The organism is Streptococcus sp. ELY_125 (genome assembly GCF_058314535.1).
In genome coordinates, this window is record NZ_JBZFUM010000022.1 from 1 (window position 1) to 42674 (window position 42674).

Consider the following 42674-nt stretch of genomic DNA (forward strand, 5'->3'; position numbering starts at 1 on the left):
AACCATTTTATCAGCTATAGCTGATAGGAGAAACAAGATTCCTAGAAAATCTCTAAATTATCAAACACCTTATCATGTTTTTCTGAGTCAGGTGAAACTGTCCAACTTAATTTGACAATTTAAGTCATAAAAATCCGAGATGCGGCAAGGAAAGACGATTTAGAATTAGGACGAGATTTACAAGGCCCCTAGCGGTCAATAAAGAGCATTGTCTGGGTCTGGCTGCCAAGATCGATCTTAAAAAGCATGCTATCTTGAGTGGTCTGCCGCAAGACCAATTAGGTGGTCTTCTCTTTCAGATTAACTTTGATTTAAATAGCAAATGACCTAGAATAGGTTGGTGGCAAAAAGTAGAAGAAAGAGCTGTCTTGGATATAATTATCTCATTCTTCACAAAAGGAAAGAAGATTTTTATATTAAAAAGCGCTATAATAATGGCAGATCTAACTAGAAAAAGGAAGAGAAAGTATGGCAACACGATTGTACTTAATGCGGCATGGTCAGACCCTGTTTAATGTACAGGAGAGAATTCAGGGATGGTCGGATTCCCCTCTGACGGATCTAGGTATTGAGCAGGCTAGACAGGCTGGACGATATTTCAAAGAGCATGGCATGACGTTTGATCGCTTATACTGCTCAACCTCTGAGCGTGCTTCAGATACCTTAGAATTAGTAACTGGTGCGACTGAGTACACTCGATTAAAGGGAATTAAGGAAATGAACTTTGGTCGCTTTGAAGGTCAGCAGGAATACCTCCATCCCCCACGTGAGGTTCGTCGTGCGGTTGGCAATTATTATGTTGTTCATGGTGGCGAAAGCGATAGTGATGTCCGGCAGCGTGTGAAAGTAGCTGTAACTCAGATTGCTCAGGATAATGACGGACGAAGTGTTTTAGCTGTTAGCCATGCAGGTGCTCTCATGCATTTTATGCGGGCTATTGGTATTGATTTTGAAAAATATGGCATTTTCCCTCATAATTGTGCTGTTTTTGACTATACTTTTGAGGCTGGACAATTTACGCTTAAGGCGATGATCGATCCGCTCAAAAGGCAAGTTTATCGCTTAGAAGAAAGCAGTAAATAGGGGGAAAGGCGCCTTTTTACAGAGTAGTATCTAAAATATAGAACGGGTACATGCTTTTATTATGGCTTCAAGCCAGTCTTCTCTTTGAGAAAAACAAGGAAACCACTAGCTAAGCTGGTGGCTTCCTTGTTTTTGAACATCCATTTATCATCTAGGAGATGTCTGACTTTCCCTAACCAAAGGAAAGTGTTAAGATGATAGTATGAGAAGTATTATTCCTAAAAAAGTTTCTAATTATGAGCTCTTTTTTGATCTTGTTTTTGTCTTTGCCGTTTCTGTGCTGACTGGAATGATGCATGGTAAAGGGGTCCATCTCACCCTTTCTAGCTATTTACAGTTTGGCCTAGCCTTTATCATGCTTGTCAAACTCTGGTATCATGAGACTATGTATCTCAATAAATATGGTGAGCGTGATCTCATGGATATTGTGACTATTATTCTCAATATGTTTGCGATTGGATATATGGCAAGCGAGCTGACCTTGGACTGGGAGAAGACTTATATTTCCTTTAATACTTTATTTTTATTGAGTAACATTTCTGTCTTACTGCAGTATTTCTTGAGGGCACGTAAGCAGGGGAGCATGAGTCAAACAATGCGCTCTCACATGAGAGATATCATAGTAGACATGATCATTCAGATGATTTGGTTTGCCTTGCTTCTATGTCATATTGTGGTAAATATTTTATGGGTTTATTTACTATATGGGTTGAGTCTGCTCTTTATTTATCTAACGAGGTCTAAGAAGGATGAAGACAGAGCTAATTTTCCCCACCTAGTAGAACGTTTGCAGCTGATTACTATTATCTATTTCGGGGAAACTATTATAGCCAGTATTAAAACCTTTGATCTAGATAGTCACTTGCTTGAAGCTGTGATCAGCTTTGCAGCTATTGGCCTCATGTTTATAGCTTATATCACACAGACAGCTGTAATCATGAACCACCATCAAGAGCGGACGGGACTGCGTCTCATGTATGTTCAGACTGTCTTGCTATTGAGTGTGCTCTTTATGACCTTGGCGATTGAAATGGTGGAGAGCACCTACCATTTTCACGATGCTAAAGTATTGGGCTTGCTTGGAATTGGGATTTACTACAGCAGCTTGCAGCTCTTGTCTCCCTATAATCGTAAAGATCTCGCCCTGACTCCAAAATGGCTAGAGATACATCTAGGAGTCTTGATCCTGACTCTCGCCCTTATGCTTTTCTATGGAAATAGTCCTGTCTTATTCTTGAGCCTTGGGTTGTTAGCGGGTTTGGGGCAGTTTGCTGTGGTCTGGTACCGTCTGCCCTTGAATAGAAATCTTTAAATAATGGGTAAGTGTTGAAATCAGAAACGAGCTGAGTTCTTCCCCAATTTTTCATTTTTCAGTTCGGAATGTGGCAGGACAAAAGTCCCGCCTCTTTTTATTGATATAGGATATCTAATACCTAAAGGATCTTCGGTTTAACCAAATATTGCTTTTGCCATAAAAAAAGTAGTGAAGATCTCTCCGATTGGAGATTCCTTCACTACTCAAGTAGGCCTTAATATCTAAGCTTGTTTATAATCACGTAATGGTTGCTTAGCCAATCTTAAGTCGATATGGCAGTAGCCATTCGGATTTTTCTTGAGGTAGTCCTGATGGTATTCTTCGGCATCTAGGAAATGGCGAAGTGGCTCTAGCTCAACTGCCAAAGGACGTCCACTGTTTTCCTGACTGACTTGCTGCATAATTGCCTCAGCGACTGATTTATCTTCTTCGTCAACATAGTAGATACCAGTACGGTACTGACGGCCGAAATCATTTCCTTGACGATTAATCGAAAATGGATTGATCACACGGAAGTAATGAAGAAGAATTTCATGCAAGCTGATGCGCGCTGGATCATAAGTGACAGCTACGGTCTCAGCGTGGTCTGTGGCATCAATTAACTCGTAAGAAGTTACCTCAGACTGACCGTTAGCATAACCGACACGGGTTTTGACGACACCATCGATCAAATCAAAGTATCCTTCAACACCCCAAAAGCAACCACCTGCTAGATAAATTGTTTTCATAGATTATTATCTCCTTTTCTAATCTTAAAATAACTGCTAAGCAATATCCTATTCTACGATGTCCATATAATCTGCGTAGCCTTCTTTTTCCATTTCCGCATAAGGAATGAATTTGAGGGCTGCAGAATTGATACAATAGCGTAGACCACCACGATCGATTGGGCCATCATTAAAGACATGCCCTAGGTGAGAGTTGGCCTTTTTACTGCGAACCTCGGTGCGGTGCATGCCATAAGATCGGTCTTCGTGGTTGGTTACCATCCTATTTTCGATCGGCTTAGTAAAGGCCGGCCAGCCACAACCAGAATCGTATTTATCGGTTGATGAAAAGAGGGGCTCGCCGCTGACAATGTCAACGTAGATTCCTTTTTCAAAGAATTCATCGTACTCTCCTGTGAAAGCACGCTCGGTTGCAGCATTTTGAGTGACTTCATAGGCTAAATCACCGATACGCTCGCGCAAAAATTCCTTATCATTCTGTGTCATATTTCTACCTCCTCTAGTGCACGTTCATTTAGCTTTTTAACCGTTATATCGCACACGATTTATTAGTAGTTTACTGCTTTCTAGTTTCCTTGTCAAAGATTTGAATTTGTGTTATGATGATGGCAATTATTAGCCTAGGAAGAGATAAGATGGCAGAAGAAACTTCAGTCCTTACTAATCGACTTTGCTTTTCTATATATGAAAGCAGCAAACTTTTCAATCAGTACTATAAAAAAGCTTTAAAACCTTTTAGCCTGACTTATACACAGTATATTGTTTTACTGGCGCTCTGGGAAGAAGACAAGCGCTCACTCTCAGATCTCGGTGAGGAAATTGGTCTAAGCAGCAATACCTTAACGCCTCTGTTAAAGCGCTTAGAAGAAAAAGACTATATTAGGCGCAATCGACGCCAAGACAACCAGCGTTTTCTTACAATCGCATTGACCGATAAGGGGAAAAAACTTCAGCCAGAGGTCGAAGCGGTCCTCCACGACTGTTTGGACGGAATACTTCCACTTAGCCAAGAGGAGATTCACCAACTAATTTTTGCGAATCAAAAAATCAATCAGGCTTTTCAAAAATTACTTTAATAGAGGAAAGCTCCCCCTGCAGTTGTGCTTAACATATCTAAGCTTGCTATTAGCAGGTGTCGCGTTGCATTTTTATAAATAGACAAAATAAATTAGAAGAATTTGGGTCTGTCTCAAATTCTTTTTTTATGAGGATCTTAAAAAAATTAGTGTGCCCTGTACATAGAAAAAAATACTATAAACCTATTGACTTATAGTTGACTATAAGTGATATAGTAAGATCGTAATAAGTTGAGAGACAAATGATAGGGTGATTTGATCACCGTTAGTCTTTTGTGTCTATTTGTTTTCTAACAGGAGGTTCATCATGAAAACACTTATTATTTATTTTTCTGAAACGGGGACGACTAGAGAGCGAGCACAAGCTATAGCGCGCGAGATAGGAGCAGACTTGTATGAGATTAAAACAAAAGTTCCATACACCAGTCAAGACAGGAATTGGCACAATGAGTCCAGCCGCTGCAATCTTGAGCAATACGATGAGCGCTGCCGACCTGATTTTGCAGGAAATCTGCCAGATATTTCACACTATGAGCGCATTTTAGTCGGTCATCCGACCTGGTGGGGAATTCCTCCGAGGGTTGTCCAAACGGTTATGGATCAAATGGACTTTTCCGACAAGATCCTAGGCAGTTTTTCGACATCAGGCGGTTCAACCTATGCAAAGGCTCAGCCGATCTTTAACCAATACGCAGCTAAACATCATATTGCAGGTGATGTCTTGAATAGCACAGCGGCCATGAAAGGTTGGCTAAAAGGATTAAACTAAAGGAGTGGTAGGATAATATGCAATATGTCACACTAAACACAGGGGAGAGGATGCCTCAGCTCGGTTTTGGGGTCTACCAAGTGCCGGCGGCTGATACTGAAAGAGTAGTTTCTCAGGCTATCAAAACAGGTTACCGCCATATTGATACGGCCCAGTATTACCGCAATGAAGCTGGGGTGGGTAAGGCCATCAAGGCTTCCGGTCTTCCTAGAGAAGAGTTTTTCATCACGACAAAATTAGGAACGTCGGGATATAGAGCAACCAAAAAACAGATTGAAAAAGCCTTAAAAAGTCTGCAAACGGATTATATTGATCTGATGCTGATTCACTGGGTGGTTTCTGACTATCTAGGCACTTGGGACGCCTTAACCGAAGCCTATCATACTGGTAAAATTCGCTCTATTGGTTTGTCGAATTTCCAGCCGGACCTGATCGAAGAAATCCGCCAGCATTCTGGCGTGATCCCAGCAGTTTTACAAAATGAAATGCATGTCCTCCAGCAGCAAGTTGATACACGTCACTATTGTCAGGAAGTAGGGATTCAATTTGAATCTTGGGCACCATTTGGCGAGGGAAAACAGGGCATTTTTACAGATCCTACGCTAACAAGGATCGGGCAAGCCTATGGAAAAACCGCAGCTCAGGTCATTTTGCGCTTCTTGATGCAAGAGGGTATCGTGGCTATTCCCAAATCAGCCAATGCAGATCGCATGGCTCAAAACTTTGCTATTTTTGATTTTGAATTGTCTCACGATGATATGGCAACCATTCGTCAGATGGATACTGGACAAGGATTATTTGGCTGGAATGGCTAAATCGTAATCGCGAAAGTAATCCATTTACAATGACTGAAGTAAGCAGAAAGGAAACAATATGATTTTAGAACAGATCAACTCGCCCAAAGATATCAAAAAATTATCACACGAAGATTTACAGACCCTTGTTGACGAAGCACGCCAGGCTTTATTAGAAAAAACGAGTCAGCACGGTGGCCATAACGGTCCTAATTTTGGCGTTGTTGAAATGACAGTGGCCCTCCACTATATCTTCGACTCACCAAAAGACAAGATAATCTTTGATGTCTCTCATCAGTCCTACGTTCACAAGATGCTCACCGGACGAGCTCAGGCATTTTTAGATCCTGAGCACTATGATGATGTCTCTGGTTACACCAATCCTAAGGAAAGTGAGCACGATCTTTTTACTGTAGGCCATACGTCAACATCTCTGGCCCTAGCATCCGGTGTTGCCAAAGCGCGTGATTTAAAAGGTGAAGACAGTAATGTTATCGCCGTGATTGGTGATGGTTCCATGTCAGGTGGCCTAGCTTATGAAGGACTTAATCAAATTGCAACGGAAGGTACAAACACTATTGTAATCCTCAACGATAATGACCAGTCTATAGCAGTCAATCCAACCGGCGGACTCTATACTGCTTTGAGAAATCTTCGTGAAAGTAAAGGCACTGCAAGTGATAACTTGTTTAAAGCGCTTGGATTTGATTATCGTTACTTGGATGATGGGAACAACTTAGAGGATCTGATTGCTCTTTTTAAGGAAGTCAAAGATAGTGATCACCCTGTTCTTCTCCATATCCATACTCAAAAAGGGCATGGTGTCCCATTTATGGAAGAAAACCGCGAGGCCTATCATGCTGGAGGACCGTACGATCCTGAAACGGGGGCCTATCTTGGCGGTAGCCAATCGGGTGAAACCTACAGCAGTGTGACGACTGACTTAGTCTTGGATAAGATTGCTAAAGATCCACGGGTTGTCGTTGTTAATGCTGGTACACCAATGTTTATTTTCGATCAGGAACAGCGCAAGCAGGCTGGTAAACAATTTGTAGATGTTGGGATCGCTGAAGAAGAAGCAGCGACAATGACAGCAGGTCTTGCAAAGAACGGTGCTAAACCGATCTGGGCTGTAGCCTCTACCTTTATGCAACGGGCTTATGACCAATTGTCCCATGATATCGCACTGAATAATCAAGCTACAACTATTTTGGTCTATATGGCATCCGCTAATGCCATGAATGATGAAAGTCACCTTGGCTTCTTTGATATTCCGTTTCTTTCCCATATCCCAAATATAGTCTATCTTGCTCCCACCAATAAGGAAGAACATCAGGCTATGTTAGATTGGGCCATTGATCAGAACCAGCATCCCGTAGCCATTCGCGTACCTGTCGGTCCACTGGTTGAGACAGGCATTAAAGACACCACTGATTACAGTCAATTAAACAAGAATAAAGTCACTCAAAAAGGCTCCCAAGTTGCTTTGTTTGGACTGGGCAATTTCTACCATCTAGCAGAAGAGGCAGCGAAAATCTTGAAAGAAGATCACGGCATTACCGCTACATTGGTAAACCCTCGCTATATCACAGGCTTAGATACAGAACTACTTGATAATCTTGTCAACGACCACCAAGTATTTGTGACGCTGGAAGATGGTATTCTTGAAGGTGGCTACGGTCAAACAGTGGCTAGTTACCTAGGTAAAGCAGCTGTGCAAGTACAAAATTACGGTATTGATAAAGCTTTTCATGACCGCTATGATAGGGCAGAATTGCTGGAAAGTAACGGTTTAACTGCTGAAAATATTGTAGCCAAAGTCATAGATGCTTTGTAATGAGATCACATTAAAAACTCATTACTGAAGGCTAAAGCCTATACCCCTTGCTTGATGTTGTTGAGCTTAGCTTAATAAAGCCCAATAAAAAAATTGACGAGATGGGTATGCGGTCATAAAAGGACAATAAAGGAGAAGAAAAAAATGAAGGTATTTTTAGCTGGAGCGACTGGGCGTGTCGCTACAGAAGCTCTTAAAGCTTTGGTAGCAAAGGGGCATAAGGTTATCGCAGGAGCTAGACAGTCTGGAAGGATTGCCCTTATGGATGGCGTAACGCCGGTCACTATGAATTTGCATGCCCCTGTCGAATCTCTGGTGGAACTGGTCAAGGGTTGTGATGCTGTAATTTTTGCAGCAGGATCACGGGGCAGGGATCTTTTGCAGACCGACGCTTACGGTGCGGTTAAACTCATGCAGGCGGCTGAAACTGCAGATCTGAAGCGCTTCATCATGCTCAGCGCGCTCTATAGTCTGACTCCAGAGAAATGGGGCGACCGTTTAAAAGATTACTATATCGCCAAGTATTTTGCGGATAATTACTTGGTTCACCAGACTGACTTAGACTATACTATTGTTCAACCAGGGCGACTGTTAGAGGAAAAGGGAACCGGTCGAATCTCGTTAGGAGATGAAGGATTTACCAGTATTCCAATCGCTGATGTCGGTGCCGTTTTAGCCACCCTTGTGGATTCTCCGGCAATGAGCTTAAAAGTGATTGAAATTCATCCGGGAACGCTTCCTATTTCTGAAGCTTTCACTAAGTCGTAAAGAAATATGTGAATCGATGGATAAGGAAGAAGTGCATCCTAAATGAACAACTAAGGCATAATAAACGCCACTTGTTTACAGAAATAGGTGGTGTTTATCTTTGATCTGGTTGATGAAGTCTCTATGTGTCCTTTATCAGTTTCAAAAAAATGAGAAAAAAGGCTTGACTTATAGTGAACTATAAGTGATAAAGTATCCTTATAAATGATAGAAGTTGGAGCAATCATGATTGAGGACTTGTATCATTTTATTTGAATAGACCTGCAATGCTTTGCAAAAAGATGAAGCCTTTCTAAATATGTTAGCTTAGCGTCTTCATCAGTTTATCTGTTTTGCTTTGCCTTGCTTAAGGGCTTTATATCACAAAAAGGAGGTCATTAAGATGACAGAAAATACAGCACCAATCGTACTTGGAACATGGTCTTGGGGAACGGGCGGATTTGCCGGTGGAAACGTGGTCTTTGGAAATAATCTTGACACCGCAGACCTCAAGGATGTTTTCAAAACAGCTATGGATGGAGGGCTCAACACCTTTGATACGGCTTTCGCCTATGCTAATGGTGAGTCAGAACGTATCTTGGGTGAGCTTGCTGGTCAGTACGATCGCTCAAAAGTAATCCTATCAGACAAGTTTACTCCCGGTATGCAGGATGATACCAAGGAAAATCCTGTAGAGGACATGCTGGAAGGCAGCCTCAAACGTCTCGGCACTGATTACATTGATCTTTATTGGATTCACAATTCAGCAGATGTTGAACGCTGGACACCATTCTTGGCTGACTTGGTCAAATCAGGCCGTGTTAAGCGTATCGGGGTATCTAACCACAGTCTTGCACAAGTCAAACGTGTCCAAGACATTTTGAAACCTGCTGGTGTTCAAATCTCAGCTGTCCAAAATCACTTTAGCCTGCTTTACCGCAACTCTATTGATGATGGTCTTCTTGACTACTGTAAAGAAAATCATATCCAATTCTTCTCCTATATGGTCTTGGAACAAGGGGCTTTGTCTGGTAAGTATGATAGCCAATATCCAATGCCTGCTGACTCTAACCGTGGTAAAACCTATAATCCACTGTTCCCGGCTTTGAGTGATCTACTGGCTGAGCTGAAACGTTTGGCAGACCATTACAAGGTCAGTCCAGCTCAAATTGCGACCGCCTGGGCTATCGGACGCGGCACGACACCGATCCTTGGTGTGACAAAGGTCGAGCAAGTCGACGATGCTGCTAAGGCTAGTCACGTGCATCTTACAGATGGGGAAATGGCTAATCTTGAAAATCTAGCGACTCAATCAGGTGTTGATACACGTGGTGGCTGGGAAGGTCAAGCCTAAGGAGGTTCTTATGTTTTTAATCACTATTACCATCAAATCAGATCAAGTGCCTAAAGATCAAGCAGAAGAGCTTTTGGCTAAGCACCGAGCTTGGTTCAAGTCAGAATTTGATGCCGGCAACTTCAAGATTGTCGGCCCTCTCAAAGATCGCGGTATGGCAGGAATTGTCATTGCTAAAGCGGGTTCTCGTCAGGAACTTGATGCTATGATTGCAAAAGACGCCTACTATCCAAATCTTGCGACTTATGATGTAGCAGAATTTAAAGCCAATCTGGTTGCAGAAGATATTACAGGAGATTAAGGTGACAACAAACATTTTTCTATTCCATCCCAATTTAGCATCTTCTAGGGCCAATAAAGCCTTGGCTAAGGCTGCCCAAGGTGCGGGGATTAATATCCGTAATCTCTACGTCCTCTATCCTGAGGGTAAGGTTGATGTCAAAAAAGAACAGGCTGCGCTTACAGCTACAGATCGCATTGTCTTGCAGTTTCCAATGTACTGGTATTCCATGCCATCCTTGATGAAGGAGTGGCTGGATCAGGTACTAGAATATGGCTGGGCTTACGGTTCATCTGGTAATGCCCTTCAAGGCAAGAAAGTCCTTCTCGCTGTCACTCAAGGTGCGGGTGCGGATGACTACACAGCTGATGGCCGATTCCATGTGACCACACAGGAATTGCTCAAACCCATAGAGACCATCCAGTACCATACAGGTCTCGTCTTTGAAGAACCCTTTGTCCTATCTGGCGTACTCAATCTGTCAGATGAGGAGCTGGCTCAAGAGGCAGCTGATTATGCTAGCCGTTTACAAGAATCATAGTCAAGGTCTTTAAAATTGTGTATACTGAAGAGAGAATCAAACTTACATATCTGTATTGAAAGGTGATCGAATATGCCAAAAGAAGGAACTTACACCATTACTCAGGTGTCTCAAATGTATGATATTAAACCCAATACCCTGCGTTATTACGAGCGCATTGGGCTCCTGCCTGAGATCCCCCGTCAGGCGAATGGCAATCGCTATTTTACAGATGATCTCAACAAGTGGTTAGAGATGGTCATTTGTCTGCGTCATTCAGGTGTTTCTATCGAGGTGTTAATTGATTACTGCCAGTTGCTCATGCAGGGGGATAAGACCGTCGAGGCGCGTGAGGAGCTCCTTCGTGAGCAGTTAGCTCTCCTTGAGACCAAGAAAAAGAATCTCCAGCGCTCGATCGATCGCCTGACCCATAAGATAGGGCTCTACGAGTCTGGAGAAATTCTCAATAAAGACACCTATTATGAGGAATACGGAATCATCTTCGATGAAGATGGCAGCTGGAAGGAGCGCTTGGATGACTTTGAAAATTGATGCCTTTGCCCATGTACTTTTGCCTGATTTTTATAAAGAAATGCTCACGCTGGATGAGGTGTTAGTGCAGAAGATGCCCTTTATCCAAAATCCAGTCTTGAGCGATATGGACAAGCGCCGTGCGACCATGTCAGTGAACACCAAACAGATTATCAGCTATGTCAATGCCAACCCAGAGGATTACTTGGAAGCTAATGAGGCCGCTAAACTTGTGGAACAGGCTAATAAAGAGCTCTTGAAAACGGCACAAGACAATCAGGATATTTTTGCTGGCGGTGTTGCTATGGTCGCTATGAATAATATCCCAGAGGCTGTGCGCGTGGTGGAAGAATTTGTCCCTGCTCATCCTGAGATACTAGGCATTCAGCTCTTTACCCGTCATCTAGGAAAGTCTGTGGCTGATGAGGAATTTAAACCGGTCTTTGAAGCTGCGGCTAAGTACCATGTGCCCATCTGGCTTCATCCTGTTTTTGATACCCGCAAGCCAGATAATAATATCATTTTCAGCTGGGAGTATGAATTGACTCAGGCTATGCTTGAGATTGTTCAAGCTGGTTATTTTCAGGCCCTCCCAAATTTGAAAATTTTGGTCCACCATGGGGGCGCTATGGTGCCTTATTTTGCCGGTCGTATTGAGCGGATTCTGCCAGAAGAGCAGGCGGCTGATTTTAAGAAGTTTTATGTGGATACCGCTCTTCTTGGCAATCCAAAGGCCCTTGATCTCTGTGTGGACTATTATGGTGTTGACCATGTCCTCTTTGGTACAGATGCGCCACTAGGGATTTTACCGGCCGGTGCGACAGAGGTCATTGCCCAAGCGATTGAAACTCTTGCGCTCAATGATGAGGAGAAGTGGCAGATTTTTACAGGCAATGCGCAAAGATTATACGGATTAGGTGATTAAGATGACAGAGATTTTTAGATTGTTTAGATTGGGACTTGATTTGGCCTATGAGACTGACTTTAATCAAATCGGCTACAATAACTTTACCCAGTCAATGGAGTTGGAGCCAGGAACTTTGGCCATGTATGGCAGTTATGTCCCTGGTGACAAGAGTCAGCAGGTCGTCGTTGAACGCTATGCCAGTGATGAAGCCTATCAGAAGCATGTTGCCTCACCGCATTTTAAAGCCTTTGCCAGTCTGGCGCAAAAGGCCATCACCAGCCGTGAGGTAGTCACACTGACGCCTGAGATTTTTCTCCAAAAAGATGAGCCCTTGCGTATTTTTGGTGACAATAACTTATCCGTTCGCTTAGCTACAGTGACTGTCAGTGACAGTAAGGCGTTTGCAGATATTGTCCTGCCAGAGATGCAGGCCAGTATGGACAAGGAGGCCGGTGTCCTTGTCATGTATGCAGGGACTGATGTCGATAATCCAGATACGTGGTATTTCTTTGAAGTCTATGAAGATGAGGCTGCCTATGAGACTCATCGTGAGACTCCTCATTTTAAAGACTATATTGATCGCAGTGCCGCTATCGTTTTAGATAAGAGCCTGCAAACCCTGACGGCCGATATGTTGGTCAATAGGGGCTAGTGTCCAATCCTTTAATCAAGCAAGTTATTAAGCCCGAATAGCATGCCTTTAAAGCATAGCAGTTAGTCGTTATTGGTATTTGTAGATTTTTCCTTGCAGAGCTATACTAATAGCGAAAAAATATACATTTAGAGAAAGAAGTGATGATTCATGGTTAAACATGAAGACGTGAAAACAAATCCTTTGTTTGCCTTTGGTGAAGAAAACCCTTATGGTGCTAGTTTTACAGGACAATCTTACCTAGCTATGTTAGCTCAAGCACCAGATGGTTATACTAATGTTGGAAATGTAACCTTTGAACCGGGCTGCCGCAACAACTGGCACGTCCACTTGGATGGCTATCAAATCCTACTAGTGACAGGTGGGGAAGGACTTTACCAAGAAGAAGGCAAGCCTGCGCGTCACTTAAAAGCCGGTGATGTCGTAGTGACTGATAAGGGTGTTCGGCACTGGCATGGTGCTGCTAAGGATTCTTGGTTCAGCCATATCGCTATTACGGCCGGACCCGGTGAATTTTATGAACCAGTCAGCGATGAGGACTACCTCAATGCCAATCAGGAAGGAGACTAGGATGACTATCAAACAAACGGCTGGCCGTGACCAGCTGGGAGAATTCGCTCCCGAATTTGCTCATTTTAATGACGATGTTCTCTTTGGCGAAAACTGGAACAATGAGTCCATCGACCTGAAAACCCGCTGTATCATTACAGTGACAGCTCTGATGAGTTCGGGCATCACAGATTCTTCACTGCTTTATCACCTGGAAAATGCCAAGAAAAATGGTGTCACGCAGGAAGAAATCTCAGCCATCATCACCCATCTAGCCTTCTATGTCGGCTGGCCAAAAGCCTGGGCTGTCTTCAACTTGGCTAAGGAAATCTGGGGGGAAGAATAGAAAAGGCCAGTAGGCCTTTTGAGTTTGAAGACAAAGTCTCATTTTTTCATAACTCATCGGCTTAAGTTTTATAGAATACCAGCACATATTTACGTCAAAAAAGAGGAGGATGATATGATGACCATTACCATCAAACTTTACCAACATCGCTACAAAGACGCAATCTTATCTCTGTCAATTGAAAGCTGGGCAACGGTCTTTTACCAAATGCGCTCTGCTGTACCGGCTTTTGTCTATGATAATTTTTATCCTCAAGGGTGGGAATCCCGTCAAACAGCAGATTTGTCGCAGGTCTTGGATGAAGCAAGCAGTCAGACTCTGCTGGCTTTTTCAGATGACGAACTAGCAGGCTGGCTTGCTTATCGCATACACCCAGAAGATAGGATGGGGGAAATCTATGTTGTGGCCGTTTCACCAAAACACCAAGGTAGGGGCATTGCTACAAGGCTGCTGGAAACTGCTTGTCAGAAAATCACTCAAGCTGGCATGAAGATGGTTATGGTGGAAACTGGCGGAGATCCGGGACACTTACCCACTTACCCGCCCGCCAAACTTACGAAGCTTTTGGCTTTGAACCTTGGCCGGTTGCAAGGTATTTTAAAAAACTATAAAACGAAAAAAGTGCCATTGAAAAGAGTGAATGGCGCTTTTTTGGATCTAAAAAATGACAGTCAGCAAATAGCCACTGAGACTCGTACGATCAGCCCTCAGCAACGGTTGAGGGCTGAGCATAGGGATCAATTTGCCCCAGCTCAATGCAGAAGGTAAATTCATGATAGGCGTAAATCCCACTGATTTGCTTATATGCGCCCCATCCCTTGCCGTCTATCGCCTCTAATTTTTTCTGCTAATCAGTCATGGTCATGCCCCTTACCTTTCTTTTAACCGAAATGTCTTTTGTGCAAGCCATGACGCTAATAGGACAGATGTGACCAGCAGACCGAAGGCGAGCATATAAGCTGAAATTTCATGACTAAAAATAGCTCGGTAGCCCTTTTGGAGCCATTCGAAGGGATTGATCCATGAGATTGCCTGAACGAATTGGGGAGCATGATCCAAGGACCAGAAAATACTGCTGGGTAAAAGCAAAGCAAACATGATTAAGTTGGAAAAGGTACTTAAATGCGCTTCGTCTTTTGGAAACCGTGACAAGGCAAAGCCAAATAAACTAAACAGAATAGCTTCTGTCAAAAATAGAGGAACGAAAGCTAATATTTCTCCAAAAGTTATGGCTAGTGAAAACAATTTCACCTCAATGGTTAAGAGCAGTAAGGCAACAAGGCTGGCCAGCAATGCCTGACTTAGAACAATGCCGCTTAGATACTTCCAGATAGAAAAGGGGGTGACAGACAGCAATTCAAATACGCCCCGCTTTCTTTGCGAAAAGATGGAGAAGGACTGTGTGATACAGGCCTGACAAAAAATACTAAAGGTTATGATGCCAAAGAGAGTGTCTGCGCCTAGTGCGACCTTGAAATAATGAAGTCCGACAATAAAGGCCAAGGGCAGGCAAATTGACCAGAACAAGAGGACGATATCCTTTGAACTGTTTTTTAGTGAAATGGTGAATACGTTAGACATGGGTGTCCTCCTTGTTAGCTGTTAGTTCGTAGAATAGTTCTTCTAGATTCGTGACTTGATATTTTTTAATTAGCTCATCGGGCGCCCCGCTTTCTAAAATGGTTCCTTCATGAAGACACATTACGCGATCGGCTGTATTCTTGATTTCAGTCATATCATGAGAAGCAAAAAGGACAGTCTTCCCATCTTGTTTTAAGCGCTGAATCATTTGCTGAACCTCTCTTTGTCCGCTTGGGTCAAGACCGGCTGAGGGTTCATCCAGAATCACCAAGTCTGGCTGGTGAATCGTTGTAATGATAATCGCCAGTCTTTTTTGCTGCCCCAGTGACAATTTAGCAGCCTTGGTTTTCCTTGCTTCATAGAGATTGTGTTCTTTTAGTAACTGCTCAATCTCATCTTCAGACAAAGAAACAGCATAAAAGGTTGCAAATAATTTGAGGTTATCGATGATATTCAGCGCTTCAAAGAAAGGTGTTGTCTGCAGTTGGGCGCCAACCTTTTTATTAAAGTCTGGCATTCCAGAGCTGATCTGCCCCTTGTCCGGCTTAATGATCCCAAGCAAGAGCCGAATGGTGGTTGTTTTCCCAGCTCCGTTGTTTCCTAGTAGGGCAAGGATCTCATTTTCTTTGATGGTAAAATTCATATCTTGGATGATTTTGCGATCTTTAAACTGCTTGTAAACATGGTGAAATTCAACTAGATTCATATTACTCTCCTTTGTATAATCAACTTTGACTATATTAGTAAAAAGAAAGCCGGCCTACGACTCATCCTTTTGCCGGCTCAAGATAGTCAGAGTTTTATCAATTAGCTCGATCTGAGACCTGACCGTCTCAAACATATGTTCAAAAATAATTTGCGTCAGTTCTGGAATATGATTGCCCATTGATTTTTTCTTACTGTCCATTCCCTTACTTAACATGCCATACTCCTTTTCAAGCTGCTCTTTATTTTTTTGCAGATCGTCCATTGCTTCTTGCAGAGGAAGCTGGTCGACAAAAGAGATGCCAGTGTAAAGTTGAGTAGGGTAGTGAATTTTGTTAGCTGTCAGACATTCTTTGGCGAGTTCTATTTGGTGTTTTCTCCCCGATTCCGTTATTTTGTAAATGGCCTTTTGTCTGTTTCCGTTAGCTTCGATACTTTCGATTTCAATGTAGCCATCTCTTTCGAGTTTCCGCAGGGCATTGTAAATGGATCCAGGTAACACCCCCGCCCACCTCTGTGTATCGCTGATCTCTAATAGTGATTTAATATCGTAACCAGACATGGGTTTTACATTTAAAATAGCCAGAACTAAAAGCTTAATCACTCAATAACCTCCTTTGTTTATTCAACGTTGAATATTTATAGCTTAGCAATTTCTTTCTTAGATGTCAAGATATAAAAGTTAAATCTTAAGACCAAAATTCAAATAAATTTTTAAAGCGGTAGTGGATAATGAGGCCAACTCCTTTGGATTTTTACCTTGCCGCCTTAACCATTCATTTTGATTTTATACGAGTCTGCCGTCCTTTTTCATGATTTTTGGAATTCCATAGGTTGGCATAAATCGCGTGGTTCTAGCGGTCTTTCAGAGGGAATGCCAGCTCTCAGTTAATCTCTGAAACAAAATTGTAATCATTTGTCATCGAAATACCCTTGATTTTTTTTTTTTTTCAATAAGATACTATAATAAGTAGCTTTAGGAAAGAAACGATTAACAATTCGGTCTGGTCAGACCCCGTAATGAGGCGTCAGCTCATGAGCTTGGCGAGCCCCAAGTCGGATGGCTGCGCCAGTCAGAAACCAACGCATAAGCAGGCTTGAAGGGAGCAGGAAGGGACAGTCCCCTTCCTGCTTTTATCATGCCAGAAAAATAGGCGCTATCTTTGAAAAGAAAAGGAATGTCAAAACTACCATGGAGATCATTGTCCTTCGGTCTACCTACCGTCAGGTCCTGACGGTCCCTAAAACAGGCGCCCTGCGCCTCAGCGATCAGCTCAGCCTCTCACAGACCAGTGAGGGGATAACCTATCACACCAAAGAAACAACCGCTCCCCTAACCACAGCCATTCGTGTCGGGGAGCTTGTCGTTTATCCCCAGCCGGATCATCAGCGGCGTTACAGTATCGATGGCTGGTCCCGTGTGGTCATCGGCTCCCTCGGCGGGAGCGATCTCCTGTCGGGCAATCCGGTCATTAGCCTCCTGATCACGAAAACTGAAGGAGGCGACTGGCAGCTTCGCAATCTCGGAGCACCCATCTACCTCAATAACCATCTCACTGACCAAAACCACTCCCTCCCCTTCGGGGCAGAGGTGGCTTTTGGCAACAGTCTGATCAAGGTCTTCCCCAAGGAAATCTGGGTGTCAGGTGCTGTCCAAAACGCCACCTTACTGGAGGTCGCTGTTTCCGCTTACCAATACTACGACGGCTACCCGGACTATCACCGTTCGCCGCGCTTGATCTACCATTTCAATGAGGACCGGCTAACGGTCACTGCGCCGCCGAAAGAGCCCAACAAACCGCGCAATGAACTGCTCCGGATGCTGGTACCGCCCTTGGTCATGATCGGGGTGGTCATCTTGATTACCGTCTTTCAGCCGCGGGGGCTCTATATCCTGATGGCTGTGGCCATGAGTCTCGTGACGGCGATCTTCTCTGTTCAGAACTATTTTCGCAATAAGCGGGAGTACAAGCAGAGCCTAGCGGATCGGCTATCCGCCTACCGAGCCTACCTCGCTGACAAGGCCATCCAGCTGACCCAGCTCTCGAATACTCAGCGCCGCTGGCAGTTCTATCACTATCCGGCCATTCAGGAATTGGATACCCTCGTGCAGGCCCTTTCCCGCCGCATTTATGAAAAGATCCCCCAAGACGAGGATTTTCTCTCCTACCGCTTAGGGCTAGGGGAAGTGCCGACCAGCTACCGCCTTGACTACTCGCAGCAGGAGCGCTCAGGGGTGAAAGATCCTCTGGAAGAAGAAGGGTTTGCCCTCTATGAGGCCCACAAAACCTTGACGAATATGCCGGTTGTGGCGACGCTCACCAACGGCCCAGTCGGCTATGTCGGGGAGCGTTCGCTCGTATTGGAGCAGCTCCAGCTCCTCGTTCACCAGCTGGCCGTCTTTCATTCCTACCACGATGTTCAGGTGATTACGATCATGCCTGAGGCTGAAAAAGAACAGTGGCAGTGGCTGCGCTGGCTGCCCCATGCGACCCTGCAGGACATCAACGTCCGCGGTTTTATCTATAATGAGCGCACTCGCGATCAAATCCTTAACCGGCTGATGGAAACCCTGAGACAGCGTGAGCTCCAACAAAAAGAGGCGGGGGCCAATCAAGAGCTGCGCTATCTGCCCCACTATGTGGTGCTGGTGACGGAGGCCAGCTTGATCACGGACCATGTCATCATGGAGTTCTTCGCCAAAGATCCGAGCGCCTTAGGCTGCAGCCTGATCTTTGTGCAGGATACCATCCGCTCCCTGCCGGAGAATGTCCAGACGGTCATCCATCTGAAAGACCCGGCTACTGGCGAGCTGGTCATGGAAGAGCGGCGCTTTAAGGAACAGACCTTTGCCTTGGATCATTTCCCAGAAGGGTACGATAAGGAGCGGATCAGCCGCCGTCTGGCGCCCCTCAATCATCTGGAAACCCTGCAGTCGGCTATTCCAGAGGCGGTCACCTTCTTAGAGATGTACCAAGTTGATCGCGTGGAGGAACTGGGGATTTTCGAGCGCTGGCAGTCGCACGCTCCCCACCAGTCGCTGGCAGTTTCTCTGGGTTTGCGAGGATCTGAGGATTATGTTAAGCTAGACTTGCATGAGCGGGCGCACGGGCCGCATGGCCTGATTGCCGGAACGACGGGGTCTGGGAAGTCGGAGCTGATCCAATCCTATATCCTCTCCCTAGCGGTTAATTTCCACCCGCACGAGGTGGCCTTTCTCCTGATTGACTATAAGGGTGGGGGTATGGCCAATCTCTTTAAAGACCTGCCCCATGTCCTAGGGACCATCACCAACTTAGACGGGAACCAGTCCATGCGGGCCTTGGCCTCTATCCGAGCGGAGAATGAGCGCCGTCAGCGCCTCTTTAATGAAGCGGGGGTCAACCATATCCATGCCTATCAGAAGAAGTACGAGCAGGGGGACGTCTCCGAACCCCTGCCCCATCTGATCATCATCAGTGATGAGTTTGCGGAGCTCAAGAATGAGCAGCCCGACTTTATCACCCAGCTGGTCTCAACCGCTCGGATCGGTCGCTCCTTAGGGGTTAACCTCATTCTAGCGACCCAGAAACCCGCTGGGGTGGTTAATGACCAGATCTGGTCCAACTCCAACTTTCGGATCGCCCTTAAGGTGGCAGACAAGGCGGATTCACAGGAGATGCTGCACACGCCGGATGCGGCCGCGATTAACCAAGCCGGTCGCGCTTACTTGCAGGTGGGCAACAACGAAGTCTATGAGCTTTTTCAAAGTGCTTGGTCAGGGGCGGATTACCAGCCCGATAAGGAGGATCAGGGTATAGAAGATCATACAGTTTCCGTCATCAATGAATTAGGGCAGTACGAAGCGCTCAATCAGGATCTTTCCGGACTCGATGAAGCGACTAACATTCGTGAAGTGCCGACAGAGCTGGAGGCTGTCGTCCAGCATATCCAGCAGGTGACGCAAGAAAAGCAGATCGCGCCGCTATCTCAGCCGTGGCTGCCGCCGTTGAGTACTGAGATTTTTGTACAAGATTTACGGCCAGACCGTTTCCAAGACCTCTGGCAAGGCGACAGCCGTCTGGAAGCGATCGTCGGTATGGTCGATATTCCGAGTGAACAAAGGCAAACGGTCGGAACTTATCAGTTAGCGGACGATGGGAACTTAGCGATTTTTGGTGGCCCAGCGATGGGAAAATCAACGCTCTTACAGACCATCGTTATGGACTTATCTAGGCAAAATACACCGGAGCAGGTTCACTTTTACATTTTTGACTTTGGAACGAGCGCTCTTTACCCCTTAAAAAACTTACCGCACACGGCTGATTTCCTCACTTCCGATCAAGAAGAAAAGCTGACAAAGTTTATGGATCTCATGAAGCGGGAAATCCAGTCACGCAAACGGCTCTTTAACCGTCATCATGTCAATTCGAAGGAGATGTATCAAGCTGTCACCGGTGAAACCCTGCCCCAAATCGTTGTCGTCATAGATAACTACGAAGGCTATAAAGACATTCAAACCGAACAGCTGCGAAACAATTTTGATAGCTTTACCCAAACACTGGCCAGAGACGGTAACAGTCTGGGGATAACGGTTATGGTCAGCGGCGGCCGTCTATCGGCTATTCGTCCAGTCTTACTGGCCAATTTCAAGACTCGCCTGAGCTTAAAATTAACAGATGAGTCAGAGATCAAAACGATTATGGGGCATTTTACCATGGCTACGGAAAGTATCGCAGGTCGAGGACTTATCACAATAGAAGAAGTTGAGGTCTTCCAAGCCGCCCTTTCTCATCGAGGGGCAACTCCGGTCCAACGGCTTCAAGCATTGCGTCAAGAAATTAGCCAAATGGATCAATTCTGGCAGGGCGACAGACCTGCAGAAATCCCAATCGTTCCAGAAGAAATGTCACTGGCACAGTTTATGGAGCGGGCAGATACGAAAAATGCCATAGCCAAGCCAGCCTTACCGCTTGGTTTGGACGTGACAGCAGTCGAAACGATTGCCCTTGATTTTTCTACCTTCAGGCACCTCGTTGTCTTCTCGGATAATTCAGAGCAGATCCGCCTTATGGTAGATCGCCTCATCGCGACTGTGAGTCAGTCAAGCTGGAAGATCACAGCCCTCCTGCTAGATGTTAACGGGGATTATCAAAACTACGAGTCAAAGGTATCGCACTATGTCAATGATCCGACTCTTCTGAGTGATATGACGGATTTTATGGTTTCAGAAATTAAGAATCGAGAAACGAATGGCTGGGACCAATATTGTACCGCCTTTATTCCTGATTTAGAGAGCTATGAGAAAGTGTCTGGATTAAGCCAGACCGAGTTGGCGGTGCTTATGACGAGAGGCCCGAAAGTTGGCTTTTTCATCATAGTAGGGACGACTTACTCTTATTTAGTGAGCATTAATCCAGTGCCAAAGTATCTTAAGGAAAACGGCCAGTATCACTTTATCGGTATGAAACTCAATGATCAGAATTTCTTGGATAAGGCTTACGATTCTAAAGAAAAGCACCCAGCCATGGATGAGGCCTATATCCATAATCGTAAAACCTATTATAAATTGAAGCTCAGTCGCAACCTCACAGAAGAAACATTCTAAGCGCAACCAACCTAAGGAGGCTTTTATGAAGAAAAGCACCAAGATCACATTAATCAGTTTAGCCACACTAGCCATTTTAGCAGGAATAGGAGGAACTCTAATGGTAGCCAATGATTTTAACAGCCGCTTTGAAGCCTTTGTCAAAGCCAAACGAGAGCAACAAGCAAAAGAAGCTGAGAAAAAGCAGCGAGAAGAAAAGATGACACCACATGAACGGCAGTTAGCCTACCTCAAAAAACACCAGCAGGAAATTGTGGATTTTGTGAAACAATCTAATGCTAAAATCGAATCCGTGCAGATTGCTTGGGATGAAACACAATGGGAAGAGCCTGGGATGTTTGAAGAAACTGAAAGTATCACTATTTTTGGAGGTATAAATGATATTGAGGATTCTGGTTGGACCCTTTCAATACCGACGAAAAAAGATGGTACAGTTGATATGGGCAGTATGTTTTTGCTTCATAGAGCTAGTATAGGAGGGGAAGAAATTGAGTAACTGGAATTTAGAAAACTTTAATTACCTCTATGCAGATCTAGCGGAATCTGCTTATAATAATAGGCCAGAGAATTTTTCTTATAATCAACTAAATAGGGACCAGAGAAAGGCACTTGATTCTGGAAAATCTGTTAGATTCAACTTTTCTCAAGATGCCAGAGACAAAGATGGAAATCTTACCCAAGGCGGTCAGCACTTTGACAGTACCGATCCCAACAACGACGGCATTGTCTATCTCCAGCCTGACCAGAAAGGGCTTTTAGAGGACAAAGAGTCTGGCTACAATGCCTATTACCTGTCTGAAAACGAGACCATCAATCAGGATACCCACCAGACTTACTTTGCGGTACGGGGCAGTGATGGCTTTGGGCAGCCCAGTCTGGAGCACCCAGAAAATTTCAAACACCCCGAAGATTGGATAAATAATGATGCGGCCTTTGCCTTACAGGATAAAATCGTTCCCCAAGCCAAAGAAGCCACCAAAGGCATGAAAGCCAAGATTGCGGAGCTGAATGAAAAAGCAGCCTCTGATGCTCAGATGAGTATCACCGGTCACTCGCTGGGCACCATGGTATCCATTCAGGGGGCAGCGGGACTGAGCCATGACGAGCTGCAAAAAGTGGATGAGATTGTTCTCTTTAATGGGCCCGATGCGACCAAGAGCCTCCAAAAAGCGGGCTATAGTAAGGCACATATCCAAGAGCTCGGAAGTAAAACCACCTACTATGTCAATCCCTTTGATCCCGTTAGTATGCTCAATCGGGACAAGCCTTATAAGGAACAGTTGGGAAAAGTCAACGTTATCGTTCCGATGGAATATACCAGTATGATAGATGGCCATTCCTCCCATGACTTTGGGGCCTACCAAATGGGGAGTGACGGCAAGCCCCTTATCGCTTCCAAAAGCTATCATCCAGAGTTGTTGACGGCGGGTCGGGACTTGGCCAAGCTGGAAAAAGAAAGTATCGAGGGGCTAAAAAAATATGTGCCTGATACGATTATTGACGGTCTCGTCAACCTCAGCCCTGATCAATTTCAAACAGTGGCTCAAAGTATGGGGGCTATTATTGGGAAAATCAAGGATGGCGTCAGCTTATCCGATATCGCTTCGCTGCCGAACGAGATACAAGCGACCATTAAAGTAGTCGCCGACAATCTTGGGATCAGTCAGGATGACCTTATCGCTTTTCTTGGCAATGCCGCTGGCCATTGGCAGGATATTGAAAAAATCTGGACCAATTTCCAGGAGGAATACAGCCAGCTGATCAAAGACGCCAAAGCTGAATCGATCAAATGGTCTCGGGAGAACATCGACAGTTTCCACGCTAAGATAAAAAATGCGACAGGAGCACAGAGGATTCTGCTTCGGACAGAGTTGCTCTATATGGCGACCCAGCTGGCTGAGGAAGATATTAACAATAAAGTTGAAGCAGCCAAGAAGCATATCAGCGATGTTAAGGAAGAGGTTAAGGTCATTTCCGAGGCAGCGATAGCGGCGTCAAGAGCCTTAGGGGCGCACCTCAGCGACAGTGAGATTGAAGAGCTGACAGCTGAGATAGAGATGTCCAATGTTTGGGATGAGGGGACAGAAGAGGCGGCTAAGTCGGCCCTTGATGCCTATAAGAGTCAGATGGATACCTTTAGCTCAGATCTCATATATGCGGCACAAAATATCGAAGCGGTTGATAACCAGCAGGCCGGGGAGATTTTTGACAATCTTTCACAGTAGCGAAAAAAAAGGAACACTATATGTCAAAAAAGAAAAAAAGTGATGATTTTGAACTAGAAGAATTCATAAAAAAACAGGAGCGGGCAGCTATTAAAGCTATCGTTTCGGCAGCTTCTTCTTCCATCAAAAGTAAGGGAACCAGCTTAAAATCAACGCTGGATAAAGATGCTAAAGCGTTGAAGGATTATGCCTCAACTTATAAAAAGAACATTGCGGATGGATTAGAAGGTCAAGCGGCTCAGGCGGCTTCGGATTTTTTAATCCAGCTTCCTAAGCCTACCTTGGGAAATCCGATTAGTTAGGGAATAAAATGGTAACGGTTAATACTAAAATTAGGGAACTGGATGACCAATATGAAAGTGATTTAAAGGCTATTCAAAGCAAACGAGACAGCTTAGAGGAGGATTACCAGCGTTTTATGCGGGTAACAGATGACTTGAAAGAACAAGTTTACCAAGCCACTCTCAAGCGTGACATAGAACTTTCGCCAGACGCAAAGGGTCAGTTATATCAAATGGATATTACTAGCGATGATTTTAAGTCAAAGTTTCAGCAAGAAATAGCTGAACTGGATGAAGAGCAAGCTCAATTGAAAAAAGACTACGACAAACAGGTCGATAAAATTTATGAGGAAGCCCGCCAAGATCAAAACGATGATTCCGACAGTCAAGACACATGAGCGGTCACACGGTCGCACAGTCACATCGCAGGGATGATCAACTCTGAGAAGTTGGAGTTGTTCCAGTTTTACCGCTTAAGTTTGGCGGTCAACTTCTGTCCGCAGGACGCAGATTCTATTTTTTGTGGTAGACTAAGCAAGAAAGAGGCTAGGACAAGAGTTCAGACGCGTTAGCACTGTTCTAGAGTTACCAGAATGACGCAGTGGTTGATTGGAGATGGCTTATGAAAACACTTGATTTAAAAGACTTTACCTGGACAGGTCAGCCGGCAGATGTTAGCTATACCGCTGATGCCGTGGAGGTGACCACAGCACCGCGTACAGATCTCTGGCAAAAGACCTATTATCACTTTATTAATGATAATGCCCCTGTTTTTTTGGTGCCAGTTGACGACCAGTATTTTTCATTTACGGTTAAGACGACCTTTGCGGACAGCCACCATCGTTTTGACCAATGTGGGGTTGTGCTTTACCAAAACAGTGAAAATTGGATCAAAGGTTCTATTGAATATGAGAATGATGATTTTCAGCATTTAGGCAGTGTGGTGACCAACCGCGGCTATTCAGACTGGGCGACGACTGAGATTCCGGCAAGTATCAAAAGTATGTGGTATCGGCTCAGTCGCAGGGAAAGCGATTTTCTGATCGAATGCTCTGAGGATGGCAAGATTTTTCGTCAGATGCGGATCTGTCATTTCTACGAGGGAACAGGCACTGTCCATATCGGGATTTACGCCTGCTCGCCAGAGGATTCTTCTTTTACCGCTGTTTTCTCAGATTTTAGCCTGACGGAGTGCCAGTGGGCTGCCCACGATGGTCAGGCACCGAATATGTAGCTATTTCAAGCCGGCGGAAAAGGTAATGGTGCAATCTTTAAAAAGCTATCCTGTGCTGTTTTTCGCTAATCTCTTCTACGGCAAATTTCCTACAGGAATTCGTCAAACCATTGAGGTTCTGTCGGTTTAATCTAGTAATAAAGCAAAATACGAACATTATTCGTTTACAATATTATTTTTTGGACAGAATAGGTATATTTTTATAATATAATGATGGAAGGGTAAGCAATTGCCTAGCGATGCTCTGAAAGTGATAACGACTATCAGAGTTATAGGAAGGTCATCATATTAATGCTGCAGGCTGAAGATGACCTTTTGATATACTCAAAAATCCTCTGTCAGTTTAGCGGCCGAAAGAGGATTTTTATGTACAATGATTTGCCTGTTTTTGACTATGAAGACATTCAGCTGATTCCCAATAAATGTATCATCGACAGTCGATCCGATGCTGATACGACAGTAACTCTGGGGAAACATCAGTTCAAGATCCCCGTAGTCCCTGCCAATATGCAGACCATTATTGATGAAGATGCGGCGGAGCTACTGGCAAGGGAAGGCTATTTCTATATCATGCATCGTTTTGATGAAGAGGGACGCAAGCCCTTTATCGCACGCATGCACGCTCAAGGGCTGATAGCGTCTATCTCAGTTGGGGTCAAGGACTATGAGTATGATTTTGTCAGCAGTTTAAAAGAGGATGCCCCAGATTATATCACGATTGATATTGCCCACGGGCATGCGGATAGTGTCATTAAGATGATTAAGCATATCAAGTCCGAGCTGCCAGAAACCTTTGTTATTGCTGGTAATGTAGGAACACCTGAAGCGGTTCGTGAACTGGAAAATGCAGGTGCAGATGCGACCAAGGTCGGTATCGGCCCGGGCAAAGTCTGCATTACTAAAGTCAAAACGGGCTTTGGTACCGGTGGCTGGCAGTTGGCTGCTCTTCGCTGGTGTGCCAAAGCCGCCCGTAAACCCATTATTGCGGACGGCGGTATCCGCACCCATGGTGATATTGCTAAATCAATCCGCTTTGGCGCCACGATGGTTATGATTGGCTCGCTATTTGCCGGCCATATCGAAAGCCCAGGTAAGCTGGTAGAAGTAGATGGAGAGACCTTCAAAGAGTATTATGGCTCTGCTTCGGAGTACCAAAAGGGTGAACACAAGAATGTCGAAGGAAAAAAGATTCTTCTGCCAACGAAAGGTTCTCTTAAAGATACTCTGCTTGAAATGGAGCAGGATCTTCAAAGTGCTATCTCTTATGCCGGTGGACGCGATTTGGAGAGTTTGCTGCATGTTGATTATGTCATTGTCAAGAACTCAATCTGGAATGGCGACGCTATCTAGGATATATAAGAAAGGCTCACTTATTTCTCAAATAAGCGAGCTTTTTCCAATTATCTAAAGATTTTCTTTGAGGAAGCTCAGAAAGCTTTGAACAACTCGTGCCAACTGACTGTGCCTCTTCCAGATCAGGTAGAGGCTGATAGCTGGTAAGTCATCGGTAAGCGGTATGAATGTTAAGGGACTAGTTGGACTATCAGTATTGACGAGATTGGGCCAAGCAATTGCGATTCCCATACCAGACTCGACCATAAGACTGGCGTTATAAACGAGATTAAATGTAGCAGCCAACTTTGCTTTTTTCCCAATCCTTTCAAGAAATAAATGTCTGGCTTCCTTCTGATTGGTGATAATAAGAGGGTAAGGCTCAAGATCCTTCAACTGAAGACTTTTTTGATTTGCCAATGGATGAGCTTTTGGCAGGAGAGCACCCCAAGTTTCCTGAGATGGCAAAGGCATGCTCTTGAATTGTTCATGGTTGACATCTCTCGTAACGATCCCTAAATCCAAGATACCGGCATTAATTTTTTCGATGATGTCATCGGCGTTGCCGCTGGTCACATCAAATCTGGTATTAGGGAATTCCTCTTGGAAAGCTTTAGCTTGGTCGATGACCGTTTTAATGGACCGTCCTTCAGCAGCACCGATAGCGATCGGCCCTGAGATGGGGCCCTTATCGACTAGATTGTTAGTGGTTTTATCAACTAGCGATAGGATTTCCAAGGCCCGATTGTAGAGGTAGTGACCATCCTCAGTCAGGCTTATTTCACGACTCCCGCGATGGAGGAGCTGGGTACCAAGTTCTTCCTCTAAATCCTTCATTTGACGTGAGAGGGTTGGTTGGGTAATGTGCCGCTTCTGGGCGGCTTTGGAAATCGATTTTTCTTCAGCAATGGTCACAAAGTATTGTAAAACACGTATATCCATAATTAGTCATAGTCCTTTCTAAGCTAGTATACCATGAAAATTCAATATATGCTTAAAAGGCATTCTATAAATACAATATAAGTATTTGTAATGGCATAGTTGTTGGCTTATACTATAGTTACCAACAAAGAATTTAAGGAGAATGATTATGACTGAACAACGTTTTAACCTGACACAGGAATGGGATAAGGTTTTTCCAAAAAGCAATCACGTGAATCACCAAAAGGTGACCTTTCAAAACCATTTTGGTATCACCTTGGCGGCGGATTTATATGTTCCCAAGAATGCTAATGGTAAATTGCCGGGACTGGCAGTAGCTGGACCTTTCGGGGCTGTCAAAGAGCAGTCTTCAGGACTTTATGCTCAAGAAATGGCAGAGCGCGGCTTTGTAGCTATGGCCTTTGACCCGTCCTATACTGGCGAATCCAGTGGTTTTCCACGTTTTATGCAATCACCGGATATCAATACGGAGGATTTCCAAGCAGCAGTCGACTATTTGAGTACCAGTGACTTGGTTGATGCTGAAAAAATCGGTATCATCGGTATCTGCGGCTTTGGCGGGATTGCCCTTAATGCAGCAGCTATTGATCCTCGCATCAAAGTGACGGTCGTCTCAACCATGTATGACATGTCGCGAGTGGCTGGAAACGGCTATTTTGACGATGCAGATAATGAAGAAGCTCGTTACCAACAACGTTTGAGCCTAGCTAAGCAACGGACAGCTGACTATAAAAATGGCAGCTATGCCCTTGCCGGCGGGGTTGTGGATCCCTTACCTGAGGATGCACCGCAGTTTGTCAAAGACTATTACGCCTACTACAAACAACCGCGTGGTTACCATGCCCGCAGTGTCAACTCAAACGATGGCTGGGCTATTCAAGCCAATACCAGCTTTGCTAATACACGTTTTCTCTACTACAGCGATGAAATCCGAAATAGCGTTCTCCTTATTCATGGAGATGCTGCCCACTCCTACTATATGGGTAAAGATGCTTTTGCCAAACTCAAAGGCGACAACAAGAAGATGATTACTGTCAAAGGGGCAAGCCATGTTGATCTCTATGACCAAAAGGATAAGATTCCGTTTGATGACATCGAAAATTTTGTCAAAGAAAACCTATGATAAAGCGTTTTTTTACTCTAGGTCTCATCTGCTGGGTAGCTGTCAGCTTATGCGCCTGTCAGCAGCCCAAAAAAGCAGCAGAACCTGATTTAGCGGCGCATCAATCTCGTACGACCAAAGAAGAGAAAAGGGATAAAATGACAGATCACATTACTCTGAAACTCAAAAATCAGACAATTTCTCTGGAATTGGAGGATAATCAAGCTACTCGCACCTTAGTAGATAAATTATCGCAGAAGGATATCGAAATTTCTCTATCCGATTACGGCGGTTTTGAAAAAGTTGGAGATTTGCCTTTTTCTCTGCCAGCCGATGACACCAACCAAACAGCTGAAAGCGGCGATGTCATGCTCTATCAGGGGGATAAACTGGTGATTTTTTACGGTTCTAACAGCTGGTCTTATACGAAACTTGGTCACATTTCAGGATACTCAGGCAAGGAGCTGCAGCAGCAGTTGGGGCAAGGAAAGGTGACCCTCAGCTTGTCTTTAAAGGACTAGAGGTGTTGTGAAATTTACCTAACTAATAAATAGTAAAATAGGATTGGAACCATACTGGCTCCAGTCCTTATTTTTATGGTATTTGCTATATTCCGTTTAATTTTAGACTGCTGACAAATTGCTCCACTTACCTTAAGTCACTAAAAATTGCATTTCAGCTGTAATGTGATATTTACTATTAAGTTTTAAAATTTGTTTGGTCTAGCATAGGGTGAGAGTAGTTGCCTTTTCTAGTTGAAATTATCATCAATAAGATAATTAAAAGCAGTTCTGATGAATTCTGAAAAATTAGTACAGCTGAAAAAGTTTCCTTTTCAATGTTCTGCTGATTGGGTAAATCTTTGACAAAGGTCTTTTTGTGTACTATGATTTAAATGGCAATAAGTTTTAGATAAAAGTAATTATGATAGAAATTTAGTCCTAATAGTTTGCTTTTAAGTGACTAACTTATTTTAGATAGAAATAAAGGAGATTGGAAATGCCGGGTAAGGATGGGGGATATCTGACACTCAAGATACGATTATTAAATGGGCGACTGTTTAATCGCTATCTCGCAATGGATCAGCGAGCGCTGTATAAGGCAGAGCAAGGGAAGATTTTATCTGCTCTCTGGGAGCGGCAGCCCCAAACAGCAACGGATTTGGCGAGGGTGACAGGACTGGCTGCCAGCAGCTTATCCTTGATGCTAAAGCACTTAGAAGAACAAGGCTTGATTACAAGCCTTGCCTCTGAAAGTGACAAGCGCAAGCGCTATTATGAAACAACCTCACTGGGACGGAGTCAGCAAGAAGTGGGTCAGTCTGTCAGTCAAAAATTGAGTGATGTCTTTTATCGAGGTTTTACAGAAGAGGAAATTACGGCTGTTGAAGGTTATCTTCAACGTATCCTCAATAATCTGGAATCTGAGGAAGAAAGGTACAGCAGGCACTAAGGAGGAAGTTATGAAAGCATTTGTTGTGGAAAAAGCGGGCGGCCCTGAGGTTCTTCAGTTAAAGGAAGTTTCTAAACCTAAGCTAAGGAGAGGCTGGTCGCTGATTAAGGTGAAGGGATTCGGTGTCAATCGCTCAGAAATCTTTACGCGGCAGGGTTATTCACCCAGTGTCACCTTTCCGAGAATTTTAGGGATAGAGGTGGTCGGACTAATAGAGCAAACGACCGATGAAAAACGTTTACCAGTTGGGCAAACGGTGGTATCACTTATGGGTGAGATGGGCAGAGATTTTGATGGCAGTTACGCAGAGTATGTGTTGGTTCCTAATCATCAAATCTATCCTATTGAGACTAGGTTAGACTGGACACGGTTAGCTGCCGTTCCTGAAACTTACTATACCGCGTTTCTGGCGATGAAAAATCTACAGCTAAAGGCTGAGGATGCCGTCCTAGTCCGTGGTGGTACGAGCGGTTTAGGTCTGGCCTTTTTGCAGTTAGCTAAGGCGAAATATCCACAGATGATCATAACGGCTACGACGAGAGTCCTGTCTAAAAAGTCCCAGTTAAAAGAGCTGGGATTTACAGACATTATTGAGGATAGAGATGGTCAGTTGCAGACTAAGCAAAGCTACAGCAAAATACTGGAACTGGTTGGCCCCGCAACGATTATGGATAGCCTTGGTCACTTGCGGCCTTTTGGTATTGTTTCAAGTGTCGGCCAACTCGGGGGTAAATGGTTTTTAGAAGATTTTGATCCCATTATGGCTCTACAAAATCATAAGTATCTGTCAACGGCCTATTCAGGCCTTGTTGATGAAGGGACTGTAAAGGAACTGTTTGCCTATATTGACGATTACAAGCTTGATGTCAAACCAGCGGGAATTCACCGCTTAGAAGACCTTCCAGATATTCACCGTCAAATGGATGAACGCGACAATCTTGGAAAACATGTTGTTTTATTAGATGAGGCCCAAAATGACACAAAAATCTCTATTTGATCAAGATATGGAAGCGACTGCCCCCTTAGCTAGTTGTGTGCGCCCAAAGACTTTGGATGATTTTATCGGCCAGAAACACTTGGTGGGAGAAGGTAAATTTTTACGCCAGATGATCGATAGCAATCAGATTGCGTCGATGATCTTCTGGGGGCCGCCTGATGTTGGTAAGACAACCTTGGAAACTAGGCCTGAAAGGCATCAACGGTCACATCTATTATAAGCCGCCAGAAGTAGGATTAAACAGCGTTTGAACTCTATTAAAGATTGGAAAAACAGTCATTCGACGAATTTTTGGGTAGTAGAAGGAAACGGCTCTCATTTAGATCGCTTTCCTTTGCAAAACCTATTATAGTAGCGGTAATAGGAATAGCAAAAGTATCATTTGATAACGGCTAAAAGGTATCGCGTCGACTAAGAGATTAAAAGTCATTTTCTCCTTAACCATCTGCATTGCCTGCCCTAAAAGCTTGGCCTGCTTAATGTAAGACAGGTGCAGCGCTTCTAGTGAGGTTACTTGTTTTTTTAATGATCGGGTGCTATAATGATGAGCAAATCGGATGGATTCTCTAAAGAGGAGGGAGAAAGGTAGCCAAGTTACCTAGTTATCAAGTGCGAAGCTCTTAGATAACAAGTTGCTACCGTATCTTAGCGACTGAACACGCCTACACTCCTGCGAAAAAAGACTCACCTTCCTTGAATCTTTAGCGATTCATCGTCAGGTTCCCTATTTTTCTTTGGAGTGCTTAACGGCTTTGTATCTTAGTAACTGAACACGCCTACGACTCTGTGGAAAAAGATAAAGTCTCCTAGATGCCTACTGCATCTGCGTCGACTTTCCTATTTTCCTTTGAGTCGCTTAACGGCTTTGTATCTTAGTATAAGGAGGACTGCTATGCCTTATAATGAATTTCATCAAAAAATCGGAGAGTCTCTCCCGAACTTCACTCCCGGTGCTTTTCCAGATGTTGCGGTGCTTACTGGAAGGACAGTTGTCTTGGAGCACTTGGATGTTGAGAAGCATTTGGATGATATCTATGACTTTGCTGTTACCAATGGACAGCCACAAGATTGGACCTATTTACCTGTTGGTCCCTTTGAAACGCGTCACGAAGTGTCTGATTGGCTAGTGAGTTTATCGCACAAGACAGATGCCTATTTCTTTGCCATTCGAGATAAAGAAAGGGATAGAGTCGTCGGCCTCTTTTCTCTGATGCGTATCAATCCTGCCAACCGTACTATTGAAATGGGATGTGTTGTTTATTCTCCGGTCTTGCAGCATTCCATCGCAGCGACAGAAGCTCAATATCTGGCCATGTCTTATGTCTTTGAAGAGTTGCAGTATCGCCGCTATGAATGGAAGTGTGATGCTCTCAACCAGCGTTCGCATCAGGCCGCTCTTCGTTTGGGCTTTACCTTCGAAGGAACCTTCCGTCAGCACATGGTCTATAAGGGACGCAGCCGTGATACGAATTGGTTCTCCATTCTTGATAAGGAATGGCCTGCTCAGAAAGTACGCTTTGAGCGGTGGCTCTCACCCGATAATTTTGATGCCAACGGCCAACAGAAAAGATCTCTGCAAGATTAGATATAGCAGAGATAACAAATAAAAAAGGCTCTTTGTCAACTGTAGTGGGTGACTTATAGCTAAGCACGAGAGGAGATAAATTTTGTCTTCTCTTTTTCTATGTTCAAAGCGAGGTAAATGCGTTTTTTTAAGCTGTCGAAGTTTCTGAATCCAAAAGCATTGCGCTTGATGTCTTTGATGAGTTTGTTAGTAGCTTCTAACTTGGCGTTAGAATAAGGAAGTTCAATGGCATTGGTAATAAAATCCTTATAGCGACTGACAGTGTTCAAAGCAACTTTGAAGGTGTGATTGAGATACGGTAACGTATCATAGATGAGGTCAAAAAATTGCTTGGTATTCTTCTCCTGCAAGTGAAAAAGGAGCAGCTGGTAAAGGTCATAATAGCCTTTTAGTTCAGGGACTAGCTTGACTATCATCTTATTGAGACATTGTTTAGGCGTCAGCGTTTCTCTAAAAGTCCGAGAGTAGAAAGTGTTAAAAGAAAGTTTCCGGCTATCTTTTAGAAAGAGCTTCCAGTGATATTTAAGAGCGCGGTATTCAAGGGATTTCTTATCCCATTGATTCATGATCTGGACTCTTGTTTGATTGAGCGCACGACTCATGAGCTGGACAATATGAAAGCGATCGAGGACAATTTTAGCTTTAGGAAATAGTCGTTTAATGAGAGGAATGTAACTTCCGGACATATCGACCGTGACGACTTTGACCCTATTTCTGGCTTCCTTAGAGTACTTAAAGAAATGATTTCGAATGGTTGCTTGTCTTCTGTTATCGAGAATAGTGATGATTTTCTTGGTCTTGAAATCTTGAGCGATGAAAGCTAGTTTGCCTTTTTGATAAGAGAATTCGTCCCAGGAGAGAACTTCTGGTAACGTGGCGTAATCCTCTTGGAAATGACATTGGTTGAGCTTGCGATAGACGGTAGAGGTAGAGACAGCCAACTTAGAAGCGATATGGGTTAAAGCTTCTCTGTTGAGTAATAGCTGAGCCACCTTCAGTCTCACCATCTCAGAAATTTGGCAATTTTTCTTAACAAGATTGGTTTCAGATACAGTGACTTTACGACAGACTTTGCATTGAAATCGTCTCTTTTTCAAACGAATGAGACTAGGGAAGCCACCAATTTCGATAAAGGGGATTTTAGAAGGCTTTTGGAAATCGTATTTGATCTGTTTTCCTCTGCAATGTCTGCATTTCGGAGGGTGATAGTCAAGAGTTGCCATGACGTCGATATGAGTATTGTGCTTAATGACATGATTTAAGGTAATATTTTTATCTTTGATTCCGATGAGTTGTGTGGTATGATTGAGGTGTTCCATAAGAGTCTTTCTAATGAGTTGTTTGAATGCTTTTCATTATAAGTCTTGTGGGACTTTTTTTGTACTCAAAAAGCCCTATAACTTCCTAAGTGGAGTTACCCACTACAGAAATTATAGAGCCATAAAAAAACACTTCTGATTCTAGGGTACTAGATGCTAACAGGAGTGCTTTTTATTTACCTGATTGATAATGAGTGCAGTGCTTAATGCTCATGTGAACTTTGTTAACAAATAAGGTATGATTTAATAATTTTTTATTATCAGTTTCGAGTTTTCTAGCTATCCTCGTTTTACAGACTTGTGACTAGATGAGGAGCGGATTTTCATTATACCTCTTTTAATCATTTCTGCTATAAAGCCAGTGGACAGACGTTTTGAAATGTTTTAGTCTTCTTTTTTAGGATCTTACTCGTCTAGAACCGATTAGAATTCTTGACATTCTGCTATATCAGTTTTAAACTACAAATGTAAACAAAACTACAGTTGTAGTTTGAATTGAGGAGGTATAGCGATGCCTGATGTAACTGGAAGTGAGTGGTAAATCATGAGGGGTGTTTAGGCTTACGAAGGATTGTCTTACTTCAGCTATTTAGCCATACTAAGATGCTGTTTTAATAAAGTACCAGATTGATGGTCCAGATTTATCTATAGTATAACTGACATCAAAACCTTAATGCTCTTACTTAAAGAAAAAGTAGCACTCAAAATATTCCAGTGTCAGTGCCTTTAGAGTCAATGCCATTATCATAATTTTTAAAAACTAAAAGGAGTCTGTTATGAATCATCAACACAATCATCACATGGATAGGTCTCATTCTTCACATGCGACTCACCACAGTCATGGGGGTGGAATGGCTCATAGTGGCCATGCTGAAATGTTCAAGAAAAAGTTTTGGGTAAGTCTTATTCTATCTCTTCCTGTGCTATTTTTATCACCAATTATGGGGTTGAAACTACCGTTTCAATTTATCTTCCCTGGGTCCAATTGGATAGTATTAATTCTCTCGACAGCTGTATTTTTCTATGGCGGGATGCCCTTCATTACTGGTGCTAAAGATGAAATCAAGGCGAAAAGTCCTGGTATGATGACCCTGGTTGCTATGGGGATATCTGTTGCTTATTTCTATAGTGTCTATGCCTTCATTGCCAATAACTTTATCGGAGGCGATCATGTTATGGATTTCTTCTGGGAATTGGTGACACTGGTAGTTATTATGCTATTAGGTCACTGGATTGAGATGAAGGCTATATCCAATGCAAACTCTTCACTAGAGCAATTGGCCAAGCTTTTACCCGATGAAGTTACTCGTATCACCGATGGTAAGGAGGAGAATGTAGCTCTCGAAAACGTAAAAGAAGGCGATGTTCTCTTAGTACGTGCCGGTGATAAAATGCCTGCTGATGGAATCATCGAATCTGGCTCAACAATTGCGGATGAATCAGCCGTTACCGGTGAATCTAGGGGAATTATTAAAGATGTAGGAGATAGTGTCATCGGAGGTTCTATTAATGGCAATGGGACTATTCAAATGAGGGTAACTGGTACTGGAGAAAGCAGCTTCCTAGCTCAAGTCATGGAGCTGGTACGAAAAGCGCAGGATGAAAAGTCTCATTTGGAAGTCCTTTCCGACAAGGTGGCCAAATGGTTATTCTATGTGGCCGTTAGTGTTGGTATTGTGACCTTTATCGTTTGGTTGTTGATAGCAGATTTGCCAACGGCACTTAAATTTACAGTGACAGTACTGGTTATCGCCTGTCCACACGCTCTGGGATTAGCGATTCCGCTTGTCGTTTCTCGTTCAACATCAATGGCTGCTCAAAACGGACTATTATTAAAACGTCGCTCAGCTCTCGAAGTTTCCAGTCATCTAAATAAAATGGTTTTAGACAAAACTGGTACTTTGACAGAAGGAAAATTCGATGTTACAGGTGTTGAACAGTTCTCCCACTACACTGCTGAAGATGTTTTAGCTTTTTACGGAGCACTAGAAAAAACATCAAATCACCCTATCTCAACCAGTATTGTTAACTATATTTCTGAACGCAACATTCCCGTAAGGGATGCACAGGAGACAGAGAATATCTCTGGTAAAGGAATTCGAGGTCTAATTGATAATAAAGAAGTCCAAATTTTAAGCTACAAAGCCATCAAACTCCTTGGATTTAATATTGATCCAAAAGTTATCAAACCTTATCAAGAACAGGGAAATACATTAACCTTTCTTATTGTCGACGGTATATTGGCAGGTATGATTGCTCTGGGTGATACTGTTAAATCTGATTCAGCCGAATTTATTAAGTCACTAAAAAATCATGGGATTACCCCAATCATGATGACTGGAGATAATAAAGACTCAGCTAAGGCTGTTGCTGACTACTTAGGAATCACAAACTATTTCGCAGAGATGTTACCAAGCGATAAAGAAAAAAAGGTAGCCGAGTTAGTGGCTCAGGGAGATCAAGTAGCCATGGTAGGCGATGGGATCAATGATGCACCAAGCTTAGCCAGTGCCACTCTTGGCATTGCAATAGGGGCAGGTACTGATATCGCTATCGAATCTGCAGATCTTGTCTTGACCAATAGTAGGTTAAAGGATATCTTATACTTTTTAGATCTAGCCAAAAATACAAGAAGAAAAATGGTACAAAACTTGATTTGGGGAGCTGGCTATAATATTCTGGCTATTCCATTAGCTGCTGGAATATTAGCCCCAATCGGATTTATCTTAAATCCAGCTGCTGGTGCTATTCTCATGTCATTATCCACGGTTATTGTTGCGATTAATGCGATGACCCTGAAAATGAAAGGACAAGGATAGGAAAAGACATCGTGTAGGGCCTCCTCAACTCTAAGGTAAAATCCGGCTAACGTTTTATACAAAGGACTTACCTATTCGTATTAGTAATCCGAATCTTTTCTCAGTGGTGCGGATATTCATCATATTGCTTTAAAATCTGAGAGTGGGACAAAATATTGTAAACTTATTTAAGAAATAAGTATAGGTAAGTTTCTTAAAAAAGGTAGCACTCGTGCGTCTCATCAGTGATTCCTTGAGAAAGGGTAAGCAATGACTAAAAAATATCTATACGTTACCCAAGGAAATTAAGAAATATATCATATCTCCTATTTGCTAGTTACTTCCTTCATCCTTAAGCTACACTGCTATGAGGGAGGGAGTAAAGAGAGAGGTGCTGGCTTGTCTGTTTCAAATTTCCTTGTAGTAGAGAGGTGGACCAGTAGGGGAAATATATCGAAATAAATAGAAAAAAGAATGGACTGTTGAATAAATACGCTTTGAGCGGTGGCTTTCACCTGATAACTTTGATGCTAACGGCTACCAGAAAAGGTCTCTGCAAGATTAGATATAGCAGAGATAACAAATAAAAAGACACTTCTGATTCTAGTTTACTAGATGCTAACAGAAGTGTTTTTTTATCTTCTTTATAGATAGGCTTTTACATTATGACACATTTGTATTAATTGATAACCGAGTAATTGTTTTTGTAGGAGTGGTAAGATCGCTTTTATGGAAGAAGTGTGGGAGTGTGTTGGGAGAGCATTTCAGAAGTGAAGATCATTGACAATTTCAGCATGTTATTTTACTATCTAATTGAATAATATAGGAGTCAATAATATGCAGGAAACAATCAACCATTATAAAACTAATCTATACAAGGCTTTATCTCATTTGACCAAAGGATTGGGTAGTGAGAAGCGGATTGAAATTTTAAATATATTATCACAGGGCCCTAAATCGGTAGAGGGGATTGCACAAGCAACTGGCCTTTCGGTTGCTAATACATCACGACACCTTCAAGTGCTAAAAGACAGTCATTTAGTAGTGACGCACCGCAATGGAAATTATATTCGTTATAGTTTGGCTTCAGAAAAAGTGGCTCAGCTTATCCTTTTATTATTTGATGTAGGTGAGGAGCAGCTTGCTGAAGTTCGTGCTATTGAGAAAGATTATGATCAAGCGGCTGGAGTTAGCCAACTAACTTTGGATAAGGCAGTGGAGATGTCTGAGCAGGCAGATGTTGTCTTGGTTGATCTTCGACCAGCTGAGGAGTTTGAAGCTGGGCATCTGCCAAGAGCGCTGAATCTACCGATTGACGAGTTTGCTCAGAGAAAAACGAAGCTGCCAAAAGATAAAAAAATTATCCTCTACTGTCGTGGTCGTCAATGTGGTTACGCTAATCTAGCTGCCCAAGATTTACAGAACATGGGCTATCAAGCTTTTAGCCTTAATCGAAGTTTTGCAGATTGGAAATGGGGCACAGGTTTAGCCATCAAATAAGTCAATGTAAAAAGTAGTTTGCTAAAAAGTCAACTACTTTTTTTAGTACAGTTGAGCAAAATAGTTGATCTTTTATTGAAACATGCTATAATTCAATTATTCAATTAAATGATTGAATATAAAAATGCTGTTTTTTTTAAAACTCTATTCAACGAATTAGTTGAATATCATAGAGGAGGCTATCATGACAAAACAACTAACAACTGAAACTTTTGCACAAGAAATCCAGGCTGGTGTCACATTGGTAGATTTTGGTGCGACCTGGTGCCCACCATGTAAGATGATTGAGCCAGTCGTAGAAGAGTTAGCGCAGGAATTTGACGGGAAAGCCAGCGTGACTAAGGTTGACGTCGATCAATCACCTGAGCTAGCCCAATTGTTCAATGTCCGTTCCATCCCTACCCTTATTTTCTTTAAAGATGGAAAGCCGGTCGATGCAACAATCGGTGTTCAATCTAAAAAAATTCTGGCCGATAAGTTGGCCAGTCAATTATAGGAGAAGGTTATGTACGATGCGATTATTATTGGATCAGGTCCTGCCGGATACACGGCAGGGATTTATCTGAGCCGTTCTGGTTTAAAGAATCGGTTAATTTCAGGGTATTCTCAGGGAGGTCAGTTGACAACGACAACTCTAGTTGAAAATTACCCTGGTTTTAAAGAAGGTGTAGATGGTAATGAACTTGTTGAAAGCATGCGCCAACAAGCCGAGCAATTTGGGACTGAAATGACCTTTGGTTTGGTTGAAAATATTGAAGGAGATGTTTCCCCATTTACCATTCATCTGGATAATGGAGAGGCCCTTCAAACCAAAGCGGTCATTATTGCGACAGGTTCCAGTGCTAAGTACCTAGGAATTCCTGGCGAAGAAGAAGTGATTGGAAAGGGTGTCAGTGCTTGTGCAACCTGTGATGCCTTCTTTTATAAAGAACGCGAAATTGTCGTGGTCGGTGGAGGTGATGTTGCCATGGAAGAGGCGATCTTTCTAACCAAGTTTGCTTCCAAGGTGACCCTTGTGCATCGTCGAAAAGAGTTAAGAGCATCAGATATTATGGTTCAGCGGGCAAAAGCCAATGATAAGATTCATTGGATGCTCAACTACACCCCGCTTGAGGTCCAGTCAGACATGCTAGGTATGACTGGACTTGATCTCAAAGATAACGAGACGGGAGAGGTGGTTGACCTCAAGGCAGATGGTTTGTTTGTAGCTATCGGACACCATCCAAATACTGAATTTTTACAGGGTAAGATCGCCTTAGATGATAAGGGCTATATCAAAACAGAACCAGGAAATTCAAAGACAACAGTAGAAGGTATTTATGCAGCAGGTGATGTCCAAGATCCTAAGTATCAACAGGCGGTAACAGCAGCTGCTAGTGGTGCCATTGCTGCTCTAGATGTTTTGGAGTATCTCAACCAATGACTCAAGATAGTATCACATCAACTTTGGAATTAAAAGAACTTGTCTCAGCGACAGCTCGTCTTGCGCTCTTAGTCTCTGCCAATCAGTGCAGTCTCTCTCCCTTAGGGCAAAGAGCCTTGATGAAAGAAGCAAGAGACCGTAATCTCCCTCTTTATCAAGCAGATATATTTCAAGTCCCTAAACTGATTCCCTTATACGGACTAAATCCAAACCAAATCAGTTTACTCATCTTTGAGCAGGGGCAGTTGATGGCAAAGGAGGTTGCCTAGTATGGCTAGAAAAACATTCAAGCAAGCTAAGAAAAAGAAATTCGCTGTCCAAGAGTACAGCCGTTGCCAATCCTGTGGGCGACCACACTCGGTCTACCGCAAATTTCAACTCTGTCGGATTTGCCTACGTAGCAATGCTTATAAAGGAATGATTCCAGGATTGAAAAAAGCATCTTGGTAACAAGAAAGGAATTATCAATGGAAATTAGTTACTGGTCAGATATTGCCTGCCCATTTTGTTATATCGGTGCAGCTCGTATGAAACGGGCGATGAGAGAGGTGGGATTAGATCCCTATGATTTGGAAATGAAGGCCTTTCAATTAGATCCCAATGCGCCTTTAGAAACTGACGAAACCATGCAAACCCAATTTGCGGCCAGCCACGGGATGACCCAGGAGCAAGCCAAATTGCAATTTGAGCACATGGCTGCTATGGGTGAGGAGGAAGGCTTGCATCTAGATGTTGCTGGTGCTATTCCAACCAATACCTTCTCAGCCCACCGTTTAGTCAAATGGGCGCGCAAACGCTTGTCTAAGGAAGATCACCAAGGCTTGATCATGAAGCTCTACCAGCTCTATTTTGTAGATCATGTCTCAATCGCTGATAAGGAAGTCCTTGTCTCCGCTGCGACAGCAGTCGGTCTGCCAGCTGATGAGGTTTCAACTTTTTTAGATGGAACAGAGTTTTCAAGTGACGTGAAACAAGATATTCTTGAAGCTCACCAATCAGGTGTGCAAGGAGCACCCTTCTTTGTAATTAACCAGAAATATGGCATTTCCGGTGCTCAGCCCTATGACTATATGTTAGCAGCCCTTAAACAAATCCAAGCAGAAGAAGGAGAGGTTTAGAATGAAAGAATTTAAATTAGATCTTTTTGAATCTACTGGAGCCAACGAAAACGGTATCGGTCTTGTCTGTGGTATTGATGGCTGTGCCATTGATCCAGGCTTGCTTGAGTCAGTTGAACAAACCAGTGAGATGACACAGATTGAGGAAACAGACTGATGGAACTATCTGTGTTAAATTTAGTCCCTTTACGAACGGGGCAGTCTTACAAGGAAGCAATGGATGATATGGTAACCTTGGCTAAACAAGTGGAATCCTATGGTTACAAACGCTACTGGATAGCTGAGCACCATAACAGCAACATGATTGCGAGTAGTGCCACTCAGTTACTCATCCAAAGAACACTGGACCAGACTAAGGCTATTCGTGTGGGTTCAGGAGGGGTCATGCTACCAAATCATAGTCCCTATTTAGTTGCGGAGCAATACGGTACGCTAGAGACCCTTTACCCTGATCGTGTTGATTTAGGCTTGGGTCGTGCTCCTGGGACCGATATGCAAACAGCAAGAGCCATCCGTCGATCCGATGATTTAAATCCGGATTTTGAGACAGATTTACAAGCCTTAGCTAGTTATTTTAAAGATGAATCACCGGTTCATGCCTATCCAGCAGCAGGCTTAGATATTCCATTTTATATTTTGGGGTCTAGTACAGACTCTGCTTACCTAGCTGCTAAGCTGGGACGTCCGTATGTCTTTGCGGCGCATTTTGCACCAGCCATGATGGAAGAGGCGATTAGGATTTACCGTCAAAATTTCCAGCCATCGGACAAGCTAAAAACTCCCTACGTTATTTTAGCCTTAAATGCTATTGTGGCAGAAACAGATCAAAAAGCCCAGAAATTAGCCACCAGCCAAACTCAGACCTTTCTAAATATTATTACCAATAGCCATCAAGGTCTCCAACCTCCAAAGGAAAGTGATGATGAGGTCTGGCGTAATTATGTCAAAGCTGAAAAAGTTCCTCATTTTGGACCAGTGGCATTTGCTAAGGAAGATCTCATTTACCGTGAAAAGGCGGCTGTTAGACAAATGTCAGCAGTTACCCTCTTAGGCTCTCCCGAGACAGTCTCTCACCAGCTGGCAGATCTACAAACTAGACTAGCATTTGATGAAATCATGGTGAATAGTTTTATTTATGATCAGGCTGCCCAAGCAAAATCTTACCGCCTGCTAGCTGAGCTCGTACAAAAAGGTGTCACGTCACATGGATAAAAAACGAATCGAAGCCTTTTCAGATGCCATTTTAGCCATTATAGTGACCATTATGGCTTTGGAGCTACAGCTGCCAAAAGAACTAACGTTATCCGGCTTTCTTGAAATTCTCCCAATGCTTTTTGTCTATATCGCTAGTTTTTTACAAATTATGACAGTTTGGCTGTATTACCATGAGCTGTTCCAATCACTGGATCAGATGAGTTTTCGGGTCTTTGGTGCTAATAGTATCTGGTTACTAGCTGCTAGCCTAGTCCCTTTGGCAACCCGGGCTGTAGGGCAATACAGCGATAGTTTTGCAGCTCTAGTGTTTTATCTGATTGTGTTAGCGTTATGGGATCTGGCTTGGCTCCTTATGACAACCGTCTTACTAAAGACGACCACTAAGCAATTAACGAATAAAGAGCGACAGGCTCCCTATCGTTGGGCTAAACTTTATGGACTACAATTGCTCATTATTCTTGTCATTAGTTACCTCTGGCCTACCTTTATCCCATTTGGTCCCTTACTCATGATCGTTAATGTGATTTATGGCTTCTTAAGCAACCAAGGTAGTTAGCCAGAAGACTTACCAAGCTGAAATCATGAAAGAGTGATAAGCTCTCTATTGGTAAAAATATTATTAGCTGTCATCTGTGTGAGTTACAGAAATAGCCACTTTTGTGGCTATTTCAGACCGAAGACAAACTTCTTTTTGGGAGTTTGTCTTTTTTTAAAAATTCTCTAGAAAAATATGGCCTGAGGTGACAATAACTAAGGTATTTACTTGAATTTGGTCAAAATAAAAAGGCCT

At 43.4% G+C, this 42674-nt stretch carries 44 protein-coding genes and 4 pseudogenes; 40 read left to right on the forward strand and 8 right to left on the reverse strand.

All coding sequences use genetic code 11. From position 1 onward, the window contains the following. The 3 genes and pseudogenes from AC4HAL_RS08710 to AC4HAL_RS08720 all read left to right on the forward strand — a co-directional run. A pseudogene (locus AC4HAL_RS08710) lies at window positions 1-115 on the forward strand (IS30 family transposase); the annotation flags it as partial. Window positions 116-468: 353 nt separating this feature from the next. Further along, window positions 469-1083, forward strand: a complete 615-nt coding sequence (locus AC4HAL_RS08715; RefSeq protein ID WP_491093839.1) for a histidine phosphatase family protein — start codon at window positions 469-471, stop codon at window positions 1081-1083. Between the two features lie 202 nt (window positions 1084-1285). Beyond that, window positions 1286-2395, forward strand: coding sequence for a low temperature requirement protein A (locus AC4HAL_RS08720; RefSeq protein WP_491093840.1), 1110 nt, complete (start codon window positions 1286-1288; stop codon window positions 2393-2395). 239 nt (window positions 2396-2634) lie between these two features. Here AC4HAL_RS08720 and msrA read toward each other — a convergent pair. Beyond that, window positions 2635-3126 (reverse strand): annotated as a pseudogene (gene msrA / locus AC4HAL_RS08725) (peptide-methionine (S)-S-oxide reductase MsrA); the annotation flags it as partial. Window positions 3127-3174: 48 nt separating this feature from the next. Then, complete coding sequence (gene msrB, locus AC4HAL_RS08730) at window positions 3175-3612, reverse strand: peptide-methionine (R)-S-oxide reductase MsrB (RefSeq protein ID WP_491093841.1); 438 nt, start codon at window positions 3610-3612, stop codon at window positions 3175-3177. Window positions 3613-3761: 149 nt separating this feature from the next. Here msrB and AC4HAL_RS08735 point away from each other — a divergent pair, with 149 nt between their 5' ends. The 14 genes from AC4HAL_RS08735 (at window position 3762) to AC4HAL_RS08800 (ending at window position 14256) form a co-directional block, all read left to right on the forward strand. Next, a complete protein-coding gene (locus tag AC4HAL_RS08735; protein ID WP_491093842.1) occupies window positions 3762-4202 on the forward strand; it encodes a MarR family winged helix-turn-helix transcriptional regulator in 441 nt (146 codons plus the stop codon). Window positions 4203-4506: 304 nt separating this feature from the next. Continuing rightward, the gene (locus AC4HAL_RS08740; protein WP_491093880.1) at window positions 4507-4971 is read left to right on the forward strand and encodes a flavodoxin; all 465 of its coding nucleotides are present in this window, start codon (window positions 4507-4509) and stop codon (window positions 4969-4971) included. Window positions 4972-4988: 17 nt separating this feature from the next. Continuing rightward, the gene (locus AC4HAL_RS08745) at window positions 4989-5786 is read left to right on the forward strand and encodes an aldo/keto reductase (RefSeq protein ID WP_491093843.1); all 798 of its coding nucleotides are present in this window, start codon (window positions 4989-4991) and stop codon (window positions 5784-5786) included. A 61-nt stretch (window positions 5787-5847) separates the two neighbouring features. Next, entirely contained in the window at window positions 5848-7602 is a 1755-nt protein-coding gene (locus tag AC4HAL_RS08750; RefSeq protein ID WP_491093881.1) for a 1-deoxy-D-xylulose-5-phosphate synthase, read from the forward strand. Window positions 7603-7746: 144 nt separating this feature from the next. Then, window positions 7747-8370: an SDR family oxidoreductase gene (locus AC4HAL_RS08755; protein WP_491093844.1), complete on the forward strand. Its 624-nt coding sequence runs from the start codon at window positions 7747-7749 to the stop codon at window positions 8368-8370. 382 nt (window positions 8371-8752) lie between these two features. Continuing rightward, window positions 8753-9703, forward strand: coding sequence for an aldo/keto reductase (locus AC4HAL_RS08760; RefSeq protein WP_491093845.1), 951 nt, complete (start codon window positions 8753-8755; stop codon window positions 9701-9703). A 10-nt stretch (window positions 9704-9713) separates the two neighbouring features. Beyond that, window positions 9714-10004 carry a YciI family protein gene (locus AC4HAL_RS08765; protein WP_491093846.1) on the forward strand — a complete coding sequence of 97 codons (291 nt, stop codon included), beginning with the start codon at window positions 9714-9716 and terminating at the stop codon, window positions 10002-10004. Window position 10005: 1 nt separating this feature from the next. Beyond that, window positions 10006-10524, forward strand: a complete 519-nt coding sequence (locus AC4HAL_RS08770) for an NAD(P)H-dependent oxidoreductase (RefSeq protein ID WP_491093847.1) — start codon at window positions 10006-10008, stop codon at window positions 10522-10524. Window positions 10525-10596: 72 nt separating this feature from the next. Beyond that, complete coding sequence (locus AC4HAL_RS08775) at window positions 10597-11055, forward strand: MerR family transcriptional regulator (protein WP_491093848.1); 459 nt, start codon at window positions 10597-10599, stop codon at window positions 11053-11055. After that, a complete protein-coding gene (locus AC4HAL_RS08780) occupies window positions 11039-11959 on the forward strand; it encodes an amidohydrolase family protein (RefSeq protein ID WP_491093849.1) in 921 nt (306 codons plus the stop codon). The genes AC4HAL_RS08775 and AC4HAL_RS08780 overlap by 17 nt, the downstream gene beginning before the upstream one ends. Before the next feature lies 1 nt (window position 11960). Next, the gene (locus AC4HAL_RS08785; RefSeq protein WP_491093850.1) at window positions 11961-12593 is read left to right on the forward strand and encodes a putative quinol monooxygenase; all 633 of its coding nucleotides are present in this window, start codon (window positions 11961-11963) and stop codon (window positions 12591-12593) included. Between the two features lie 150 nt (window positions 12594-12743). Continuing rightward, on the forward strand, window positions 12744-13163 hold the full coding sequence (locus AC4HAL_RS08790; RefSeq protein ID WP_491093851.1) for a cupin domain-containing protein: 420 nt from the start codon (window positions 12744-12746) through the stop codon (window positions 13161-13163). Window position 13164: 1 nt separating this feature from the next. After that, on the forward strand, window positions 13165-13488 hold the full coding sequence (locus AC4HAL_RS08795) for a carboxymuconolactone decarboxylase family protein (RefSeq protein ID WP_004227130.1): 324 nt from the start codon (window positions 13165-13167) through the stop codon (window positions 13486-13488). A gap of 114 nt (window positions 13489-13602) precedes the next feature. Next, window positions 13603-14256 (forward strand): GNAT family N-acetyltransferase, encoded by a 654-nt coding sequence (locus tag AC4HAL_RS08800; protein ID WP_491093852.1) that lies wholly within the window; start codon window positions 13603-13605, stop codon window positions 14254-14256. A gap of 4 nt (window positions 14257-14260) precedes the next feature. On the opposite strand, the pseudogene AC4HAL_RS08805 reads toward AC4HAL_RS08800, so the two are convergent. The 4 genes and pseudogenes from AC4HAL_RS08805 to AC4HAL_RS08820 all read right to left on the reverse strand — a co-directional run. Beyond that, window positions 14261-14317 (reverse strand): annotated as a pseudogene (locus AC4HAL_RS08805) (hypothetical protein); the annotation flags it as partial. A gap of 41 nt (window positions 14318-14358) precedes the next feature. After that, on the reverse strand, window positions 14359-15069 hold the full coding sequence (locus AC4HAL_RS08810; protein WP_491093853.1) for an ABC transporter permease: 711 nt from the start codon (window positions 15067-15069) through the stop codon (window positions 14359-14361). Continuing rightward, on the reverse strand, window positions 15062-15775 hold the full coding sequence (locus AC4HAL_RS08815) for an ABC transporter ATP-binding protein (protein ID WP_491093854.1): 714 nt from the start codon (window positions 15773-15775) through the stop codon (window positions 15062-15064). The genes AC4HAL_RS08810 and AC4HAL_RS08815 overlap by 8 nt, the downstream gene beginning before the upstream one ends. Window positions 15776-15829: 54 nt before the next feature. Further along, a complete protein-coding gene (locus AC4HAL_RS08820) occupies window positions 15830-16378 on the reverse strand; it encodes a PadR family transcriptional regulator (protein ID WP_491093855.1) in 549 nt (182 codons plus the stop codon). A 588-nt stretch (window positions 16379-16966) separates the two neighbouring features. Here AC4HAL_RS08820 and essC point away from each other — a divergent pair. The 7 genes from essC to guaC all read left to right on the forward strand — a co-directional run bounded on the left by essC (window position 16967) and on the right by guaC (window position 26451). After that, on the forward strand, window positions 16967-21361 hold the full coding sequence (gene essC, locus AC4HAL_RS08825) for a type VII secretion protein EssC (protein ID WP_491093856.1): 4395 nt from the start codon (window positions 16967-16969) through the stop codon (window positions 21359-21361). 25 nt (window positions 21362-21386) lie between these two features. Next, entirely contained in the window at window positions 21387-21857 is a 471-nt protein-coding gene (locus AC4HAL_RS08830) for a hypothetical protein (protein WP_491093857.1), read from the forward strand. Next, on the forward strand, window positions 21850-23586 hold the full coding sequence (locus AC4HAL_RS08835; protein ID WP_491093858.1) for a lipase family protein: 1737 nt from the start codon (window positions 21850-21852) through the stop codon (window positions 23584-23586). The genes AC4HAL_RS08830 and AC4HAL_RS08835 overlap by 8 nt, the downstream gene beginning before the upstream one ends. Window positions 23587-23606: 20 nt before the next feature. Continuing rightward, window positions 23607-23888, forward strand: coding sequence for a hypothetical protein (locus AC4HAL_RS08840; RefSeq protein ID WP_491093859.1), 282 nt, complete (start codon window positions 23607-23609; stop codon window positions 23886-23888). A gap of 8 nt (window positions 23889-23896) precedes the next feature. Continuing rightward, window positions 23897-24265, forward strand: coding sequence for a hypothetical protein (locus AC4HAL_RS08845; protein WP_491093860.1), 369 nt, complete (start codon window positions 23897-23899; stop codon window positions 24263-24265). Between the two features lie 224 nt (window positions 24266-24489). Beyond that, entirely contained in the window at window positions 24490-25101 is a 612-nt protein-coding gene (locus AC4HAL_RS08850) for a DUF1349 domain-containing protein (RefSeq protein WP_491093861.1), read from the forward strand. A 366-nt stretch (window positions 25102-25467) separates the two neighbouring features. After that, window positions 25468-26451: a GMP reductase gene (gene guaC, locus AC4HAL_RS08855; protein WP_491093862.1), complete on the forward strand. Its 984-nt coding sequence runs from the start codon at window positions 25468-25470 to the stop codon at window positions 26449-26451. Between the two features lie 54 nt (window positions 26452-26505). Here the strand turns inward: guaC and AC4HAL_RS08860 are convergent, their stop codons facing one another. Then, on the reverse strand, window positions 26506-27375 hold the full coding sequence (locus AC4HAL_RS08860; RefSeq protein WP_491093863.1) for a LysR family transcriptional regulator: 870 nt from the start codon (window positions 27373-27375) through the stop codon (window positions 26506-26508). Window positions 27376-27523: 148 nt separating this feature from the next. Here AC4HAL_RS08860 and AC4HAL_RS08865 point away from each other — a divergent pair, with 148 nt between their 5' ends. The 6 genes and pseudogenes from AC4HAL_RS08865 to AC4HAL_RS08890 all read left to right on the forward strand — a co-directional run bounded on the left by AC4HAL_RS08865 (window position 27524) and on the right by AC4HAL_RS08890 (window position 32511). After that, window positions 27524-28498, forward strand: a complete 975-nt coding sequence (locus AC4HAL_RS08865) for an alpha/beta hydrolase (RefSeq protein WP_491093864.1) — start codon at window positions 27524-27526, stop codon at window positions 28496-28498. Continuing rightward, window positions 28495-28998 carry a cyclophilin-like fold protein gene (locus tag AC4HAL_RS08870; protein WP_491093865.1) on the forward strand — a complete coding sequence of 168 codons (504 nt, stop codon included), beginning with the start codon at window positions 28495-28497 and terminating at the stop codon, window positions 28996-28998. Before AC4HAL_RS08865 ends, AC4HAL_RS08870 begins: the two co-directional genes overlap by 4 nt. Before the next feature lie 478 nt (window positions 28999-29476). Further along, window positions 29477-29929: a MarR family winged helix-turn-helix transcriptional regulator gene (locus tag AC4HAL_RS08875; protein WP_491093866.1), complete on the forward strand. Its 453-nt coding sequence runs from the start codon at window positions 29477-29479 to the stop codon at window positions 29927-29929. A 10-nt stretch (window positions 29930-29939) separates the two neighbouring features. Continuing rightward, entirely contained in the window at window positions 29940-30926 is a 987-nt protein-coding gene (locus AC4HAL_RS08880) for an alcohol dehydrogenase catalytic domain-containing protein (protein ID WP_491093867.1), read from the forward strand. Further along, window positions 30904-31104: pseudogene (locus AC4HAL_RS08885) on the forward strand (replication-associated recombination protein A); the annotation flags it as partial. The gene AC4HAL_RS08880 and the pseudogene AC4HAL_RS08885, both read left to right, overlap by 23 nt. Before the next feature lie 714 nt (window positions 31105-31818). Next, on the forward strand, window positions 31819-32511 hold the full coding sequence (locus AC4HAL_RS08890) for a GNAT family N-acetyltransferase (protein WP_491093868.1): 693 nt from the start codon (window positions 31819-31821) through the stop codon (window positions 32509-32511). Window positions 32512-32570: 59 nt separating this feature from the next. On the opposite strand, the gene AC4HAL_RS08895 is transcribed toward AC4HAL_RS08890, so the two are convergent. After that, window positions 32571-33830 (reverse strand): ISL3 family transposase, encoded by a 1260-nt coding sequence (locus AC4HAL_RS08895; RefSeq protein WP_491093869.1) that lies wholly within the window; start codon window positions 33828-33830, stop codon window positions 32571-32573. A gap of 776 nt (window positions 33831-34606) precedes the next feature. On the opposite strand from AC4HAL_RS08895, the gene AC4HAL_RS08900 reads away from it, so the two are divergent. From AC4HAL_RS08900 to AC4HAL_RS08945, 10 genes are all read left to right on the forward strand, one after another. Next, complete coding sequence (locus AC4HAL_RS08900) at window positions 34607-36649, forward strand: heavy metal translocating P-type ATPase (RefSeq protein WP_491093870.1); 2043 nt, start codon at window positions 34607-34609, stop codon at window positions 36647-36649. Window positions 36650-37465: 816 nt separating this feature from the next. Next, a complete protein-coding gene (locus AC4HAL_RS08905; protein ID WP_491093871.1) occupies window positions 37466-38128 on the forward strand; it encodes an ArsR/SmtB family transcription factor in 663 nt (220 codons plus the stop codon). A gap of 184 nt (window positions 38129-38312) precedes the next feature. Then, window positions 38313-38624: a thioredoxin gene (gene trxA / locus AC4HAL_RS08910; RefSeq protein ID WP_491093872.1), complete on the forward strand. Its 312-nt coding sequence runs from the start codon at window positions 38313-38315 to the stop codon at window positions 38622-38624. 9 nt (window positions 38625-38633) lie between these two features. Further along, the gene (trxB, locus tag AC4HAL_RS08915) at window positions 38634-39551 is read left to right on the forward strand and encodes a thioredoxin-disulfide reductase (RefSeq protein ID WP_491093873.1); all 918 of its coding nucleotides are present in this window, start codon (window positions 38634-38636) and stop codon (window positions 39549-39551) included. Then, window positions 39548-39820, forward strand: coding sequence for a hypothetical protein (locus AC4HAL_RS08920; RefSeq protein ID WP_491093874.1), 273 nt, complete (start codon window positions 39548-39550; stop codon window positions 39818-39820). Before trxB ends, AC4HAL_RS08920 begins: the two co-directional genes overlap by 4 nt. A gap of 1 nt (window position 39821) precedes the next feature. Beyond that, on the forward strand, window positions 39822-40001 hold the full coding sequence (locus tag AC4HAL_RS08925; protein ID WP_491093875.1) for a type Z 30S ribosomal protein S14: 180 nt from the start codon (window positions 39822-39824) through the stop codon (window positions 39999-40001). A gap of 17 nt (window positions 40002-40018) precedes the next feature. Beyond that, on the forward strand, window positions 40019-40669 hold the full coding sequence (locus AC4HAL_RS08930; RefSeq protein ID WP_491093876.1) for a DsbA family oxidoreductase: 651 nt from the start codon (window positions 40019-40021) through the stop codon (window positions 40667-40669). Window position 40670: 1 nt separating this feature from the next. Next, window positions 40671-40826, forward strand: coding sequence for a hypothetical protein (locus tag AC4HAL_RS08935; RefSeq protein ID WP_491093877.1), 156 nt, complete (start codon window positions 40671-40673; stop codon window positions 40824-40826). Beyond that, window positions 40826-41881 carry an LLM class flavin-dependent oxidoreductase gene (locus AC4HAL_RS08940; protein WP_491093878.1) on the forward strand — a complete coding sequence of 352 codons (1056 nt, stop codon included), beginning with the start codon at window positions 40826-40828 and terminating at the stop codon, window positions 41879-41881. The genes AC4HAL_RS08935 and AC4HAL_RS08940 overlap by 1 nt, the downstream gene beginning before the upstream one ends. After that, window positions 41874-42440 carry a TMEM175 family protein gene (locus AC4HAL_RS08945; protein WP_491093879.1) on the forward strand — a complete coding sequence of 189 codons (567 nt, stop codon included), beginning with the start codon at window positions 41874-41876 and terminating at the stop codon, window positions 42438-42440. The genes AC4HAL_RS08940 and AC4HAL_RS08945 overlap by 8 nt, the downstream gene beginning before the upstream one ends. Window positions 42441-42674 lie beyond the last annotated feature (234 nt).

Excerpts from the sequence above, each read along its gene's own strand:
- AC4HAL_RS08815 (WP_491093854.1), bottom strand. The coding sequence starts at position 15,775 with ATGAATCTAGTTGAATTTCACCATGTTTACAAGCAGTTTAAAGATCGC.
- AC4HAL_RS08760 (WP_491093845.1), top strand. The coding sequence starts at position 8,753 with ATGACAGAAAATACAGCACCAATCGTACTTGGAACATGGTCTTGGGGA.
- AC4HAL_RS08795 (WP_004227130.1), top strand. The coding sequence starts at position 13,165 with ATGACTATCAAACAAACGGCTGGCCGTGACCAGCTGGGAGAATTCGCT.
- AC4HAL_RS08860 (WP_491093863.1), bottom strand. The coding sequence starts at position 27,375 with ATGGATATACGTGTTTTACAATACTTTGTGACCATTGCTGAAGAAAAA.
- msrB (WP_491093841.1), bottom strand. The coding sequence starts at position 3,612 with ATGACACAGAATGATAAGGAATTTTTGCGCGAGCGTATCGGTGATTTA.
- AC4HAL_RS08895 (WP_491093869.1), bottom strand. The coding sequence starts at position 33,830 with ATGGAACACCTCAATCATACCACACAACTCATCGGAATCAAAGATAAA.
- AC4HAL_RS08905 (WP_491093871.1), top strand. The coding sequence starts at position 37,466 with ATGCAGGAAACAATCAACCATTATAAAACTAATCTATACAAGGCTTTA.
- AC4HAL_RS08880 (WP_491093867.1), top strand. The coding sequence starts at position 29,940 with ATGAAAGCATTTGTTGTGGAAAAAGCGGGCGGCCCTGAGGTTCTTCAG.
- AC4HAL_RS08775 (WP_491093848.1), top strand. The coding sequence starts at position 10,597 with ATGCCAAAAGAAGGAACTTACACCATTACTCAGGTGTCTCAAATGTAT.
- AC4HAL_RS08765 (WP_491093846.1), top strand. The coding sequence starts at position 9,714 with ATGTTTTTAATCACTATTACCATCAAATCAGATCAAGTGCCTAAAGAT.
- AC4HAL_RS08935 (WP_491093877.1), top strand. The coding sequence starts at position 40,671 with ATGAAAGAATTTAAATTAGATCTTTTTGAATCTACTGGAGCCAACGAA.
- AC4HAL_RS08875 (WP_491093866.1), top strand. The coding sequence starts at position 29,477 with ATGCCGGGTAAGGATGGGGGATATCTGACACTCAAGATACGATTATTA.
- AC4HAL_RS08745 (WP_491093843.1), top strand. The coding sequence starts at position 4,989 with ATGCAATATGTCACACTAAACACAGGGGAGAGGATGCCTCAGCTCGGT.
- AC4HAL_RS08845 (WP_491093860.1), top strand. The coding sequence starts at position 23,897 with ATGGTAACGGTTAATACTAAAATTAGGGAACTGGATGACCAATATGAA.
- AC4HAL_RS08785 (WP_491093850.1), top strand. The coding sequence starts at position 11,961 with ATGACAGAGATTTTTAGATTGTTTAGATTGGGACTTGATTTGGCCTAT.
- essC (WP_491093856.1), top strand. The coding sequence starts at position 16,967 with ATGGAGATCATTGTCCTTCGGTCTACCTACCGTCAGGTCCTGACGGTC.
- AC4HAL_RS08715 (WP_491093839.1), top strand. The coding sequence starts at position 469 with ATGGCAACACGATTGTACTTAATGCGGCATGGTCAGACCCTGTTTAAT.
- AC4HAL_RS08830 (WP_491093857.1), top strand. The coding sequence starts at position 21,387 with ATGAAGAAAAGCACCAAGATCACATTAATCAGTTTAGCCACACTAGCC.
- AC4HAL_RS08930 (WP_491093876.1), top strand. The coding sequence starts at position 40,019 with ATGGAAATTAGTTACTGGTCAGATATTGCCTGCCCATTTTGTTATATC.
- AC4HAL_RS08790 (WP_491093851.1), top strand. The coding sequence starts at position 12,744 with ATGGTTAAACATGAAGACGTGAAAACAAATCCTTTGTTTGCCTTTGGT.
- trxB (WP_491093873.1), top strand. The coding sequence starts at position 38,634 with ATGTACGATGCGATTATTATTGGATCAGGTCCTGCCGGATACACGGCA.
- AC4HAL_RS08865 (WP_491093864.1), top strand. The coding sequence starts at position 27,524 with ATGACTGAACAACGTTTTAACCTGACACAGGAATGGGATAAGGTTTTT.
- AC4HAL_RS08925 (WP_491093875.1), top strand. The coding sequence starts at position 39,822 with ATGGCTAGAAAAACATTCAAGCAAGCTAAGAAAAAGAAATTCGCTGTC.
- AC4HAL_RS08780 (WP_491093849.1), top strand. The coding sequence starts at position 11,039 with ATGACTTTGAAAATTGATGCCTTTGCCCATGTACTTTTGCCTGATTTT.
- AC4HAL_RS08900 (WP_491093870.1), top strand. The coding sequence starts at position 34,607 with ATGAATCATCAACACAATCATCACATGGATAGGTCTCATTCTTCACAT.
- AC4HAL_RS08735 (WP_491093842.1), top strand. The coding sequence starts at position 3,762 with ATGGCAGAAGAAACTTCAGTCCTTACTAATCGACTTTGCTTTTCTATA.
- AC4HAL_RS08720 (WP_491093840.1), top strand. The coding sequence starts at position 1,286 with ATGAGAAGTATTATTCCTAAAAAAGTTTCTAATTATGAGCTCTTTTTT.
- AC4HAL_RS08890 (WP_491093868.1), top strand. The coding sequence starts at position 31,819 with ATGCCTTATAATGAATTTCATCAAAAAATCGGAGAGTCTCTCCCGAAC.
- AC4HAL_RS08870 (WP_491093865.1), top strand. The coding sequence starts at position 28,495 with ATGATAAAGCGTTTTTTTACTCTAGGTCTCATCTGCTGGGTAGCTGTC.
- AC4HAL_RS08850 (WP_491093861.1), top strand. The coding sequence starts at position 24,490 with ATGAAAACACTTGATTTAAAAGACTTTACCTGGACAGGTCAGCCGGCA.
- trxA (WP_491093872.1), top strand. The coding sequence starts at position 38,313 with ATGACAAAACAACTAACAACTGAAACTTTTGCACAAGAAATCCAGGCT.
- AC4HAL_RS08940 (WP_491093878.1), top strand. The coding sequence starts at position 40,826 with ATGGAACTATCTGTGTTAAATTTAGTCCCTTTACGAACGGGGCAGTCT.
- AC4HAL_RS08920 (WP_491093874.1), top strand. The coding sequence starts at position 39,548 with ATGACTCAAGATAGTATCACATCAACTTTGGAATTAAAAGAACTTGTC.
- AC4HAL_RS08800 (WP_491093852.1), top strand. The coding sequence starts at position 13,603 with ATGATGACCATTACCATCAAACTTTACCAACATCGCTACAAAGACGCA.
- AC4HAL_RS08755 (WP_491093844.1), top strand. The coding sequence starts at position 7,747 with ATGAAGGTATTTTTAGCTGGAGCGACTGGGCGTGTCGCTACAGAAGCT.
- AC4HAL_RS08945 (WP_491093879.1), top strand. The coding sequence starts at position 41,874 with ATGGATAAAAAACGAATCGAAGCCTTTTCAGATGCCATTTTAGCCATT.
- AC4HAL_RS08810 (WP_491093853.1), bottom strand. The coding sequence starts at position 15,069 with ATGTCTAACGTATTCACCATTTCACTAAAAAACAGTTCAAAGGATATC.
- guaC (WP_491093862.1), top strand. The coding sequence starts at position 25,468 with ATGTACAATGATTTGCCTGTTTTTGACTATGAAGACATTCAGCTGATT.
- AC4HAL_RS08840 (WP_491093859.1), top strand. The coding sequence starts at position 23,607 with ATGTCAAAAAAGAAAAAAAGTGATGATTTTGAACTAGAAGAATTCATA.